This window comes from Thermocrispum sp. (genome assembly GCF_002919275.1).
GTDB lineage: Bacteria > Actinomycetota > Actinomycetes > Mycobacteriales > Pseudonocardiaceae > Thermocrispum > Thermocrispum agreste.
The window spans coordinates 1-56,739 of the sequence record NZ_PKFA01000036.1 but is presented as its reverse complement, the minus strand read 5'-3'; the positions used below and the strand labels follow the sequence as shown (position 1 = coordinate 56,739).

Below are 56,739 nucleotides of genomic sequence, written 5' to 3'. Positions count from 1 at the left end.
GCTGGGCACCATGGGCCTGCCGCACATCCTGGTGCGCTACTACACCAATCCGGACGGCATCTCCGCCCGGCGGACCACGCTGCACGTGCTGCTCTTCGTCGGGATCTTCGCGGTCTTCCCGATCATGCTCGCGGTGCTGTCCCGGCTGTACGTGCCGCGTCTGCTGGTGACCGGGGAGACCGACACCGCGCTGCTGCTGCTGCCGTCGGCCATGCTCGGCGGTGGCCTCGCCGGCCAGATCGTCACCGCCGTGCTGGTCGCAGGCATCTTCTCGGCCGTGCTGGCCGCCGCGTCCGGCCTGGTCTTCAGCGTGGCCGGGGTGATTTCGACCGGTGTGCTGCCCGAGCGACTGCGCAAGCAACAGCTGGGAGCGGTACTCGTCGCGGCCGCCGCGCTGGCGATGGCGCTGGCCGCGCCCCGGATAGACCTCGCGCACACGCTTTCGCACGCGTTCGCGCTGGCCGCGTCCACGTTCTGCCCGGTGCTGGTGCTGGGCATCTGGTGGCGCGGGCTCAAGGCGAAAGGCGCCGCGGCCGCCATGGTGATCGGCGCCGGCCTGGTGCTGACCGCGATCGGGCTCGAGGTGGCCGCGCTGCAGCGCGGTGAGGAAGCCCCGGTGTTGATCCAGCACCCCGCGTTGGTGTCCGTGCCGGTCGCGTTCTTCGTGGCCATCGCGGTGAGCAAGATGTCGCGCAGGCGTGTCCCGGCCGACGTCGACGACCTGATGCTGCGGATGCACGCGCCCGACCCGCTGGGCTTCCTGCGGGACCGCAGCTTCCCCCGGCAGACCGAGGAGCGGACCCGGTCCGGGCTGACCAGGCACCGGCGGCACGGGCACGGTTGACGCGGAACCCACGCCGGTCGTGGCACCATCGGATCGTGCCGATGTTTCCCGAAGACGTACCGACGACCCGGGTGGCCGATCTGCCGGACGGCGACCTCCGGCTGCTCGACGTGCGGGAGGACGACGAGTGGCGCGCCGGGCACGCGCCGGATGCGCTGCACATCCCGCTGCGTGACCTGCCCGCGCGGCTGGGCGAGCTGGCCGAGTTCGCCCAGGACGAGCCGATCTACGTGGTCTGCCGCACCGGGGGCCGGTCGGAGCAGGCCACCGCGTTCCTCAACGCCAACGGCTTCGAGGCCTGCAATGTCGCCGGTGGCATGAAGTCCTGGCTGACCGAGGGCAGGCCGGTGGTGGCCGAGGATCCGGGCGTCGAACCGACGGTGCTGTAACGGCGATGACGGTGGATCCGGCTCGTGGTTTTCCGGTGCGCTGGACGGCGAGCCCGCCGCCGGGCACGCCGCGGCGCCGGCGTGAGCCGCCGGAGCCGCCGTATGCCGGGCCGCCGTCGTACCCGGTGCCGCCCCGATGGGGTTTTCCCGGCCTGATCTGGCGCCAGCCGACGTCGGTGCCGGGTACCCGCAGTGCCCGCCCGCGGGCCGACGAGTTGATCCGGCCGGTGGGGGTGTGGACGGCCGGTGTCCTGGCGGCGGCCGCGGTGTTCGCGGTGCTGGCCGGGGTCGCCGAGTTCTGGCGGTACGCGTTGCTGGTGATCAGCCGTGACGAAGCGCTCGGCACGGTGGCCGTGCGGGTGTCCGACGGGCTGGTCACCGGGTTGTGGTACCCGATTCCGATCCTGTTGTTCGCGGCGCTGGTGCTCGGGCTGTGGTGGCTGCAGCTGGCCCGCTCCGAGGCGGCCAGGCTGGCCGACGTCGAGCCGCCGTACGGACCCGTGATGGCCGGGGCGAAGCTGGTCGGCCTGTGGGTGTTGCTGGCGGTCGTGGCCGCCGTCGAGTACCGGGTGGAGCTGCCGCCGCTGGTGGTGGTCATTGCCGCGCCGCTGCTGATCGCGGTGGTGGCGGTCGCGGCGGTGGTGCTGCCCGGCCCGGTGATCGCCGAGCTGGAGCATGTCGCGCTGCGCAAACCGGCGGACGAACGGCCGCGGCCGTCCCGGCTGGTCGTCACGTGGTGGGTCGGCTGCGTGGTGAATGCCGTGCTGGTCGCCGCGACGCTGTGGCGGCGGATGGGAGACGGCGTCCAGGCGATGGCGGACTCGGTGTTGCTCACCGGGATCACGCATCTGACCGCGGCCGCGCTGGCTGTCGTCACGATCCTGGTCATCCGCCGCATCGGCATGCTGCTCGCCCCGGAACGGTCGCTGGCGGGCAAACGCATGCTGGTGGTCGCGGTGGGCGAGGACGCCCAGCCACCTCCGCTGCGTACCGTGCGCCCGGCGGGGGTGCGGCGGTAGCCACCGGGTAGGTTCAACCACCCGGGGCTTCAACCCGCAGTGAGGAGGTTTCACGTGGGCAAGCGTTCCCGCCGGGCGCGTACCGTACGCCGGGCCGAGGAAAGGAAGCAGAAGAAGGTCCGTGACGTCTTCGTGGCGCAGCCGTTCGAAGGGCTGGCCGCCGAGACCGAGCTGATCGCGATGCGCGAGTTCGTCCCGTCGGCGACGGTGGAGCTGCCGTTGACCGACGGTGGCTCGGTGACGCTGGCGACGGTGTTGCCCGGGGCGGCCGCCGCGATGGTGCGATCGGACGGCAAGCGGTTCGTGGCCATGCAGGTGCAGACCCGGTCGTCGGACGTCAGCCGGGACGTCGGACGCAGCCTGCGCTGGGTGCTGCAGGCCGAGCAGGGCGATGTGCTGGCGGCTCCGGACACCACCAGCCCGCCGGAGGACGGCGAGCGCCTGCAGGACCTGGTGGTCGCCGACGCCGAACTGGTGCCCGAGCTGCACGACGACTTCTCCTGGTGGTTGCCGGAGGATCAGGAGGAGATCAGCAGGGAGGTCCAGCTGTCGCTGGAGCGGGCCAACGAGGCGATCCTGCCCACGGAACGGATCGGGCAGGCGGCGTACTGGGTGGACACCGGGGAGAAGGCGCACATCCGGTGGGTACGCCCGGAGCCGGAGAACGACGTGCTCAAAGCGCTGGCCAGGTTGTCCGCGCGGGGCGAGCTGGACCTCGGCGAGGGTTCGCGGTTCGCCGGATCGTTCCGCGCGCACGGGTTGCTCGTGCCGGTGTGGGACGTCGACCGGGAAGCGCACGCGCGCGAGTGGACCGAGCCGCTGGAGCAGTTCGGCGAACGGCTCCAGCAGGCGCTGGCAAGTGTGGCCGACCAACCGTTGACCAGCGACGAGCGGCGGGCTCGCGACGGGATTCTCGGACGGCAACTGACGCTGCGGTGAGTAGGGGCGAGGCATGGCCCGTGAGCTGGGGGATTTCGGCGAGTTCGTCGACGCTCAGCTGCCTGCGCTGCTGCGCTACGGCTATGCGCTGACCGGCAATCCGCACGACGGCGCGGACCTGGTCCAGTCGGTGCTGGAGAAGATCGGTGCGCGCTGGCATCACGTGTCCCGCAAGACCGACGACCCGATCGCCTACGTCCGCCGGTCGATGGCCAACGCGCACATCTCCCGATGGCGCAAGCGGCGCCGGGAGCAGCTGGTCGCCGACCTGCCGGACAACCACGACGGCTACCGCCACCCGGACCCGTTCGAGCACGAACCGCTGTGGCAGGCGCTACGCGAACTGCCACCGAGGCAACGTGCGGTGATAGTTCTGCGTTACTACGAAGGACTGTCCGAAGCGGAGATTGCGGCAAGCCTCGGGGTCAGCCCGGGGACGGTGAAGAGCCAGGCGAGCAAGGCGATCACGTCACTGCGCAAGAAGCTGGCCGGAGCAATGGAGGAGGGAGGTCAGCCGTGAGTGAGCGTTCCGACCACGACCTCGAGTCGGACCTGCGCAGGTTGTTCGACGACGAGCGGCTGACCGTCCGCGTCGCACCGGGCGCGCGGGACGCGGTGATCGCCGGGGCGCGCCGGGTGCGCAGGCGCAGGGACATGGCCATCGCGGGCAGCGGACTCGCCGTCGCGGCGGTGGTGGTGGCCGGCGGCGTCATGCTGATCGGGCCGCAGGGCGCCGACCAGCAGGCCAACGTCGCCGCGCCGGGGACGGAAGCGACGTTGTCGACGGCGGCCAGCTCGTCGGCCAAGCCGAAGCCCTCGCGCTCCCGGGTGGAGAAGGAGCCCCAGCAGCCGGAGCAGCTCGAGGTGCCCGACTCCGCCCCGGCCAAGAAGCCGCCGCCGAAGCAGCCGTCGCGTACCCCGGAGTCCCGGGTGCCGACCACGCCCGCGGTGACCAGCGGGCCGATCGGCCCGACCGGCTGGGCGCGGATCCAACTGGGGATGTCGTACGAGGACGTGCAGCAGGCGGGATATCTCGCCGAGGACGCGGCCCCGCCGCAGGGCTGCACGTCCTACCCGCTGACCGCCGGGACCGACCAGGTCAGCACCGTGGTGATTTCCGAGGCGGGCGTCGGGCGCATCGTGGCGGGCGCGAACGGCCGCACGCCGGAGGGCATCGGGATCGGCACCCCGCTGGAGCAGCTGCAGAACACCTACCCTGGCGGGACCTCGGCGGAGGGCGAGTACCGCGTGGACACCAGCGTGGGCAGCACCTACGTCTTCACGGTTCCGGGCGAGGGCGCCGCGGTGAGCGCTTTCGCGCTCACCAACGGCAACTGCTGACCCTGCCGGGACTGCCCGCGCGGCGGACGGGGTCCGCCTCTGACAGTGCGCCGCCGGGCCGCTGGCGATGGGCGGTGTGGCTCTCTACAGGGCGCCGTCGGCCACTCGCGGATGGTGTTCCCCTGACAGTGCGCCGCTGGCTGCTGGCGGATGGTGTCCGGCTCTCTGCAGTGTGTTGTTGGCTGCTGGCGGATGGTGTCCGGTCCTCTGCAGTGTGTTGTTGGCCATTCGTGGAGGGGGGCCGGTCCCCTGACATGCGCCGCTGGCCACCCGCGGACGGTGCCCGGCCCGCTACAGCGCGCCGCCGGCCACCGGCGGCATGTCCGGGTCCCGACCGCCGTCGCCGACCTGTTCCCGGTACAGGAAGCGCTCGATCTCGAACACGTCGTCCCCGGCACGCTTGGCGACCGAGAGCAGCGTGTTCATCTGCGCGATCTCCTCGACCTGCTCCTTGAGGAACCAGTGCATGAACTGCTCGCTGGTGTAGTCCTCGGCGTGCCTGGCGGCCCGGACCAGGTTCTCGATGTCCTTGGCGACCTGCTTCTCCTGCTCCAGCGCGAGCTCGATGAGCTCGATCGGCGCGGAGAAGTCGTTGCGCACCTCCGGCACGCCGGGGATCTCCACGTGGTGGTCGGTGTCCAGCATGTACTGCACCAGAGCCATCGCGTGGTTGCGCTCCTCCACCGCCTGGCGGTAGAAGTGCTTGGCCAGCTGCGGCAGGTCTTCGTTGTCGAACCACACGGCGAGCGCAATGTACTGCTGGGACGCGTGGAACTCGTTCTGAATTTGCTCCTGGAGCAGTTCGAAAAATTTCGACCGCGGATTTTTCTTGATGACTGACATAAGGCGACCATACGGCCTCTTACCTGCTGGTTTCCAGTCAGGTAAACCTAACTAGGAATTTGTCCAAGGATAGCCGAAACTAACTTCGGTAAGGCTCGCCTAAAATTGCTCCCGGATGATCGGGCAGGACATGCAGCGCGGTCCGCCGCGGCCGGATCCCAGTTCCGAGCCCGCGATGGCCAGCACCTCGATCCCGGCCTGCTCCAGCCGGGCGTTGGTCTCCACGTTGCGTTCGTACCCGATCACCACGCCGGGGGCGATGGCCAGCGTGTTGTTGCCGTCGTCCCACTGCTCGCGCTCCGCGGTCACCGGGTCGAGCCCGGTGTCGATGACCCGGAGCTTGTCGATGCCCATCGCCTCGGCGGCCGCGCTGAGGAACGGGGCCGGGCCTTCGATCAGCAGGGCGCCGTCCTCCGGGTCGGCGGGCCGCAGGGTGTAGGCCTGCAGCTGGTCCCGCGTCGGCGGATACATCACCACCGCGTCGGTGTGCACCATCGTGCAGACGGTGTCCAGATGCATGGTGGCGCGGGTCTGCGTGATGGGGACGGCCAGGACGGTGTGCGCGACCTGGTCGGCGAACAGTGACCGGGCCAGCGATTCGACCCCGGCCGCGGTCGTCCGCTCGCCCACACCGACCGCCACGACACCAGGCGAAAGGAGCAGCACATCGCCGCCTTCCACCGGGGCGTGATGCGACCCGTATGCGCGGCCAGCCATGGAGAAACGCGGGTGGTAGGCGTAGATGATGTCGAGCAGTGCGGTCTCCCTGGCCCGGGCGGGCATGGCCAGCGACGCCACCGCCACGCGGTCGCCGATCCACACCGACGAGTCGCGGGTGAACAGCAGGTTCGGTAGCGGGTCGACCGCGAAGTCGTGCGGGTGATTCATCCGGCGCACCAGGGAAGCCCCTTCCGACGCGGGCAGCTCCTCGAACGTCATGCCGCTCATCAGCACGCGCGCGAGGGTTTCCGCGTCCGCGGAGGAAAGGTAGCTGCGCAACGCGTCGGTGAGTCCGGGGCCGAGACGACGCGGGTCCACCGCGATGTCCACGCCCGCGGCATGCGCTCGTTCGTCGCGCAACGCCGTGGTGAGCAGATCGGCCAGCAGCAGGACTTCCACCCCGCGTGACCGGAGCAGTTCGGCGAACTGGTCGTGCTCCTCCTGCGCGCGGCTCACCCAGGGGATGGAGTCGAACAGCAGGGAGTCGTTGTTGCGCGGCGTGAGCCGCTTGAGCTCGTCGCCCGGGCGGTGCAGCAGCACCGAACGCAGCGGGCCGACTTCGCTGTCGACGTGCGCGGTGGGTTTCGGTGTCTGGCTCACTCGCTGAGTTTAGGGGTCACGCGGCCGGTTGCGCTGCGCCAAAGCGGCGTCGATGGCGCTGGGATCGGCGACCTTGCCGCGCGCCCACAGCCCGGCCGCGGTTTTCGACGCCCACCGGCCGGTTTCCGTGTAGTGCCGGGCACGGCAGGCGTTGAGGACCGCGTTCGGTTCCTTGGGCTCGTTCGCCTCGTGCCACGCCAGCGACTCCTCCAGGGCCTGGCGTACGGTCTGCTCGGGCACGGGAGCGAGCAGCTCGTGGGCGGGCGGGCCGAACAGCGGGATGGCGCGTTCCCTGGCCATCGCCACGTCCAGCACGAACCAGTGCCGGGGCTCGGTGGCCGGGTCGGTGGAGGCGTGTACCGGGTTGGTGTTCAGGTTGAGCTGCCAGCGGGACGGCTGATCCGGCCCGGGCGGGTAGAGCACGAACTCCAGCTTCCGCCCCGGGCACGGCAGCGCTGCCAGTGCCTCGGCAAGGGCGAGCCGCACGGGCAGCGGTTGCGGGTCCGCGACCGCGAGGACGTCGATGTCGCTGCTGCCGGGCCGGTAGTCGTCCCAGGCGATGGAGCCGACCAGCCATGCTCCACGCAGGGTTCCCGGCAGCAGCTGCTCGCGCAGCGTGCGGGTGACCTGCCGAGCGTAAGCGTGGGGATCCACGGGCTCGAGTGTGCTACGCGGGCAGCCAGGACGCACCGCGCAGCAGCGAGTACCCCACGAAAGCGACGATGTCGAGCAGCGCGTGCGCGATCACCAGCGGCCAGAGCCTGGTGGTGCGTTGCCACACGCGGCCGAAGATCAGGCCCATCACCACGTTGCCGAGGAACCCGCCGAGGCCCTGGTAGAAGTGGTAGCTGCCGCGCAGCAGGGCGGAGACGAGCAGGCTCTGGTTCTCCCCGAAGCCGAGCTGGCGCAGCCGGGTGAGCAGCAGCCCGACCACCAGCAGCTCTTCGGCGACGGCGTTGCCGGTGGCGGACAGGGTCAGCGCGATCGGCCGCCACCACGTCTCGTCCATGACCGCGGGCAGCACCGCCCGGTTGAGGCCCAGCTGCCAGGCGATCAGGTACAGCGCCAGCCCGGGGATGCCGATCAGGGCGGCAAGACCGGCGCCGCCGAGCCAGTCCCGCTTGTCCGGGCGGGCGAGGCCGATACGGCTGAGCGCGATCCCGGTCCGCCACAGCAGGTATGCCCCGAGCGCACCCCAGCCGACCAGGCGCACCACTCCCAGCAGCTGGCGCAGGAAGTCGATGACCTGGACGTCCGTGGTGGTGACGTTGAGCGCCACCTTCTGGTCGGCGAGTGCGGTCTGCTGCAGCAGGCCGTCCAGGTAGGACAGCAGGCTGGAAGCGCCGGACAAGCCGAGCGTGATCGCGAAGACGATCACCAGCTCGACGGTGATCGCCTTCCGTTCGCGCGGGTCGGTGACGACCTCGGGGAACTCCGGGCGGGCCGGATTCAGCCACGCACGCAGGGGGAATGCCACGCCGACACCCTAGCCGCGCCCCATGTCGGCGGGGTGTCGGTCATTCCGGCTTGCGGCGCCGCACGACGCGGGTGCCACCGCCGCCCGGCAGGAAGATCCCCGTGATCAGTGCCGTCAGTGCCGCGCCGATGATCAGCCAGAGCACGGCGGCCAGTCCTTGGTTGGCGGCCAGCTCGAGCGAGTCGTTGGTGAAGGTGAACAGGTTGTTCAGACCGAGGGAGACGGCGTCGGCGAACGAGCGGACGAACGACGCGAACGCGTTGCCGAAGTTCGCGCCCGCCGCCACCAGCACGATGTGCAGCACGAGCACCAGTGCGAACAGCCCGGTGAGGAACCGGATCAGCGTGTTGACGATGCGTATCACGCGTATCCGGCTGTCCGGCAGCTCGACGATTTCTTCTTCGCGATCGGCGAAGTCGTCTGGATCTGACGTCATAGTGCGCACGAGGTACCCGCGGTCGAAAGGGATCAAACCTGACCAGCGGCCGTCGGCTGCCGCTCGGTCGCGGCCGGATCACACCTTCGGACCTGGGCCTGCCCGATCCGGTGGGCTAGGTTGCCTGCTGGCCATCACCCGTCGGCCGCAAGGAAAGGGAGCCACCGCCATGAAGGCAAGACGTGCCGCTGTACTCGCGGCCGTGACCCTGACGACCGTGCTCGCGGCCCCAGGGGCCGCCACCGCGGCGACGCGCGCGAACCTGGATCTGCGCTGGGAGCTGAAGGACACCGGCACGACCGCTCAACTCCGCGGGTTGTCCGTGGTGAGCCGTGACGTGGTCTGGGCGAGCGGCCGCGACGGCACCGTGCTGCGGACGACGGACGGCGGGCGGACGTTCGCGTCCGTCGGCCCGGAGGGGACCGAGAACCTGGATTTCCGTGACGTGGAGGCGTTCGACGCCGACACCGCAGTCGTGCTGAGCATCGGCAACGGCAGCGATTCCCGCATCTATCGCACCACCGATGGCGGGAAGACCTGGGACGACGTCTTCGTCAACGACGAGCAGGCCGCCTTCTACAACTGCGTGTCGTTCTTCGATCGACGGCACGGCCTGGCGGTCAGCGACCCGGTCGACGGCAAGTTCCGGCTCATCGAGACGCGCGACGGCGGGAGGACGTGGCGCGTGGTGCCCCCGGACGGGATGCCGCCGGTGCTGCCCAACGAGTACGGCTTCTCCGCCAGCGGCCAGTGCCTCATTACCGCCGGCCGCAACGACGCGTGGATCGCCACCGGCGGGGACCAGGAGGCGCGAGTGTTCCACTCCACCGACCGCGGACACACCTGGACGGTGTCCACCACGCCGCTGGCCAGCAGCGAGAGCGCGGGTGTCTTCGCGTTGGCTTTTCGTGACCGGCACGCCGGTGTCGCCGTCGGCGGGGACTACCTGGATCCGGCCAACGGCACGGACGCGCTCGCGCTGACCAGGGACGGCGGCAAGACCTGGCGTGTGCCGCACAGCGCGCCACAGGGCTACCGGTCGGCGGTGGCGTATCACCCGTGGTTCGGCAATGTCGTGCTGGCCGTCGGCCCTACCGGCAGCGACGTGAGTTTGACGGGCGGACTGCACTGGCGGCAGTTCGACGACGGAAGCTTCGACACGGTCGAATGCGCGCGTGACGGGGCCTGCTGGGCATCCGGGCCGAACGGGCGGGTGGCCCGGCTGGCTCTGGGCTGAACCACGGCGGCAGGGCGCGGTCGAGAGCGCACCCCGCGGCACACTTCGTGCCAGGTGCGTAGGCCGCGCGGCCGCGGTGTTCGATAATCGGGCAAGTTGTCCGAATAAAGTACGATACTAGCGTGTCAACCGTGTCGAGCCCAGCGGAAGTCATGCCTCAAGGACCTCGCCCCACGCCGCCCCTGTTCAGCAAGCTGGTGGACGACTCCGCGTTGTTCCCACCCGGCACGGCGAGCATGGCAGAGGCACTGCACAACTACCTGGATGCACGCACCGGGCCGCACGCGGGCGTGCTCGGGTTGTTCCTGTGTCCGGCGTCCCGGTTGCCGGAGCTGATCACCGAATTGATCAAGATCAGGCCGTCCACCCCGCTGCCGTTGTCGTTGATCATCGACACCGGCCTCGGTGGCGTGCCGAAGGCGATCTCCATCGTGGAATCGCGAGCCGAGCTGCTGCACCTGCACATGGTCGAGATGCCCGCGCCGTCGGACGTCGACGAGGTGTGGCTGGAGCGGGTCTCGGAGTTCGTGCCCGAGGACGTGGTGCGGGTGGTCGAGCCACGGCGGGGCAAGGGCTGGCTGGACGGCGTGCGCAACGTGATCGAGCACGGCAGCTGGCCGAAGATCCGCTGCGGCGGGCAGTCCGCGGAGAACTTCCCCAGCGTGGACGAGGTGGCCGACTTCCTTGCGGTGGTCGCGGGCGTCACCGGCGCCTCGTTCAAGGCCACCAACAGCCTGCATCGCGCGGTCCGGCACACCGCCCCGGAGACCGGCATCACCCATCACGGCTCGCTGAACCTGCTGGTGGCGTCGGCGCGCTGCCTGGCGGGCGGTGACGTGAAGGAGGCGCTGGCGTCGACCGATGCGGAAGCGCTCGTCGCCGAGGCCCTCGACCTGTCCGATCAGGCGGCCAAAGCGGTGCGGGAGCTGTTCGCCTGCTACGGCTCGGCCACGTTCGCCGAGACGGTCGCCGACTTCGAGGAGTTGGGGTTGCTGTGAACCAGCCGCCGGCGTCGCTGACGCTGGACCGGGGTCTGGCACTGCTGGAGGCGGTGGCGGACGCCGATGGCGAAGCACGCACGGTTGCCGAGCTGGCCAAGCACATCGGGGTGAGCAGGGCTGCGGTGTACCGGCTGCTCGGCCCGCTGGTGGACCGCGGCCTGCTGTATCGCGACGGTTCCCGGGTGCGGCTCGGCGTCGGGCTGCTCCGGCTGGCTGGCCGGGTCGTGCCGCAGGTGCGTGAGCTGGCCATCCCGGTGCTGCGCCGGCTGGCCGAGGACCTGGGGGCGACCGCGCACCTGTCCGTGGCGGAGGACGACACGGTGCGGGCGGTTGCCGTGGTCGAGCCGTCGTGGACCAGCTACCACGTGGGCTTCCGGGTCGGGTCGACGCACCCGATCGGCCGGGGCGCGGCAGGCAAGGCGCTGACCCACGCCGCGCTGCGTCCCGGCGGCAAGGGTTGGGTGACCAGTGTCGGCGAGTTGGAGGCGGGCGCGCACGGGATTGCCGCCCCGGTGCGCGGGGTGCCGGGTTTCCGGGCCAGCATCGGGGTGGTGTCGCTGCACGCGTTGGACGGCAACGAAGCCGGCCCGCGGGTGATGCGAGCTGCCGCCGACCTGGCGGCCGTGCTCGGCGGCGGTGAGCGGGGCGAGCGCACCGAACGGAAGGATCTGACGGAGACCGTCAGCTGACCGCCTGCACGGTGGCGAGCACCGCGAACGCGGCGAAGGCGCACCCGGCGACGCGTTGCAGCAGCTTGGGACGGATGCGAGCGCTGATCTTGCGGCCCAGGAAGACCGCGATCGTCGCGACGGCGACCAGCGCGCACCATGCGCCGAGCGCCACCGCGACCGGCTCGCCGAAACGGGCCGTCAGCCCAGCGGTGGCCAGCTGGGACGCGTCCCCGAGTTCGGCGGCGAACAGCACACCGAACGAGGTGGTGACGGCACGAAGCATCGACACGCGCGGGCCGGCACGGCTGGCGTCGACCGACTCGTCCTCCCGCTTGACGAAGCTCTCCCGCAGCAGCAGGTAGGCGCCGATGGCGAAGATGGCCGCGACCACGGCGGCCACGACGTTCGCGGGGAGCAGGCTCAGTGCCTGGCCGAACAGTGCCGCCACCACGACGTGCACCGCGAACGCCGCGCTCACGCCGAGCAGAACGGCGCGGGCCGGGTACCGGGTGGTCAGCACCAGGGTGGCGACGAGCGTCTTGTCCGGCAGTTCCACGGCGAAGACCAGCGCGAACGCCGTGGCGAAAGCAAGAAATTCTGCGGACAACTCGTGGCACACCCCTTTCCGTGACGACGGTATAGCCGTTCGGAAAGGGACGCCAGGTGATTGCTGGTGCGAATTGTTTCGTTCGGTGCGGGCAGACCTGTCATTCGATGAACAGCACGATGAATTTCGGTGCACCGAAATTTTGATTTCTCTGAGTCTCACGGGAGTTCGTGCTGGTCAGAGCGTCGTTCGCGGGCGATCCTGTGTGCTGCCCGGGTCCGCCGATGCGCCGCTGGCGGCTGTGTTCCGGGCGGGTTGGTGGTGCGCATCACGAAGGCCGGATCCCCGCTTCGCGTATTTCCTGGGGAAGGCGAAAACGGTGAGATTTATCCGAGCCGGGCACCCGTTGGGGCCGTTACCGGCCGGACGGTACTGGTCGCGCGCGATCCACGCCGCCAGCTGGCCGTGCCGAACCGGAGGACTCGTCCCAAACGCCCGCTGACCCGGGCTCGCGCCGGTGTCCGGCTCGATCGGCTTGCCGACATCGGGCCCGGTGGCGGGTGCGCAGGCCATGCCGCTGCTGGTGGGCGACCTCCGCGTGCGGGCGGCCTGCTGGGGGTGTGGTCGGGGGCGGTGCAACGTGCGCGTCCGCGCGGGCGCAGTGGGCTTTCGCCCGGGCGCGTATGCCGGTGCGCAGTTGGGCGAGCGCTGCCCCGACGGTGGGGCCGCGCGCGCGGGTCTGCTGGCGCTGGCGGGCACGCCGCTCGGCTGACGTTCGATGTGGGCCCCGCGCGGGCGGGCCTGCCGGGTGCACGACACGAACCGGCCGTGTGGGTCCCGCCGGGCCCCTGCGCGGGCGGGCTGCTGGGTGCGCACGGGGCGGCAGCTGTTCGAGTGCGTGGGTCCCCTGAGTGGGCGGGTCTGCTGGCGCTGAATGGAACGCCGCTTGGCTGATGGCTCAATGTGATCCCCCCGCGGGCGGTCCTGCTCGCGCTGACGGAAGGCTGCTTGGCTTCTGCTCGATGCGATCCCCTGCGGGCCTGCTGCTCTGGCCCGCAGGGGACGAGTCGTCCATCGCCCGGTCCCCACGCGGGCGGCGGGCCTGCTCGGCTTCGCGAACGGACTTGTCTCCGGCACGCATGGTCTCCGCGCGGGCGGGCCTGCCGGGTGCACGACACGAACCGGCCGTGTGGATCCCGCCGGGCCCCTGCGCGGGCGGGCTGCTGGGACGCGATCGCCGACGTGCTCGAGGTGCTGCGGCCGGGCCCCTGCGCGGGCGGGCTGCTGGGCGCCGCGCACGGTCGGCATCAGTTCCAGTGCGTGGGCCCCTGCGCGGGCGGGTTTGCTGTGGAGATCGCCTGCTCGCTGGGCGGCAAGCTGCAGGCCCCCCGCACGGGCGGGCCTGCTCCCCAGGGCCGGACGGTCGGTGCCGTCGACCTGGCCGGCCCCCCGCACGGGCGGGCCTGCTGTCCACCCCGGGTCACCGGCGGTAAGTTGACCGCGTGATCGGTCGCGTGGCAGTCACCTGGTTGGTGGCGCTGGCCCTGACCGGCTGTGACTCGGGATCCGAGCGGGTCATCCAACCGGACGAGCTGGCCCGCGGAGTTTCGGCGGCGCTGGACCGGGCAGGCAAGCCGCACGACGACGTGCAATGCCCGGAGAGCGTGCGCGCACAGATCGCCGAGTCGGTCACGTGCACGATGGTGGTCGGGGACGAGCGTTTCGAAGTCACCGTGGTCATCAGGGACGTGCAGGGTGACCAGGCGACTTACGACGTGGACGTCGCGCTGGAGCCGCTGCCCTGACATGATGCGGGCATGAGTGGCAACACCAAGCGCTCGGTGTCCATCACCCGGACCGCGCCCGGCAAGTACGTCGCGACCAACGCCAGGGGCGGCAAGCTCGAGTTCGGGTCGGGCCGGGATTCGGACCAGTTCACGCCCGTGGAGCTGCTGCTGACCGCGATCGCCGGCTGCACCGCCATCGACGTCGACACGGTGACCTCCCGGCGGGCGGAGCCCGAGCAGTTCGAGCTCGTCGCCAGCGGCGACAAGATCAAGGACGAAGACGGCGGCGGCCGGATGGAGAACCTCGAGGTGGTGTTCCGGGTGCGCTTCCCGGAGGGCCCGGACGGTGACGAGGCGCGCGAGCTGCTGCCGAAGATGGTGGCCAAGTCCCACGACAAGTGGTGCACCGTGAGCCGCACCGTGGAGCTGGGCACACCGGTCCGCTCCGTGGTGGAGTGACGCGGCCGCCGACCGTGATCGAGGGGGCCGGCCTGAGCCCGGGTGGCGGTGAGATCGGCGGCCGGCCTGAGCCGCATGGCGGTGAGATCGGCGGCCGGCCTGGGCGCGGTTTGCCCGTGGCCGGTGCCGTTCGCCGGTGCCATGTCGACCTGGCCGATCGGGCATGTGGCGGCTGGTGGTCAGGGACGGTGGGTCGAGCTCGTGGGCCGTCGGTGCGGACGACGGCGTGGGCAGGCGTCCTGCCGGGAAACAGTCTGCCGTGGTCGAGGCACTGGCCCAGCGTGGCCGCACGGCGGCAATGAACGACGTCGGCCTGCTGGCGACGGATCCCGCAAGCGGCGGCCGTACGGTCAATCGGTCCGGCCGCTCGGGCAGGATTGGTCCAGCACCGCGGTCGGCCTCCGGCACGAGCCCGCCCTCGCCGGGCTTCCCCGCTGACCGACCGACCGGCCACGAACTCGGTCGCGGCAGGTTCGCGCTGTCATGCACCGCCTGACCAGGGCGTACGCGCCCGTCGTCCGACGGTGAGCGGCTTATGCCCGGCCCGCGTCATCGCCCACACCGTTCTGTGGCATGCTGCCGACCGGGTGGCGCGTCACACGGTTGGAGGGCCAGTGGAGGACGAAGCCCAGCTCGCATGCCATGAGCTCCTGCTGCGCCTGGCCGGCAGGCTGCCGGACGAGTACCTGTGGCGCTACCGCGACTGGCTCGCCGAAGGCGCCATGGGCGTGCTGGCCAGGACCCTGCCCAAGGCGCTGCTCCGGCACGACATCGACCTGGAACCCGACGAGCACCGGCTGCTGCGCGCCGCCCTGCTGCCGCACGGTGCCGACCCCCACCTGGTCAGTTCGGCACTCGGGGTGGACGACACTCCCGAAGGGCGGTACACATTCACAGAAACCGCACCCGATCGGTGGAACGTCGTCGACTCGGTGACCGCGGTGATCGGTGCGGCGTTGCGGAAACGCCCGGAGGTCGGCGAAGTCCGGCAGAGCTGGCGGTACCGCACGACGCACGGGGACGGCGACGCCAAGCGGGTCGTCCTGGTCACCGCGACGTCCGGGTGGCCTCGGCTGACCGGCGAGCTGCAGCGGGTGGTGCGCATCCTCGGTGACGAGGTGCCGAGCATCGAGGTGTTGCCGCCCGACTGGGCGCTGCCGGGCTATCACCGGGCAGCGATGGAGCGGTCGCGCAAGGTCAGCGTCGGCGCGGCGACCACCAGGCACCCGGTCGGTGCCGCGTGAGGCGCCGCCGGGTGCGACGGCCTTCGGGAGGCCGACGGGTGGCAACGGGCTCGCCGCTCGTGGGCCGGAGGGAGGACACGGATGGTGGAGGGCAACGAGCCGGCAGCTCTGTCGCTGCGGCTGCATCGAGTGCTCCTCGGACTCGCCGGCCGGCTTGACGACACCGCGCTGAGCCAGGCGCGGCGGCTGGCCGCGCGGGCACGGACCGGGGAAGCCGCGGAACTGATCGGCGGCGCGCTGATCGCCGGCGACATCCCGGTGCGTCCCGAGGAACAGCGCGAGCTGGCAACCGTCCTCACCGCGTCCGGGGCCGAGGAGTGGTTCGCCACCCAGCTGCGGGTCGGTGACGTGCCACCGATGGAGCACCGGTTCAGCACCACCGACGCGGTTGCCATGGGCGTGGCCGAAGCGCTCGAGGTGGTCGTGCAGCGCATGCCGGACGTCCGGGGCGTGTACGTGGTGTGGCGCAACACCGTGGCCGGTACGACGCCCGGTCCGATACCGCAGCGAGTGGTGCTGGCCGAAGTCGGGCCCGAAGGCAGCGCCGTTGCCACGGCGTACCGGATGGACAGCGCCCTGCGCCGGGCCGGGATCCCGGCCGTTGTCGAGGTGCTGGAGGCGGACGCGCCCTGGCCGGAGTATCACCGCCAGGCGGTGCGGGCAGCGATACGCGTGGCCGGTGCTACCGGTGCCGGCTACGACACCTACTCCGGATACGAGCCTTCCTACCGCGACGACCGACGCGAGACGGCTGGCGATGCGATGAGTTCCGTGCCGGAGACCGCGAGCCACGAATACCCCAGCTGGCCTTCGGTGCCCGAACACGGCAGCGAGTCCGCGGCGACGGAAGCGTCGCCCCACGATTCCGGGTCGGCGCTGTGGCCGTCTCACGGGGAGTCCCTGGGCGGCGGCTCGGCCGCCGCGTCGGCGGCGTCGCGGCCGTCGTCGCGCGAGAACGTCGACGTACCCGCCCAGTACGGCGAGTCTTCCTGGACTGCGCAACCGTCGGAGACCGGTGCCGCCGACACCAGGAACGACGGCGATCTCGAACCGGGCGAGCTGTTCTGGCCGCAGGCCGATGCCTCCGTGAGCCAGTCCGCGGCATCCGTGACGACGGTGCAAGCGGCCGAGCCGGCGGAAGACGAGGACGACGGGGTGCCGCCGGAGACCAGGGCCGAGCAGACGTCCGAGATGAGTGCCGCCGAGCAGGAGGCGCTGCGTGCCGCCCTGGCGGAGACGGCGGAGCCGTCGGACGAGCGCGCCGAGAACAGCGCCGAGCAGACCACGGTCACCGCGGACAGCGTGAACGCCCCGACCAGGGTGACCGAACCGGCGGTGGCGTTCCCGCCGAAGGATCTGGACAATCCGCGGCTGAGCGAGCGGGACCGCGAGCTGCTGCGGGAGCTGCACGAGGAGCTGGCCAAGCGTGAACAGCAGTCGGCGCAGGTGCGGCTGAACGGTTGGGACCCGGGGATGCCGCGATGACCGATCCACGCGCCTGGATGAACAGGATCGCCGCCGAGCACCAAGGCGACTACGTCGAGCTGTTCGAGAAGGTCTACGCGGCGGCGGCCGCGGGCGAAGGCGAGGTCCCGTGGGCCGAAGTGGCCGACCGGCACCGGGTGCTGCGCGAGTGGGCCGCCGAACGGAAGCTGGACGGTACCGGCAAGAAGGCGTTGGTGGTCGGCTGCGGCTACGGCCACGATGCCGAGTTCGTCGCCACGTTGGGTTACGACACCACGGCGTTCGACGTCTCCCCGACGGCCATCGACGTCGCCAAGAGCAAACACCCCGATTCGCCGGTGACCTACACCGTGGCGAACCTGCTGGAAGCGCCCGCCGAGTGGTCCCAGGCGTTCGACCTGGTGGTGGAAATCGCCACGGTGCAGGCGCTGCCACGGTCGATGCGCCGTGAGGTCACCGACGCCATCGCCGGGTTCGTCGCGCCGGGCGGCACGCTGCTGGTGATCGCCAAGAAGCAGCAGGGGCCGATCACCGAAGGCCCCGGGCCGTGGCCGCTCACCAGGGAGGAACTGGCGGCGTTCGGCGAGGCCGGGCTCGTCGAGGTCCGGGTGCAGGACCTTTCCGCCGCGCAGACGTCCGGCGAAGGCCGCTGGCTGGCCGAGTTACGGCGCTGAGAACGGGCGATCACGGGCCAGATCACTTTGGAGGAACCCTCCAAAGGACGGCCACGGAGCGTGCATATGCTCCCCATTGGTCGACCGGCCGGCATGCAGCATGCTGGCTAGTCGGTGCGCCGGCGGCGATGCCTGTCGGCGCACGTGCGAGGAGAACGGACGTAGTATCCGTTCGCCAAATCGTCCGCATCGAGTGCCATCCAGGAGGCTGCCCCGGTGTTCCGTCGAGTCGCCATCGTCAACCGGGGAGAAGCCGCAATGCGGCTCATCCATGCGGTTCGTGAGTTGAACGCGGAGACCGGGGCCGGGGTCGAAACGGTCGCCCTCTACACCGACGCGGAAAGCGCGGCGACGTTCGTCCGGGAGGCCGACCACACCTACGCTCTCGGTCCGGCGGCGAACCGGCCCTATCTGGATCTCGCGGTGCTGGAGCGCGCGCTGGTGGAGACGGGCGCGGATGCCGCGTGGGTCGGCTGGGGCTTCGTGGCGGAAGATCCCGCGTTCGCCGAGCTGTGCGACAAGCTCGGGGTGACGTTCATCGGCCCGAGCGCCGAAGCCATGCGCACGCTGGGCGACAAGATCGGCGCCAAACAGCTCGCCGAACGGGTCGGCGTGCCGGTGGCGCCGTGGAGCGGCGGCCCGGTGGACGACGTGGCGGCGGCCGTGGCGGCGGGCGGCCGTATCGGGTACCCGCTGATGCTCAAGGCCACCGCGGGCGGTGGCGGCCGCGGCATCCGGGTGGTGCGGAACGAGGCCGAGCTGATCGAGGCGTTCGAGCGCACCTCGGCGGAGGCGAAGCGGGCCTTCGGCTCGGGCGTGGTGTTCCTGGAGCGCCTGGTGACCGGTGCCCGGCACGTCGAGGTGCAGGTCGTCTCGGACGGCGAGACGGCGTGGGCCATCGGGGTGCGGGACTGCTCGGTGCAGCGGCGCAACCAGAAGGTGATCGAGGAGTCGGCGTGCCCGCTGTTGGAGCCGAAGCAGGTCGCCGAGCTGAAGGCGTCCGCGGAGCGGCTGGCGGTGGCGGTCGGTTACCGCGGCGCGGCCACCGTGGAATTCCTGTACCAGCCGGAAGAGCGGCTGTTCGCTTTCCTCGAGGTCAACACCCGCCTGCAGGTCGAGCACCCGATCACCGAGGTGACCACGGGATTCGACCTGGTCAGGGCGCAGCTGCGGATCGCAGCGGGGGAGAAGTTGACCGGCACGCCGCCCGCGGAGTCCGGGCATGCCGTGGAAGCCCGGCTCAACGCCGAGGACCCGGATCGGGACTTCGCCCCCGCCCCCGGACGGGTGGTGCGGCTGGAGCTGCCCGCAGGCCCGGGCGTCCGGGTGGACACCGGCTTCTCCGAAGGCGACGTGATCCCCGCCGACTTCGACTCGATGATCGCCAAGATCATCGCCTACGGCCCGACCAGGGAGATCGCGCTGGCCAGGCTGCGGCGCGCGCTGGCGGAGACCACGGTGATCATCGAGGGCGGCGTCACCAACAAGAGCTTCCTGCTCGATCTGCTCGACCAGGACGCGGTGGTGCGGGCCACGTGCGACACCGGGTGGATCGACCGGGTGCGCGCCGATGGTGGGCTGGTGGCCGACCGGCACGCGGGCGTGGCCCTGGCCGCCGCGGCCATCGAGGCGTACGAGGAGGCCGAGCGCACCGAGCGGCAGCGGTTGCTGTCCACCGCGCACGGCGGCCGCCCGCAGGTGCGGCACGAGGTCGGCCAGGCCATCGATCTGAAACTGCGGGGGAACACCTACCGGCTGCGGGTGGCGCAGGTCGGCTCGCGGCGCTTCCGGGTCGCCGTGGAGTCCGGCAACGGCGAGCAGACGGTGGACGTGGAGGTCGAGCGGTACGACAGCAGCGTGGGCCGGCTGACCGTGAACGGGCGCGGCTTCCGGGTGGTCACCGGCACGCACGGGCCGATCCACCTGGTGGAGGTCGACGGGGTCACCCACCGGATCAGCCGTGACGAGGGCGGCGTGGTGCGCTCCCCGGCACCTGCCCTGGTGGTGGCCACCCCGGTGGCGGCCGGTGCCCAGGTCGACGCGGGCGCGCCGGTGGTCGTGCTGGAGTCGATGAAGATGGAGACGGTGCTGCGCGCACCGTTCGCCGCCACGGTCACCGAGGTGCTGGTTTCCGTCGGCGCGCAGGTGGAGACCGGTGCCCCGCTGCTGCGCATGGAGCCCGTCGGGGACGGGGCGGCCGTGGAGGAGGCCGGCCCGGCAGCGGGGTTGGAGTTCCCGCCCGCACCGCAGCCGGAGATGCGCGAGCGGGCCGAGCAAGCGCTCACCGACCTGCGCAGCACCTTGCTCGGCTACGACGTCGACCCGGCGGACGTCGGCAATCTGCTCGACGCCTACTCCCGCGACCGCGCCGAGCTGGGCCCGTCCGGCCTGCTGGCCGCCGAGATCGACCTGCTGAACCTGTTCGCCGACCTGTCCGAGCTGAGCCGCAACCGGCCGGGCAGCACGGAACCGACCGAGGTGCGGGACCCGAGCATGCCGGGTAGCTGGGTGCACAGCCCACGCGAGTTCTTCCACCGCTACCTGCAGAGCCTGGACACCGAACGGGCCGGGGTGCCGCAGTGGTTCACCGACCGGCTGGCGAAGGTGCTCGCGCACTACGGCGTGCACAGCTTCGAGCGCACCGAGGCGCTGGAGGAGGCGGTGTTCCGCATCTTCCTGGCGCAGCGCCGGGCCGCGTCGGACGTCGCGGTGGTGACCGCCATCCTGCGCCGCTGGCTGGTCGAGCCGCCACCAGGGGAGGACCTGAAGTACGCGGCGGGCGAAGCGCTCGAGCATCTGGTCGAGGCCACCCAGCTGCGTTTCCCAGTGGTCGGCGACCTGGCCAGAAGCGTGGTCTTCCGCTGGTTCGCGCAGCCGCTGCTGCGGCGCAAACGGGCCGAGATCTACGCCGGGGTACGGGCGCACCTGCGGTATTTGGACGCGAATCCGGACGCGCCCGACAGGGCGGAGCGGATAGCCGCCATGGTGGCGTGCCCGGAACCGCTGGTCCGGCTGCTCGGGCAGCGCATCGCCCGGCCAGGTGGCGACGTCGGGCCGCTGCTGGAAGTGATGACGCGGCGCTACTACCGCGAGGTCGAGCTGGACGACCTGCGGGTGGAGACGGTCGATCGGTTCCGGGTGGTGCACGGCCGGTACCGGCTGGACGGCCGGGACCAGCGGGTGGTCGCCACGGCGGCCGATTTCGAGCTGCTGACCAACGCGCTGGCCGCGGCCGAGGTGGAAGCCGGGGACGACCTGGCGGTCGACCTCTACGCGGCGTGGGCGGATCAGCCGGACGACCAGGACGAGCTGGCGGCGGCGGTCCGCGCGGTGCTGGTCCAGGTCGGCTGGCTGCGCCGGGCGGGCCGGATCACGGTCTCGGTGGCCGGCCGCGCCGGGGACGTGCACCATCACCAGTTCACGTTCAACCGCGCCGAGGACGGGTCGCTGGTCGAGGACACCCTCATCCGCGGCATGCACCCGATGGTGGCGCGCAGGTTGCAGCTGCAGCGGCTGGCGCATTTCGACCTGACCAGGCTCCCGTCCGCCGACGAGGACGTCTACCTGTTCAAGTGCGTGGCCAAGCAGAATCCGGCCGACGAGCGGTTGATCGCGATGGCGCAGGTGCGGGACCTGACGCCGCTGCGGGACAGTGACGGCAGGCTGATCACGCTGCCCGCGGCGGAAGGTGCGCTGGCCGCGTGTCTTGCCGCCATCCGCAGCCACCAGGCCGAGCGGTCCGCCAAGAGCAGGCTGGACACCAACCGGGTGCTGATCTACTGCTGGCCGCCGAGCGACCTGAGCCTGGACGAGCTGCGCGGCATGGTGCACCGCGCGGCGCCGTCGACCGCCGGTGCGGGCATCCGCGAGGTGATGTTCGTCGGGCAGCAGCGCAACCCGGACACCGGCGAGCTGAAGCCCGCCGCGCTGCGCATCGCGGCCAAGCCGGGCGCCGGCCTGCTCATCGACATCATCGACCCGCCGACCGAGCCGATCACTCCGCTGGACGACTACGCCCAGCGGGTGCTGCGGGCGAGCCGGCGGGGCACCACGTATCCGTACGAGATCACCGGCATGCTGGCGGGGCCGCACGGCTCCTTCGTCGAGTACGACTTCGACGAGCACGGCGAGCTGGTCCCGGTGGACCGCCCGCCGGGCCAGAACACGGCCGCGATGGTCGTCGGCGTGGTCACCACCCCCACCGAGCGCTACCCGGAGGGCGTCAAGCGGGTGGTGCTGCTGGGCGACCCGACCAAGGCGCTGGGTGCGCTCAGCGAGCCGGAGTGCTCCCGGGTGGTCGCCGCCATCGACCTGGCCGAGCGGATGCGGGTGCCGGTGGAGTGGTTCGCGGTGTCCGCCGGGGCGAAGATCTCGATGGACTCCGGCACGGAGAACCTCGATTGGGTCGGTAGGGCGCTGAACCGCATCGTCCGGTTCACCCAGGCCGGCGGCGAGATCAACGTGGTGGTGGCCGGGATCAACGTCGGCGCGCAGCCGTACTGGAACGCCGAGGCCACCATGCTCATGCACACCAAGGGTGTGCTGGTGATGACGCCGGACTCGGCCATGGTGCTGACCGGCAAGCAGTCGCTGGACTTCTCCGGTGGTGTCTCGGCCGAGGACAACTTCGGCATCGGCGGCTACGACCGGGTGATGGGACCGAACGGTCAGGCGCAGTACTGGGCCAGGAATCTCCCGGCCGCGCGCGACGTGCTCATGGAGCACTACGACCACACGTACGTGATGCCGGGCGAGCGGTGGCCGCGCCGGGCCGCCACGTCCGACCCGCACGACCGGGACATCTCGTCGTTCCCGCACGAGGCGCCGGGCAGCGATTTCCGCACGGTCGGGGACATCTTCTCGGCGGAGGCGAACCCGGACCGGAAGAAGCCGTTCGACATCCGCACGGTGATGCGGGCGGTGGCGGACCAGGACCACCCGCTGCTGGAGCGGTGGGCGGGCATGGCCGACGCCGAGACCGCCGTGGTGACCGACACCCACTTGGGCGGGTACCCGGTGTGCCTGATCGGGATCGAGTCCCGGTCGGTGCCGCGGCGCGGGTTCCCGCCGACCGACGGGCCGGACACCTACACCGCGGGCACGCTGTTCCCGCAGTCGTCGAAGAAGGTCGCGCGTGCCATCAACGCGGCGAGCGGCAATCGTCCGGTGGTCGTCCTGGCCAACCTCAGCGGCTTCGACGGCTCGCCGGAGTCGATGCGCAAGCTGCAGCTGGAGTACGGCGCGGAGATCGGCCGGGCGGTGGTCAACTTCTCCGGTCCGATCGTGTTCTGCGTGATCTCCCGCTATCACGGTGGCGCGTTCGTGGTGTTCTCGAAGGCGCTGAACCCGAACATGCAGGTGCTCGCGGTCGAGGGGTCGTTCGCCTCGGTCATCGGTGGTGCGCCCGCGGCAGCCGTGGTGTTCCCGGGCGAGGTCAACAAGCGCACGGCGGCGGACCCGCGGGTGAAGGACCTGGAAGCCCGGGTGGCCGAGGCCAGCGGGGCCGAGCGGGCGGCGCTGTCCAGCGAGCTGGCGGACCTGCGGGCGTCGGTGCGGGCGGAGAAGCTGAGCGAGGTGGCGGCGGAGTTCGACGCGATCCACAGCATCGAGCGGGCCGTTCGGGTGGGCTCGGTGGACCGGATCATCAAGGCGGAGCGGCTGCGGCCGGAGCTGATCGCCGCGGTGGAGCGGGGTTTGCAGGACCGTTCGTGACGGCCGTGACGGATTCGTCAGCGAGTCCGTCACGAGGGATCGAGGCGCTGGAGGGCTTTCTCGGCGTCTTTGACCGCGCGCATTGCTGCGTCGTAGTCCTGCTGTGCCTGGCGGGCTGCGTCGCGTCGTTTGCGCAGATCGCGTTCGGCCTCGGCCAGCTGTGCTTTCAGGTCTTCGACCTGCTGTTCCGCTTCGGTCGCGGCGTCTTTCGCCTTCGCCAGGGCGGTCTCCGCAGACGATTGTTCCTTGCGCGCGGTCGCCAGCCGGTCCCGCGCTTCGGCCACTTGTCGTTGCCGTGCGTCGTCCGGCTCCTGCTTGCCGTCGTCTTTCCCGGTGGACTTGGCCTCGACCTTCTGGTTCGTGGCGGCGCTCGAGCCGGCCGAGGCGATCATCCACTGGTCGAAGCCAGCCGGGGCGATGGCCGCTGCCAGGCGTCCGGCGGTGACCTGTGCCGCTGCTTCGGGACTTGCCACGGCGGCTTCGAGTGTTTCGACGACCTGGTCCATCACGGCTTGGCTGGGGTTGGCGCCGATGGCTCGCACGCGGTCGGCTACGCGCTGCACGGCCGCTTGCTTGCGCCCGGACAACTCCCGAAGCCGCCGGCCGTCCAGATCGGCGTGGGCCGCGCGCAGCTCGTCACCCAGGCCGATCAGCTCGGTGAGCTCGCCCGGATGTTCGTGCGCCAACCGGTTGACCAACCATGCGGCCAGCGACGGTTTCCGCAGCGCTCCGATGCGCTTGGCCAGTTCCTTGTCGCCGGACTTCCTGGCTTCGGCGACCCGCTGGTTGCGGGTGGTGACGAAGTCCTCGGGCGGGCCGGAATACAGTTCGTCGGCCACCGCATCGAAGTCCATGCCGACCAGTCTCTCGCGGACGGCCGTGCCGCGCGATGCCCGGCAGGTGGCGGGACCCCGCGGCGAATACCGAGGTGTGCCGGGGTGCCGACGTCAACGAACCGGGCGGAAAATCACTAGGGCTCGTCGTCGAAACGCAGCCGCCGGGCCACGACATCGGCGGCGACGTCGGCCAGTGAGCGGTCATTGGCGTACGCGTGGGCGCGCAACCTGGCGAGCGCGGCGGCGAGGCTGACGCCGAGCTGCACGCTGACCATGCCGGTGGCCTGATGGATGACCGAACGGGGCGGGGCGAACAGTTCGTCCAGGGACTTCAAGCGGTGCAGCGGTAGCTCGATGTAGTGGTCCAGTGCCAGCGCCAACGCGGCATCGGCGTAGGCGAGCGCGTCGGAGAACGCGTCGGAACTGAGCAGCCCGGGTCGTTTGCGGTAGATGGTCAGCACGCCGAGTTCCACCACACCGGCTTGCAACGGGAGGGCGACGCAGGCATGTACGCCGCGCTCGCGCGCGATGTCGGAGAAGATGGGCCACCGGGCGGACTGCTCCGCTGCGGTGAGGTCGGCGACCCGGACCAGGTCGTGGCCCGCGATCACGTCGCTGGCGGGGCCTTCGCCCAGGGTGACTTGGCGCTCGTCCAGGTGAGCCGCGAGCGTGTCGGATGCGGCAACGGGCTGTGCCAGGCCGCCTTCGCCGTCGGACATCAGCAGGCCGACCGAGGCGTCGAGCGACTGGGCACAGGCCAGGCAGACATGTCGTGGTGCGACCGGTCGCGCGTCGCGCCGGGCGTGTGCACGAATCGAGGCCCAGATCCGAGCCGCACGGTCACTGGTCACCGGGGCGGGCCGAGAAGTGGCAGGAGTCCGACGGGAAGGGCAGGCCCGGGTTCACATGACCTCCGCAGGAATGCTCGGCGGCTGATCACCGCATCCGTTGTGCTGAGCATGCGGGGGCGAGCCGAGCGCACAGGAGGGCACAAGGTCCCCACTTGCGGGAGATTGTGACCTCCGTCGCCGCGTCGTCCACGCGGCTGGCCGGAGCTCCCGGTGCTACCGAGCTCCGTTCGCTTCTACGCTGGGGCCGTGACCTTCACCGGATTCGGCGAACACGCCATCGACTTCTACGACGGGCTGGTCGCGGACAACTCCAAGGCGTACTGGGAAGACCACCTCGAGATCTACCGGCGGGACGTGCGTGCCCCGATGGAGGCGCTGCTCGCCGAGCTCGAACCCGAGTTCGCCCCGGGGTTCGGCACCGCGAAGGTTTTCCGGCCCTACCGTGACGTGCGGTTCTCCCGGGACAAGACCCCGTACAAGACGCACTGCGGCGCGGTCATCGAACCCGGGCGAGGCGCCGGCGCCTACTACGTGGAGCTCTCGCCGCGCGGCCTCCAGGTCGGTGGCGGCATGTACCACCTGGAGTCCGACCAGCTGGCCCGCTTCCGCCGGGCGGTCGACGACGACCACCACGGGCCCGCCCTGGTGGGGATCCTGGACGAGCTCACCTCCCGTGGGTGGGAAGTGCGGGGTGAGCGGTTGAAGACCCGGCCGCGCGGTTTCGACGACGACCACCCCCGCATCGACCTGCTGAAGCACAAGTCGCTCTGGGTCCGCAAGGAGTGGGAGCCGGACGACACGCTGCACGAGCGCGGCACCCTGACCCGGGTGCGCACCGCATGGCGGGAGCTGCGGGACCTCAACGAGTGGGCCCTCGACCACGTGGGGGTCTCCGAGAAGCCACGCCGCTAGCCCATCACGCAACGAAAGCCCGTGTCGTCGGCGCGGTACCCGGCCGGACTGTCCGCACTCAACGCGGGAAGGCACTGGCTCAGCGGCGTGGCGAACGAGCCGCCCCGGCGCTCGAAACGCCCCGGCGTCCGCTGCGTGGCGCACCACTCCCAGACGTTGCCGCAAAGGTCGTAGATGCCGTAGGGGCTGGCCCCGCGCACGTACCTGCCGACCGGCACCGTGCCGCCGATGCCGCTCTCCCAGACGTTGCACCTGTCCGGCAGCGGCCGGTCACCCCAGGGAAACTGATCACCGAACTGGCCCCGCGCTGCCTTCTCCCACTGCTCGCCGGTCGGCAGCGACTTGCCCGCCCACTCGGCGTAGGCCTTGGCGTCGTGCCAGCTCACCAGCACCACCGGGTGGCTGGCCCGCTCCGGTGGCCAGCCGTCGTCCGTCCAGTGGGCGGGCGGGCGATGCCCGGTCTCCGCCACGAACCGGCCGTACTCGGCGTTGGTGGTCGGGTAGATGTCGATGTAGAAAGTGGGCAGCCAGTCCGGTTCGGCGTCCAGGCCGGCGCGGAACGGGCCGCCGGGCACCAGCGCCATGCGCTTGCCGTCCACCGGGTGCCGGATGATCGGGCTCTCCGCCTCACCGGCGCCGTCCAGCAGCGGCGGGGTGGACATGAAGTCGGCGAACCGCTCCCGCACCTCCGGCGACGAGCGGCGCAGCGCGGTGTCCAGCGCTGCCTGATTGACCGGACGCGGGCTGATGTGCTCCCCGGCGGCCTCCCACTTGGACACCATGCGATCGCTGACCCCCAGGTGCGCGGCGAAGTCGCGAATGCTCATCCGCATGGCGGCACGCAGGGCGCGGACTTCCCGTCCGGTCCAGTGTCGAACCGTTCTCATAGCCCCCTCGACAGTCCTGTCCAGCCAGTAGCCGATCGATGACGTTGCGTTGCTGAGCCGAGTAATAGCACCAGGTCACGGCGGTCATCGGCGATGAACGAGACGTCCCACCGGCAAGTTCGGCGCTAGTTCGGCGTGAGGTCGGCAGGAGTACGATCTGCCCGGCGACGGGCCCCGACGACGGGGCTTCCTTGCGCGCGTGCCGCATAGGGCACGCGACGTGACACGTGAACAACGGTAGCGGTGACGACCGACGTTTTCGGTCTGGTTCGACGTGGCTCGGCGTGCCAGCGCAAGGTTCGTGTGGCGGCGTGCGGCGGTGGGCAGGCGGGCACCTGTTGCGGCGGCCTCGGGGGTTGTCACGTGTCGACGGTCGATTGCGTCCCGTGCGGCACGGCGGACGTGCGTGGGTTGGTGTGGACGCCCGTGGAGGGGTGGGCGCGAGGTTCGTGTGGCGGCGTGCGGCGGCGTACAGACGTGCGCGGTCGCCGCAGCTGCGTGGAGCCGGCGCCATCGCGGTGACCGGGCAGGCGTCGTCTACCACTCCCTACTTCGAGCCGGCGCAACCGGATGACGTCCGGCCTCAGCCATCGCCCGAAGCGCTGGCCCATTGCCGGGTGCGCTCGGTGGCGTCCTTCGGCACCCCCTGACAGCAGGCGCAACAGGCCCCGGTTTGGCCGCGCCGGGAGGCTGGAGGGCCCGGGGTCAGAGGTGGTCGCGAGCGGCCAGTTCGGCGAGCAGTTCCCGGCCGCGCTCGGCATTCCGGGGCAGGCTCAGCACGTCGTACCGTTGCGCGACCAGCTGGCTGGTGGAGATGAAGTCACGCTGGCCACGGGTCGACGCGTAGCCGACGGCGGCGAAGACCATGCCGAACGCCACACCGGACAGCAGGCCGATCAGGATCGGGCCGAAGCCCGCGCCCGGCGAGAAGATCGCCAGCAGCAACCCCACGAACAGCCCGAACCACGCGCCGGACGCGGCGCCCCTGCCGAGCACGCCACCCCAGGTCAGGCGGGCGGCCACCCGCTCGACGAGCATCGGCTCCACCCCGACGATCGTCACGTCGGCCACCGGGAAATCCTTGTCCGCCAGGTAGTCGACGGCGCGCTGGGCTTCCTCGTACGTTTCGTAGGACCCGATGGGCCAGCCGCGTGGCGGAGACGGCGGATTCGCCGGCGACGGGTTCACGAATGCGGTGGTCATCTTGCGTCCTCTTTCTCGAGGGGAGCTCTCAATCTGAGAACGTACGGTGTGGGGGAAAGATCCCCGAACGTGCACAGTTCACAGCTTCCCCTCAGCTCGCTCTCCGGATCAGCCGTTGATCATGGCCTACGAGTATCCCGTGCATGGTGGGCCGGTTTCGCCACGGGGCAATTCGCGGTGCCGCTCGCCCGTCAGTCGGTCGCCTTGTGGCGGCGACGCATCGGGGGAGTGTCGAAATCGATTGCCGCCGCGCCGAAGGCCATCACCAGCAGCACCGCCATCCCGAGTGCGGCGACGGTCCACGTGGCAATGGTGGCCAGCATGGTGACCTCCAGGTCAGCGTGACGTGAGCTCGTCTCCAGGGTCGGATCCCCGGTGGCGCGCGGGAATACGCCAAAGGGATGGAGTTGGCCGGTCGTCCCCCACGCGCACCGCGAAGTCCCCCTTGTGGGTGACGACCCGGTCGGGTGGTGTGGGCGAGGCGGGTCGTCCGGCGTGGTCGCGTGGGGCGGGCCGCGCTGCGCGGAGCCAACCGGGTGCTCGGCCGCTTCCGGCGTGGCCGCGTGGGCGGGCCCGAAACCCTCGGCCGCGGCGACGAAGCCGACCAGCTTCCGGCGTGGTCGCGTGGGGCGGGAGGTGTAGTCCGCGGTGGGTGCAGTGGTGCTCGTGCGCTGACGCCGACGAGGCGGGCTCGGCGGGCTGAAGTCGCGGGCTGTGGTGCGGCGGGTCGAGCTGTCATGGTGGACGGGCTCGCCGGCTGTGGTGCCAGCCTGACGGGCTGTCATGGTGACGTGACGCGCGCTCGCGTGCTGACCCGGATGCGGATGCCGTGTTGGCGCTGTGGGCTGTGGTGCCGGCCGGACGGGAGGCTGTGGTGTCGGCTTGGCGGGGTGTCGTGGTGGGTGGCGTGGGCTGTCATGTCGGTGTGGCGCGTTCGCGTGCCGCCCTGGCGTGGATTTGTCGTGCTGGGTGCTGCGGGCCGTGGTGGCAGTCCGGTGGCGGGCCCGTGCCTGTCATGTCGGTGAGACCCGCATTTTCGTGCCAGCTGGCGTGCATTGGCGGGCTGAGGGCGCTGCGGGTTGTGATGTCGGCTTGGAGAGGTGTCGTGGTGAGCGGCGGCTGTCATGTCGGCGTGGCGCGCATCTTCGTACCGGGTAGGTGTGCAGCTGCGGGCTGAGGAGTGTGGGCTGTCGTGCCGCCGGGCGCGCCCCCGGCCGCACCGTCAGAGCTTGCGCAGCCGCACGCGGGTGATGGAGTGGTCGCTGTCCTTGCGCAGCACCAGTGTCGCGCGCGCCCTGGTGGGCAGGATGTTCTGCAGCAGGTTCGGCTCGTTGATGGTCTTCCAGATGTGTTCCGCCTCGGCCCTGGCGTCCTCGTCGGACAGGCCGGCGAAGTGGTGGAAGTACGACTCCGGGTCGGTGAACGCGGTGTCCCGCAGCTTGAGGAACCGCTCCACGTACCAGCGCTTGATGTCCTCGGTGTGCGCGTCGACGTAGATGGAGAAGTCGAACAGGTCGGACACCGCCAGCCGCGGATGAGGCTGCAGGACGTTGAGCCCTTCCAGAATCAGGATGTCCGGCCGCCGCACCACGTGCTCGACGCCTGGCAGGATGTCGTAGGCCTTGTGCGAGTACACCGGGGCACTGACCGCATCGGCCCCGGACTTGACGTCGGTGACGAACCGCAGCAGCGCACGGCGGTCGTAGGACTCGGGGAAGCCCTTGCGGTGCATGATGCCGCGGCGCATCAGCTCGGCGCGCGGGTAGAGGAACCCGTCGGTGGTGACCAGGTCGACCCGCGGGTGATTGGGCCAGCGGGCGAGCAGGGCGTGCAGGATGCGCGCGGTGGTGGACTTGCCGACCGCGACGCTGCCCGCGATCCCGATGATGAACGGCACTTTGGTGCCGCGGGTGTCCTCGCCGAGGAACGTGGTGGTCGCCTCGTACAGCTGCTGCCTGGCCGAGACCTGCAGGTTGATCAGTCGGGACAACGGCAGGTAGACGTCGGCGACCTCGTCCAGGTCCACTTGTTCGCCGAGGCCGCGCAGCTTGGCCAGCTCCTCGGCGGTCAACGGCAGCGGAGTGGATCGCCGTAGCTCGCGCCACTGCTCGCGATTCAGTTCGACGTACGGGGTCAGCTCACGAACCCTCGCCATCGAAGCCTCCCTTGGCTCCCCGACTCCTGCCGTCTGCGATCGGGCTCGATCAAAACAGGTGGCGCGGCGGAATCGATAGGTGCTGTGACTAACTGCACCTGGGTCCAGTGTCGGTTGACCAGTTCGGTTCCGGCAACCACGGAGGCTGTGACATCGGCCCGGTACCGCCTGCGACCGGGATCACTCGCGCGGGGTGTGAGCGGCGGAGCGGTTCCCGTAGGTGGGGGCGTTGTACTTGCGGGGTCACTCGCGCGCGGCGAACAGCGGGCGCGGATCGAAGGTCACCCGGATCGCGACGATCCGGCCGTCGCGGACCGTGCTCCAGTTCGCGGTAGGGATCGGATCGGCCACCGACGTGTGCAAGTTGAACCACGTCAGCACGTCGTCGCCGGACACGAATCGCTTGTGCACCTCGATGTCGGTGACGATCTCCGACATCTTGCGCAGCCCCTCCACACAGGCCTCGGCGCCCTGCAACTGCGCAAGCGGACCGTTGAACGTGACGTCGTCGGCCAGCACCGCGCGCACGGCGGCGAAATCCTTCGCCGCCCAGCCGGCGAAGTACTGCTCTGCTGCTTGCTCGGCAGCGGTGGGCATGAACACACCTCCTCCACGCGTTCTGCCTGATGGTGGCACCGGGCACCGACAATTTCCGGCATTCGCGGACCGATCCGGGAAAGCCGGGAACAACTGAACACCCTCCCGCGTTAGCACTCACGAAGGCTGAGTGCTAATCCTCAGTCTGATCGCTTGACACGACAGGGAGGGATGTCAACGATGGCGCTGGTTCTTCGTCGTGGCTCTTCGTGGGACCCGTTCACCGTCCTCGCCCGCCAGTTCGACAGCGAGTTCGACCAGCTGATGCGGCGGGCCTTCGGCACCGACCGGCTGCCGACCACCGGGTTCGTCCCCGCGGTCGACATGCGCCGGGACGGCACTGACGTGGTGGTGACCGCCGAGGTTCCCGGTGCGGACAACCTGGACGTGGAAGTCGTGGAGAACCGGCTGCGGATCAGCGGCAGGCGCGGCGTCGACGAGACCAAGGAGGACGACGGCCTGCTGGTGCGCGAGATCCGCACCGGTGAGTTCCGCCGGGAGTTCGCGCTGCCCAAGCACGTCACCGCCGACGACGTCGAGGCCGAGTACAAGGACGGCCTGCTGACGGTGCGGGTGCGCAACGTGGCCAAGCCGAAGCCGGAACCGCGCAAGATCCCGGTGCGCGGGGTGGCCGAGGCCGAGCAGATCACGTCGGGCGACCAGGCCCAGATCGAGGCCTCGGACTCCGCCGACGAGCCAGAGAGCAAGTAGAGAAGCCGACAGATACCGCGGACGGCCGTCGGGCGACGAGCCCGGCGGCCTTCGTCATGCAGCCGGTGGGCCAGCCGTGGTGGGCTCGGTTGGTGCCGAGGACTGTGTCGTGGGGGTGCGGGCCGAGCCGGATCACTTGTGACTCGTGCCGCAGCGGCTCAGCTGTTGCCGAACACCTCGTCCCACGCCGCGGCCACTTGCCGGGCGCAGTTCTGCGGTGCGACCCCGCCGACGCCGGTGCCCAGGCCGGGCATCGCGATGACGTCGATGGCCTCGGACGCGGGCCTGCCCGCATCCACCTCGCCGTCCCGCCACAACTCGAAGACTGCGCGGGCCGCCAAGTACGGGTGCACCGTGTCGGGCGGGAGCAGCTCGCCCGGCTGACGCATCGTCGGCGAGCTGATCAGCCACGCCGGCAAGGGCTCCCCGGTGGGGACCACGATCGCCTCGCCGACGGGAAGCTCGCCGCCATGCGTGTTCAGGATCGCCTTCCGCACCCGCTCCTCGATGCCGGGGAACGCCCGTGCGTAGACCGCGTCGATGCCACCGCGCATCCAGCCGAACGAATTGGCCGGGCTGACCACCGCCTGCGCCTCGATGTCGAGCACCGAGCCGCGATGAACCTGGACACGGGGCCGGTCGGCGCTCAGCACCGACCGCCACGCCTCGGCCATCGCGTCGTCGATGGCGCACAACACGAGGGCGGGAACCTTGGCTGCCGATCGAGCCTGCCGGCGGCTCGGAGTGGGATGCGAGTCGATGGTCACGAAGCTCCTCACGGACGCCGGTGGGTCACCTTCTAGTCTGGCAAACCCAGGCAGACCGTAGCCAACCCTGTTCACATTGCGCTAACTGGCATTTGAGTGATTTTCCCCGAACGGGACAGCGACCGCGGGCGCGAGGCGGAACACAGTGCGGCCGGTTCGGGCACGGCGCAGTAATCTGCGGGAATGAACCCTACGGCTCCGACGTCACTGGCGCGCATCGCCTACTTCGGACCGCAAGGCACGTTCAGCGAACAGGCTGCGCGGCGGCTGAACGCGACCGCGGAGCTGGTGCCGTACGAGACGATCCGTGCGGCGATGACGGCGGTGCGCAAAGGCGAAGCCGATGCCGCATGCGTCCCGGTGGAGAACTCGGTCGAGGGCCCGGTCTCGGCCACGTTGGACGGCCTGGCCGAGGACGACCCGCTGGTCGCGGTGGCCGAGGCGCTGCTGCCGATCGTGTTCAGCCTGCTCGCCCACCCGGATGCCGATCCGCGCAACTTGCGCACCATCGCCAGCCACCCGCATGCGCTCGCGCAGGTGCAGCGGTGGCTGGAGCAGCACTATCCGGATGCCGAGCACATCGCCGCGTCGTCCACCGCGGCTGCGGCGGTCGGGGTCAGTGAAGGGCAGTACGACGCCGCGATCACCGCGCCGGTCGCTGCCGAGCACTATCCGCTGCGGGTGGTGGCCACCGGTATCGCCGATGTGCCGGAGGCGCGCACCAGGTTCCTGCTGCTGCGCCGACCCGGCGAGCTGCCGGAGCCGACCGGGCACGACCGGACCTCGGTCGTCGCGGTGGCGGAGAACCGCACCGGCGCGCTGTCCGAGCTGCTCACCGAGCTCGCCATTCGCGGGATCAATCTGACCAGGCTGGACGCGCGTCCGATCAGGGGATCGTTCGGCCGGTACCGGTTCTTCTTCGACTTCGAAGGGCACGTGGCCGAGCCGCGGGTCGGGGACGCCCTTGCCGCCTTGCGCAGACGGTGTGACCTGCGGTTCCTCGGTTCTCACCCCCGAGCGGACGGTGGCCGTGGGCAACCCGGTGCCGCGGCGTCGAACGAGGACTTCCGCAACGCCGCCGAATGGGTGGAGTCCGTGCGCCGCGGCGAATCCGCCTGACAACCCCCCACGGTCGGGGACGCAACCTCGTTACCCCCTCACACGTCTGCGGGTGAGGAAAGCCCATCGGCGTCTGCGTGAGGGAGGGACGACATGCTGAGCTGCAAACGGTCGTCAGTGTCAAGGAGCGGTCCGCCCGGCGCCGTCGTCGGCACGATGCTGGTCGCGGCGGTGGTCGCGACCCTCGGCCTGGCCGGCTGTGGTCAGCGGGGAGAGCCGGAGGCCGCCGCGCCGGAGCCGCCGTCGCAGCCGACCACGACCTCCACGGCGCAGGAGGCGAGCACGCCGAAACGGACCGTCCCCGCGCAGACCGCCACGGAAGCGTCCGTCCAGTCGGCCACCCCTGAGAAGCCCGGCATGTGCCGGTCCGGTCAGCTGCGGTTGTCGTTGGGCCGCGGAGACGCGGGCGCGGGCACGCACTGGCGTCCGCTGCGCTTCACGAACAAAAGCGACGAGCCATGCGTGCTGCATGGGTTCCCCGGGGTTTCGTACGTCGCCGGCGACGACGGGCACCAGGTGGGCGCCGCCGCGTACCGTGACGGCGAAAAGGGGCCTGCGGTGACCCTGAAGCCCGGAGAGACCGCGCACGCGCCGGTCGGATTCACCCAGATCCGCAACTTCGACGTGGCGGCCTGCCAGCCGACTCCGGTGCGTGGACTGCGGATCTACCCGCCGCAGGAGACGAAGGCACTGTTCCTGGAAAATCCCGGCACCGGGTGCGCCAACCCGGACCTGGACGGACACCAGCTGAAGGTGCAGACCATCAAGCCGGGTGCCGGAATGTGACCGAAACGCCCAGTCGCTGCTCCGGCGCCGGGTCACAGCACGGCCGCGAGCAACGTCCAGATCAGCACCAGAAGGATCGCGGACACCACCCGCGTCGCGCTTACTGCCCTCCGGTTCGACGCCCGGCCTGCTGTGGCGCGCTCCACGCCGGCCAAGCCGACCTCGGGTGCGGCCACACCCGTGAGCAGGCCCAGGACACCGAGCACTACCAGCAGGCTCAGCGGCATCGTCACGAACGTGTGCACGGCCGCTGTCACAGTGCAGGTCAGCCCCAGCCCGAGTGACAGCAGGCCGAGCCAGTCCTGGTCGTCGGGGCGGAGTTCTGCCGATGCTCCGGGTGTGCCGCACAGTTCGTCGAATCCCGCTGTTCCGCGCCTGTGCATTCCTGAAGGCCCTGGCGAGGGCGAGAAGGATGGGGCGCTACGGGGAAGGCACGGCGAAGGCACAGCCGATGCGCCGCGTTCGGGGTGCCGCGCGGTACCTCGTGGAGCGGGCGGTGGGCGTGATCTTCCGCCCACCCCACACCGAGGCCACAACCGGCCATAACACGCGTTGCGATAATCCGGCGCATGTGGCGGAAAGTGCTCGCCGGTGTGCTGACCGCGCTGGGCGGGTTGTCGATGGCCGTCCTGCTGGTGGCGGTCGAGTCGATCGAGGCACGCGACCCGGACCGGGTCCCGCTCGTCATCGTGTTGGTCGTCCTCGGTTTGGTCCCGGCGGGCATGCTGCTCGCCGGATGGGCGCTGATGCGCCGGGCCAGTCGGCCACCCGAGCCGACCATCGGCTGGATGCCGGCCGGGCAGGCGTGGCTGCCCCAGCACATGTGGCGTGAGCTGCCCGACGTGCTGGCCAGGCCCCGGCGCCACCGACCGCGACCGATGCCCGCCATCGGCGTCCCGCCGGACGAGGGCCTTCGCAAGCTCTGGGCGGTACGGGCCGAGATCGGCTACGACCGCAGGCGTCCGCTGGGGTGGCTGCCCGTCACCGGCTGGCTGGGCATGATGGCCTTGATGCCGCTCGGCGTCTTTCTGGTCGCCGTCACCGTGATCACCGTCGACGACTACCAGCGCGGCAAGGACATCGGGGTCAATCTGCTGCTGGTCGACTGGCTGGCTTGCCTGGTGGTCGCGTCGTGGTTGGCGTTCGTCCGGCCGCTGGTCCGTCACGTCCGGCTGGTGCGCCTGGAGCTCCGGCTCACCGAGGCCATGCGCGGACGGCCCGACGCGGGCGCTCCGCTGCCCGCCGGCCTGGCCGGGCGCGTCACCGACCCGGCCACCGGCATGGAGGGCTACTACCACCCGCAGCTGGGGCAGGTGCGCTCCGCCGCGGGCGTCTGAGCGGTCCGGCCTGGACGGGCGGGTTGTTCGGCATCCGTCCCGGAACGACTGGGTTGCGCCGCATCCGTCCCGGAACGACGCGGTCAGCCCCAGCCGAGCTCGTGCAACCGCTCGTCGTCGATACCGAAGTGGTGGCCGATCTCGTGCACCACGGTGATGAGCACCTCGCGCACCACGTCTTCCTCGGTGTCGCACATGGCCAGGATCGGTTCCCGGTAGATGGAGATCCGGTCCGGCAGCTCACCGCTGTACGACGTGGTGCGCTCGGTGAGCGCCACCCCGTGGTACAGCCCGAGCAGATCGGGTTCCTCCTCGTTGCGCGGCTCGACCAGCACCACCACGTTGTCCATCGCCGCGGCGAACTCCGGCGGGATCTCGTCCAGCGCTTCGGCGACCAGTTCCTCGAACCGCTGGGGAGACATGTCGACGGCCATCGGCGACCTACTCGGGCGGGTCCGGCGGCGGTTCGTCCGACGGCGCCTCGTCGTCGGACGAACCGTCCGGTTCGTCGTTCTGCTCGGGCTCGGTGGCGGGTTCTTCGTCCTTCGGCTCGGTGCTGGACTTCGGGGCCGACGACGGCTTGCTCGCCTTGCTGCCCGGCTTGTCGTCCTGCTTCTTCTTGTCGTCCCCGCCGGCGCGGATGCTGCCCTCCACCGGCGCCAGCCCGGACTTGTCCTTCAGCAGCGCGCCGACCTTGCAGTTGACCAGGTAGGAGCCCGCTTGCCAGCTGGCCTTGCTCCTGGTGTCCCAGGCGACGATGAGCTTGAGCTTCTCCAGGTCCTTGCCGCCGGAGTAGCTGCGCGCCTCCTTGTTGCAGACCTTGTCCAGGTAGGTGTTCTGCTTGGTGGTCGACGGGTAGCTCTTGAACTTGGTGCGCAGGTTGACGATCGAGATCATCTCGTACGAGTGCTTCTGCGCACACGGCACCGGATCGCCGACCGCCCCGTCGACCAGCCCGAGGCACGTTCCGGTCGCCCACACGTTGGACTGGTCCTGCTCGGCCGCGGGACCCACGGTCGGCTGCAGCGAACCGCCGGGTCCGATGCGCCACAGCCCGCAGCGCAGGTCACGGCTGCCCAGCTTCCAGTCCTGCTCGTTCGGGGCCAGCGCGGAGACCTGCAGCTTGCCCTCCGGGTCGAGCTTCTTGCCCAGGTAGCGCTCCGCGCCCTTGGTGCAGCGCTGCTTGGCGATCTTGCGCCAGGTGTCGGTGTCCGGCACCGGGGCACCCGCCGGGTAGTCCGCCGACACGTCCACGATCTGGGTGACTTCGAAGACGTGCGGCTCCTCGCAGTTCACCTGCTTCATGTCCGCGCCGTCGTCGCGCTGCCACATCAGGCAGGTGCCGACCTTGGCGGCGAACACGTAGCGGGTGCCCGCCTGGGCGTCAGGCGACGCGGGCCCGCCACCCAGCGGGTTCGCCGCGATGCTGTTGCCGCTCGCGCTGCCTTCCGGCGGGGCGGCGGTCATGGAGATGAGCAGCGTGACGAGAGCCCCCACCACGGCGCCCACCAGGAACGGGCGGGAGCCTGCCGTGGAGGTGTCGATGCGCAGCCGCTGCAGTAGTCCCGACATCACCGACCATGATGCCTCAATCGGGTGGCCGCTCCCCGGGGTGCCCTCCCGCCGGCCGGGCCGTTGATCAGCTGCGACGCGTTCGGCGCGGCACCCTCCGGTGCCGCTAATGTTTGCTGGCACGAGAAGTCGGCCTGCCGGGACGGCGCCGGCTTCGTCGTCCGCACCTTCGTAGCCGAACTGGAGTCACCGTGATCGCTGTTCCCGCGACGACCGTGTCCACATTGGCGTTGCCCACCGATTTCGGGGCCACCCTGCTGCAAGGCATCGGCGCGATCCTGCTGTACGCGGTGATCGGCGTGCTGTTGATGCTGGTCGGTTTCTACGCCATCGACTTCACCACGCCGGGCAAGCTGTCCCAGCTGGTGCAGGCGGGCAGGCCGAACGCGGTCATCGTGACCGCGGCGGGCATGGTGTCGATGGCGTTGATCGTGGTGGTGGCCATCTCCAACGCCGGATTCGACCTGCTCGCCGGGGTGCTGACCGCGCTGGCGTTCGGCTTCGTCGGCATCGTGGTTCAGGTGCTGGCCGTGCGGCTGCTCGAGTGGGCCGCGCGGATCAACGTCGGCGAGACCATCACCGCGGAGAAGTTCGCGCCTGCGTCGCTCGTGGTGGCCGCGGCGCACGTCGCGCTGGGCATGGTGGTGGCTTTCGCGATCTACTAGGCGCATGGACGTACTCCGCACTCCCGACGAACGGTTCGCCGCGCTGCCCGACTTCGACTACCCGGTCGGTTATGCCGAGGTCGACGGTCTCCGCATGGCCTACGTCGACGCCGGACCGCCGGACGGGGAGCCGGTGGTGTTGCTGCACGGCGAACCGACGTGGTCGTTCCTCTACCGACACGTCATCGCCGAGCTCGTGGGCGCGGGTTTCCGGGCGATCGCCCCCGACCTGATCGGTTTCGGTCGTTCGGACAAGCCGGCCGAGGTCACCGACCACACCTACGCCCGGCACATCGCGTGGACCCGGCAGCTGCTGTTCGGCGTGCTGGACCTGCGCGGCGTGACGTTGGTCGGCCAGGACTGGGGCGGGTTGATCGGCCTGCGGCTGGTGGCGGCCGAGCCGGAGCGGTTCGCGCGGATCGTGGCGGCCAACACCGGGCTGCCCACCGGCGACCACGGCATGCCGGAGGAGTGGTGGGCGTTCAAGAACGCGGTGGCCAAGGCCGAGCGGCTGGACATCGCCCGGTTCGTGCAGTCCGGGTGCCGCACCACGCTGTCCGACGAGGTCCGGGCCGCCTACGACGCGCCGTTCCCCGGCGAGGAGTACAAGGCGGGCCCACGGGCGATGCCCGGGCTGGTGCCCGCGACCCCGGACAACGTGGAATCGGAGCCGAACCGGCAGGCCTGGCAGCGGCTCACCACGTTGGACATCCCCTGGCTGTGCGCGTTCTCCGACAGCGACCCGATCACCGGGCCGATGGGCCCGATCCTGCAGCGGGCCATGCGCGGCGCGGCGGGCCGGGAGCACCCGGTGATCACCGGGGCGGGGCATTTCCTGCAGGAGGACGCCGGTTCCCGGCTCGGGCAGGCCGTGGTCGAGTTCGCCCTGGCGAATCCGCGCAGGTGAGGCGGACTACCCTCAAGTGCTGTGATCGACCCGAAGATCCTGCGTGAAGACCCGGACGTGGTGCGCGCGTCGATGCGCAAGCGCGGGGAGGACCCGAGTGTGGTGGACCGGCTCGTGGAGCTGGACCAGCGCCGCCGCGCCGCCATCGCGCGCGCCGACGCCAAGCGCGCCGAGCAGAAGGCGCTCGGCAAGCAGATCGGCAAGGCGTCCGCGGAGGAGCGCCAGTCCCTGCTGGCCAAGGCCAAGGAGTTGGCCGCGGAGGTGAAGGCGGCCGAGGCCGAGAAGGACGAGGCGGCCGAGGAGTTCACCAAGCTGCACGCGGTGATCCCCAACCTGGTGCATCCGGACGCGCCGTCCGGCGGCGAGCAGGACTACGTGGTGCTCAAGCACGTGGGCACGCCGCGCGAGTTCGACTTCACCCCGCGCGACCACCTGGAGCTGGGTGAACTGCTCGGCGCCATCGACACCGAGCGCGGGGCGAAGACGTCCGGCGCCCGGTTCTACTTCCTGCGCGGCGTCGGCGCGCAGCTGCAGCTCGGCCTGCTCAACATGGCCATCCAGCAGGCGTTGGAGACCGGGTTCGTGCCGATGATCACCCCGGTGCTGGTGCGGCCGGAGATCATGGCGGGCACCGGCTTCCTCGGCGCGCACTCGTCGGAGGTGTACCGGCTGGAGGCCGACGACCTGTACCTGGTGGGCACGTCGGAGGTGTCGCTGGCCGGCTACCACGCCGACGAGATCCTCGACCTGTCCGAGCCGCTGCGCTACGCGGGCTGGTCGTCGTGCTTCCGCCGGGAGGCCGGTTCGTACGGCAAGGACACCCGCGGGATCATCCGGGTGCACCAGTTCGACAAGGTCGAGATGTTCACCTACTGCAAGCCCGAGGAGGCCGAAGCCGAGCACGAGCGGCTGCTGGCGTGGGAAGAGCAGATGCTGGCCAAGATCGAGGTGCCGTACCGGGTGATCGACACCGCGGGCGGTGACCTGGGCGCCTCGGCGGCGCGCAAGTACGACTGCGAGGCGTGGATTCCGACCCAGGGTGCCTACCGGGAGCTGACCTCGACGTCGAACTGCACGACGTACCAGGCGCGCCGGCTGTCCGTGCGGTACCGGGACGAGAACGGCAAGCCCCAGATCGCCGCGACGCTGAACGGCACCCTGGCCACCACCCGCTGGCTGGTGGCGATCCTGGAGAACCACCAGCAGGCCGACGGTTCGGTGGTGGTGCCGAAGGCGCTGCAGCCGTACGTCGGCAAGGAAGTCCTGGAACCGGTCAAGCAGCCGCGCTGACCCCGGGTTCGGTGGCCCGGGCCCCCGTCCGCGGGTCGTCTTGTGCGCTGAACGCCGCCAACAGGCTTCAGCGGGCTTCTCGGCGGACGCTCACACCGATTCCGGCCTGGCCAGCCGCTCCGGGTAGTCGAAGCTCGGCGCCTCGGACACCGGCTCGTCCTCGCGCAGCGGGAGCACCGCGGGCGGGGTCGGCAGCTGGGTGTGCTCGGACGGCTCCACCCCGGCCAGCCGCAGCGCCGCCGCGATGGTGGTCTGGTTCGCGCTCAGCACCGGCAGCCCGAGCTCCTTCTGCAGCGGCTTGATCAAGTCGTAGGTCGTCACGTTGGTGCACGCGATGTACAGCGCGTCGGCGCCCCGGATGTCGATCTGCCGGGCGGCGTCGGCCACCTGCTCGTGGTTCAGCGTCCAGATCCGCTTCCGCAGGCCCATGCTCATGCTGGCGGTCACGTCGATCTCGTGCTCGGCCAGGAAGGAGCGGAGCCGCTGCTCGATCTCCGGCCCGTACGGGGTCAGCAGCGCCACCCGCTGGTAGCCGTGGTGGATGAACTCGCTGACCATGGCGCCGGAGCTGGTGGTCGCCGCCGGTGCGCCGGCCTCGAGCATCGCGTTCACCAGGGCCCGTTCACCGGCAGCGCCCCCGATGAAGCTGGCCATGCTGCACGCGTAGGCGACCACGGCGGGCTCGGGCGGGAGCAGCCGGCGGGTGGCCTCGGCCACCGGTGCCGGGTCGGCCAGCGCCCCGGCCCTGGTCAGGTCGATGTCACCGGGTTGATGCGGCAGGCGGGTCATGTGCAGCGTGACGGAGTCCGGGACCCAGCGCCACAGCTCGCGGTCGAGCCCCAGATCCGCGGGATTGATCACCCCGACGCCGATGTGCGGCTGCATCGCCCCTCCTCCGCATGCTGTCGTGGAACCTGCGGTTCCAGTGAGCCCTCGCCGCCCGGGACGGACAGGAGTCGAATCGAGAATAGGGGCGCGGTTCGTCCGCTTTGAATACCGCGAAGCCACCGTTTACCTGGAGATTCGTGAAGGGAAACATTTAGCTGCGGTCAACGTCGCGGGCGATGTGCTCGGCGATCTCCAGCGACGAGGTGGCCGCCGGGGACGGCGCGTTGAGCACGTGCACTCCGCGCTCGGCCCGGACGATGAGGAAGTCGTCCACCAGCGAGCCGTCCGGGCGCACGGCCTGGGCGCGCACGCCCGCCCCGTGCCGCTGGATGTCCGCCGTGGTCAGCGCGGGAATCATGCGTTGCAGGTCGCGGGCGAACCGGCGCGGCGACAGCGACCGCACCACTTCGGTGACGGCGGTGCGGGGATATCGCCGGGCGAGCCGCCACAGCCCCGAGTAGCCGGCCATCTGCGCAGCGTGCGGCAGAGAGACCTTGCGCCAGCCGTAGCCTTCTCGATGCAGTGCGATCACCGCGTTCGGCCCGGCGTGCACGGACCCGTCCAGCATGCGTGTCAGGTGAACACCGAGGAACGGCAGCGCGGGGTCGGGAACCGGGTAGATCAGGCCACGTACCAGGTGCCGGGCGTGCGGCCGCAGTTCGTAGTACTCGCCGCGGAAGGGCATGATTCGCGCCGGCGGCCGGACGCCGGCCAGGTGCGCGATGCGATCGGCGTGCAAACCGGCGCAGTTGACGATCAGGTCCGCGTAGAGCGTTTCGTCAGGTGTCTCGACCGCGACGCCGCCCGGACGCCTTCGGATGGCCAGGACGGGCGTGGATAGCCGGAGTTCCGCCCCGGCTTCGCTCAGTTCCCGAGCCATCGCCGCGCACACGCCGGGGAAGTCCACGACGGCCGTCGATTCCACGCGCAGCGCTTCCAGGCACGACACATGCGGCTCGTACTCCCGCGCTTCGGCGGCACTGATCAGGCGTGCGGGCACTCCGTTGGCCTTCGCCCGCTCGGCCAGGGCACGCAGGCGCGGCAGCTCTTCGGCAGACGTGGCGACGACGAGCTTCCCGCACACCTTCGCCGCGACGCCGTGTGATCGCGCGTACTCGACGATCGACCGACAGCCGGCCACGGCCATGCGAGCCTTGTACGAGCCAGGCGCGTAGTAGAGCCCGGCATGGGCGACGTTGGAGTTGTGCCCGCTCTGGTGGGCGGCCCAATGGTCTTCCTTTTCGCACACCGTGACGGCCTTGCCGCGGGCTAGCAAGGCGCGCGCCACGGCCAGGCCGACGATGCCGCCCCCGACGACGATGACTTTCTGGACTTCCCGCATGCGCTCCCGTCCGCCCTCGTACCGATGTGTCGTGCGTCGGCCCGCAGGCCCCCCGAGTGTGCACGGCACCGCGGCGCCGCATAAGGTGCCCCCTTGTCGTGCAGTTCGAGGGGAGCCCCATGCGTATTGCCGTCGTCAACAACTTCTACCCGCCACGGGTCGGCGGCAGCGCGCACATGGCCGAGTCGCTTGCCAAGGGCTATGTGGCGCGCGGCCACGAAGTCCTGGTCATCACCGCCTGGTACCCGAACGCGCCCGCCGAGGAGACGGTGGACGGCGTGCGCATCGTGCGTCTGCCCGCTGTGCGGATGCCCAAGACCAAGCTCGCGGTGAACTTCGACATCACGTTCGCCACCCGGCCGTCGCTGCCGAAGCGGCTGCGTGCACTTCTGGGTGAATTCCGGCCGGACGTCATCCACCAGCACGGCCAGTTCTTCGACCTGACCTGGGCCACCGGCATGTGGGCGCGCAAGAACGACGTTCCGGTGCTGCTGTCGGTGCACACCCGCCTGGAGAGCCCGAAGCCGATGTACCAGGCGGTGTTCTCCACGCTGGACAAGCTGATGGTCGCCCCGATCATGCGGCGGTACAAGCCGAAGATGGTGGTGATGGACCGGCTGATGAACAGCTACATCCACACCAAGTACCGGGGCGGTTTCTCCGGCACGGTGGACATCCCGGTCGGGCTGGATCCGGCGTGGGCGCGCAGCGGCAACCCGAACCGGATGCGCGACGAACTGGGCATCGGCGACGCTCCGATGATCCTCTCGCTCGGCCACGTGATCCCGCTGCGGGACCGGATCACGCTGACCGAGGCGATGCCGGCCGTGCTGCGCGAGTTCCCGGACGCCAAGCTGGTTGTGGTCGGCGGCATCTACTACGGCGCGTTCCTCAAGCGCGCCGAGGAGCTGGGCGTGCGGGACGCCATCATCACCACCGGCGCGGCCCCGAAGGCTGACGTGCCCGACTACCTGGCCACCGCGGACGTGGAGTGCCACAGCCTGCAGGGGATCGGCTTCGGCACCGCATGCCTGGAGACGCTGGCGGCGGGCACCCCGCAGATCGCGGCGATCACCGAGGACCACTTCGGCGACATCAAGATCATCGACCGGGAGCACATGCACCTGGTCCCGGTGGGCGACGCCGACGCGGTCGCCGAGCGGCTGATCGAGGTGCTGCGGGACCCCGAGGAGGCACGCCGGATGGCCCGCAACGGCATGGCCATCGTGGACCAGCACTTCTCCATGACCGCGGTGACCGAGAAGTACCTCGCCACGCTGGAGGAACTGGCCGCGCAGTCGCGCGCTGGGCGCTGACGTCGGGCTCTTCGGCGGGCAGCCGGTAGCCGAGTGTTGCTGGGCGGGTGTGCGCCGTGGAGTCGGGTGGTCTGGGGCTCTGGGGTTGTGTTGGCGTGTCAGGTGGTGCCTTGAGGGTGTTGGCTGGTGGGCTGCTGTGGCGAGGTGCCGGTGGTTGCGCAGCTATGAGGCGTGGTGCTGTGCCGGGCGGCTCGGCTGGGTCGGCGGATAGGCGAGCGTCGCGGTTGTGCGCACCGGGGTTGAGTGCCACGTAGTTCCGGAGTGTGCGCCGACGTCGAACACCCGTCCCGGCGTCGGCGGCGGGGTGCCGGGCAAGCTGTGCAAGTCTCCGCAGATTCGCCAGCCATGTACTGGCGCCGCGCCGCGACGCGCCACAGCGAAAGCTGTCCGCCTGCTCCCGCTACCCCGGCCGTCTCGAGGCTGGCGAAGGGGAACGCGCGCCGGAATGTCAGTGGGTCTGCTCGAGCACGGTGGCGACCACCTCGTGCGACGGCAGGATCGACGCCCGCTCGGCGGCCATGTCGATCTTGCCGTCGATCAGTTCCAGGAAGCGCTCCAGCTGTGTGGCCAGCGGCTCGGCGATGGTGATCAGCTGCGGGATCTCGATCACCGTCTGCTGCTTGTAGGCCGGGGCGCCGGTGGTCGGGCCCTCGTGCGAGATGTGCTTGTAGATCGTCACGTCCCGGCGCAGCAGGTCCAGCTCGATCAACCGGTCCAGCTCCGAGATGACCATCGAGCGGACCTTGCGCTGACCCACCCGGGACACCGACACGTTGGCCAGCCCGCGCTCGAACTTCAGCACGGCGTCCACCGTGTCCTCGGCGCCCTCGGTCGACTCCGGATGGAAGTAGCCGGCCACCGCGGTGGTGTGCACCGGGGTGGCGCCGCCGAACATCTGGATCGCCAGGTCCACGTCGTGCACCAGCAGGTCCCAGGCCACACCCGTCTTGATCCGTGGTGCGTACGGGCTGTGCCGCTGGGCGATCACGTGCAACGGTTCGCCGAGCAACGCCTTCGCCGTCATCACCGCCGGGTTGTACCGCTCGAGCAGCCCGCACATCAGCGGCACGCCCTTGCGCTCGGCGGCGGCCAGCACCTCCTTGGTCTGGTCGAGGTCGCCGCACAGTGGCTTCTCCACCAACACCGGCTTGCCGAGCTCGATGATCTCGAGCGCGAGCTTGTGATGGGTTTCGGTGGCCGAGGCGATGATGACCCCGTTCACCCCGGGCAGGCCGGTGATCTCCGGGCTCCAGGTGGCGCCGTGCTGCTCGGCGATCGGCCGGGCGGCTTGTTCGTTCGGCTCCACGATGTGCACCAGGTCGGCCTGCATGCTCTGGCCGATCACCCTGGCATGCAGCCTGCCCATCATCCCGGTGCCGATCAGGGCCAGCTTCTTCGTGCTCATGCGCCGAGAACCTCTCGCACGGTGGTGACGATGGTGGTCAGTTGCTCGTCGGTGAGCGCGGCGTGCACCGGCAGCGACAACACTTGCTCGGCCGCGGCAGCGGCGACCGGGAAGTCCGCCACGTCCACCTGCGGGATCTGCGGGTGCCCGCGGTAGCAGTCGTAGTCGAACACCAGCCTCGGGTAGTAGATGCCGTTGCCGACGCCGCGCTCGGTCAGTGCGGCGGCCAGCTCGTCACGGGACAGCCTGGCCTCCGGCAGCACCTGCACCGTGTACTGGTGCCAGACGTGCTCGCGGCCGGGGAGCACCGCGGGCAGTTTCAGCCCGGGCGTTCCGGCCAGCCCCTCGGTCAGCCGCTGCGCGTTGCGCTGCCGCTTGGCGGTCAGCTCGGGCAGCCGCTCCAGCTGGGGGATGCCGATCGCGGCGTGCACGTCGGTCATCCGGTAGTTGTGACCGGCCATCTCGTACTGGTACCGGGCGCGCATGCCCTGGTTGCGCATCACTCGTAGCCGGTCCGCCAGCTTGTCGTCGTCGGTGGTGACCACACCGCCCTCGGCCGTCGTGACGTTCTTCGTCGCATACAGCGAGAAGCAGCCGATCCCGAACGATCCGGCCGGCTTGCCGTCGAACCTGGCGCCGACCGCCTGGGCGGCGTCCTCGATCACATGCAGTCCGTGTTCGCCGGCGAGCGCGGCGAGCTTGCCCATGTCCGCCGTCTGCCCGTACAGGTGGACCGGCATCAGCACCCTGGTGCGATCGGTGATCGCGCTGGCCACGGCATCCGGGTCGATGGTGTAGTCGTCCGCCTTGATGTCGGCGAACCGCACGGTGGCGCCGGCTTCCAGGATCGCGTTGAGCGTTGCCACGAACGTGAACGGGGTGGTGACGACTTCGTCCCCCGGCCGCAGCCCGAGCGCTTGCACGCTGGCCACCAGCGCGGTGGTCCCGCTGTTCACCGCCACCGCGTGCTTGGTCCCGCTCACCCGAGCGAACAGCTCCTCGAACCGCTTGACCATCGGCCCCTGGGCGATGACCCCGGAGCGCAGCACCTCTGCGACCAGTGGTTCGGCGTCGGCGACGTCGACGACGGTGATCGGGATCATGTCCTGTGCGCTCCCCAACGTGCTTTCTTGCCTGCTTGCCGGTGCCGGTGACCGGGTCCGGTAGGGTTGGCTGCCGCCCGCACCCGCAGGCGGCGCGAGCCTCGGCCAGGCTACCGGGGACGTCAGGGTCGATCCGCACCCGGCCCGCGGCCGCGTGATCCGTACCGGGGCAGCGGCCGGCGGTGGGCGCGGGGCCATGACGGCGCAGACCGAACGGACACGACGTGGCGAACCGGATCCACCCGACGGCGGTCATCGGTGATGGCGTCGAACTGGGCGACAACAACGACATCGGCCCGTACGCGGTGATCGTCGGCCCCACCGTCATCGGCTCGGACAACTGGATCGGGCCGCACTGCGTGATCGGCACCCCGGCCTCCGACCGTGGTGCGCCGCACCCCGCGGCGTGGCACGACGCGCCTGTCGGCGACCCGGAGCAGGACGGTTTCGGCGTGCGGATCGGCGACGGCAACCGCATCCGGGAGTTCTTCAGCGTCCACCAGGGCACCAAGCGGCCCACCACCATCGGCAGCAACGGGTATTTCCTGCGCAGTGCGCATGTTGCGCACGACTGTCGGATCGGCGACGGTGTCACACTGGGATCGAACGTGGTGGTCGGCGGGCACAGTGAGGTGTGGTCGCTGGCCAACCTCGGGCTCGGCGTGGTGGTGCACCAGCACAGCAGGATCGGGCCGGGGGCAATGGTCGGCATGGGGGCGGCTGTCACCCGCGAAGTGCCACCCTTCACCATCAGTAGAGGCGTTCCTGCCCGGGTAACCGGGATGAACGTGGTGGGATTGAGCCGCCGGGGTGTCTCGCCAGAGGCGATCGCGGAGCTCGAGCCTTACGTGATACAGGGTGCCGGTGAGCTGCCCGAGCTGCCGGCGGAACTGGCCAAGTTGCTGACGGAGTGGGCTCGGGAAGGTCACCGTGGAGAACACTGAAGCGGCCGTGCCGGCCGAACGCGCCGCCGACGAGACAGCCGATGCTCTCGGCGCGTCGTCCACGGTGCCGACCAAGTCCCGGCGCGCCCAGATCATCACGCTGCTGCGCTGGCTGGCCGTGGCCGTCGTCATGGGCTTCGCGGTGTACCAGCTGTGGGACAACTGGAGCGAGTTCTGGGACACCCTCGCCGCGATCCCGTGGGAGTCCTCGGTGCTGTCGTTGGCCGCCGTGGTGGCCTCGATGGGCGCCACGGTCTACGGCTGGCAGGTCATCGTCGACGACCTCGGCCCGCCGATCGGTTACCGCACCGGGGCGCAGATCTACCTGGTCGGCCAGCTGGGCAAGTACGTGCCCGGCTCGGTGTGGGCCTATCTGCTGCAGATGGAGCTGGGCAAGCAGGCGGGCCTGGCGCGCGCCAGGGTCTTCGTGGCCACGTTGGTGCACCTCGGGATCATCATGGTGTCCGCGATGTTCTTCGGCCTGATCGCGCTGCCGGAGATCTTCGACACCAGCCCGAACGCCCGCTGGATGCTGCTGGTGCTGCCCATCGGGCTGGTCACGCTGCATCCGAAGGTGCTGACCTGGCTGGTCTCGCTGGCGCTGCGCATCCTGCGCCGTCGGCCGCTGGACCACCAGCTGCGCTGGTCGATGGTCGGCAAGGTGCTGGGCGCCTCCACGGTGGCCAAGATTCTGCACGGCCTGCACCTGTGGTTGCTGGCCAACTCGATCGGCGCCCCCGGCTGGACCGGCCTGCTGCTCTGCATCGGCGCGATGGCGCTGGCCATGACCGCGGGGACGGTGGCGTTCGTCCTGCCCGCCGGGGTGGGGGCCCGTGAAGTGGTCATCGTGGCGTTGCTGGTGGCCTCGGGCATCGACGCCGTGCACGCGGCGGCGTTCGCCGTCGTGTCCAGGGCGATGTTCCTGATGGCCGACGTGATCACCGCGGGGATGGCGATCGTCTTCGCCAAGGCGAAGCTGCGCAACGCGACGGCCGCGTGACGATCACCGCTCGGCGACCGGTGCGATGTCCTGGCCGTGGTCGGTTTCGTGCACCGGAGGCGCGCCGACGATCCGGTAGATGACGGCGTCGGGATTCCGGTAGACCTCGCGGAGGAAGGGCGTCCCGTGCAGGTCGGTCATGCCCGGCTGGCGGCCGAAGTTCGGCAGGAATCCCTTCCGGCCGACGATCACCCAGCGGATGTTGAGCCGCTGCACGGCCGCCCGCACCTGCGGGTCGTGCGGGTATTGGTTGAACCGTTCGGCGAGCAGCTTGGCATCCGACGGCAGCAGCGCGCCGCCGAAGTGGCCGGCCACCGTGCGGACCCCGCTGAGCGCATAGGTCCACACCGTGCCGTCGTAGCGGTCGTTCATCGCCCATTCGCCAGGGGCGGCGAGTTTCCCCAGCTCGAGCATCGCGCGGGCCTCGTGCGGGGTCACCACCTGACCATGACCGATCGCCCTGCCGACCAGGTCGGTGTTCGACCGCACGTAGAAGCCGCCGCTGGCCACGCAGAACGCGACGATGACCGCGACCGCCGTGGCGGCGGCGCGTGCCGACGGGTGCAGGTCGCGCGGATGGAACACGCGCGCGTCGAGCAGCGTGCGCAGCCAGCGTTGCAGCTCCGAGAATCCGTGCGCGGCGAGCACCGTCAGCGGCAGCCCGGCCAGGGCGATCAGCCGCACCGGGTCGTCCCACCACGGCTGGGCCATGGTCACGACGACGTCGTTGTCGACGCTCGCCACCAGAACCCACAGCACGGCCGTGACGACCGCCGTGGCGGCCATCCACCGGAGGCGGCCGAGGCGCCGGTAGGTGACGATACCGACGACCGTGATCACCAGCAGGGCGGCGTGAGTGATGCCGCTGGCCTCCCGGATGCCGAAGAGCTCGCCCACGGCCTGGACGACGGTGCGGTTGGACGGCCACCCGCTGTACGGGTAGGGGCTCGCCGCGCGCCCGATGGCACCCACTACGTGCGGGCCGGCCACGACCAGGGCCGCGGCGCCCGCGAACAGCAGCGCGACGAGTTCTTTGCGCAGCCGCGGCATGTTCCACCGCCAGCGGTAGGCGAGCAGCGGCACCGCGAACAACAAGAACGAGAAGACCGTCGAGCTGTGCACCGACAGAGCGCCGACGGTGCCCAGGACAAGCACGAACCCGGTCTGCACCGACGGCCGGTCCAGGTAGTAGGCCAACAGTGCCGGTAGCAGCGGGAGCAGCGCCATGCCGAGCATGAACGGTAGCAGCGGACCGCCCAGCATCACGTAGAGCACGGTGGCCGGGACGACGGCCAACACTGCGGCCGCGCCCGCGAACACCGCACGGCCGCGGAACTGCCGGATCAGGACGACCAGCGACAGCGACAACAGGCCGGGCGTGACCACGGACACCGCGTTGAGCACGGCCGGGATCGGCGCGCTGGTGATCTGGTAGAGCAGCGAGCCCAGCAGGTGGTAGGCGTTCGGGTAGAACAACCGCTCGGTGTCGCCCCAGCGGTGCACGACGTTCATCCCGTGCAGGCTCCCGTCGCCGGTCTCGGCGATGTAGCGCAGCCCGTTGGCGTGCAGCGGAGTGTCGAACCCTTGCGGGATGACGTGCAGCCCGCCCATGCCCCAGAGCACGGTGAACCCGCCGACGAGCACGCCGAGCAGGAGGAAGACCACGACCCCCTGATGCGCGTGCCGTGTCCACGGGGTCGGCTTGTCGGGTCGTGCCGGCCAGCGGCGGCGAAGCACGACCGCGAGCAGCGCGACCATGGCGCCGAAGAGCGTGACGGTGCCGAGGTGGTACGGCAGGCCGACGATGGCGAACCACGGCCCGGCGATGCCCACGAGTGCGTAGCTGAGCAGGGGCGCACTACCGGCCAGCAACCAGCCGCGCAGTCCTGCGGCGGCCCCGATCAGCAGGCCGGGAATGAACATTGCGACGACGACGGTGAGCAGGATCGCCGCGGTGGACCAGAAATCCAACGGTGTCGGCATGGCGCCTTCTTCGCTCCCCCCAGGATCCGAGCGTCGGCGCCGCCTGCCAGCGCCGATGAAGCGATCACAGTCTGCCGTATGGCGCCTGTCTGGGAATCACCGGCCGCCGGCACTACCGGTTCGGACCTTGAGCGCCGCCCGGCGGTCCGTCATCCTCGACCCCGGGCCAGTGATCGACGTCACAAGGGTCCAGTTGTCCCAACTGGCCGGAGGGAGTGGTGGGTGTGGTCGCGCGAGCCGTTCGGGCAGTTGCCGCCAGCGTGTTCGCCGTGCTGTTCGCGGGGACGGCGGTGCTCGTCGGGGTGGGAGGTGCCGGAGTCGCCTACGCAGCGGGCGCGTACACGGCGCTTGGGGACTCCTACAGTTCCGGAGTCGGCACACGGCAGTACTACCCGGACAGCGGCGACTGCTATCGGTCGCCGAAGGCGTATCCGGTGCTGGTGGCGTCGGCGACCGGCGCGCAGCTGACCTTCGCCTCGTGCTCCGGGGCGAGAGTGGCCGACGTGCGCAGCAAGCAGCTGGGCAGCCTGAACGCGTCGACGTCGATGGTGACGGTGCAGGTCGGCGGTAACGACGCGGGATTCGCCAACGTGATCACGTCATGTGCGCGGCCGTGGCCGTGGACGTGCTGGGGTGACATCGACGAAGCGAATCGCATCATCCGTGACGTTCTGCCGGGGCGGCTGGATGCCCTGTACACCGACATCCGGAATCGGGCGCCGAATGCCAAGGTGGTCGTGGTCGGGTATCCGCGGCTGTTCAACGGCAAGGAATGCAATGCGCTGGCCAGGATCAGCCCGGAGGAACAGCAGCGGCTGAACCAGACCGCCGATCTGCTGGCGAGCACGATCAGTGCCAGGGCGAGCGCGCACGGGTTCACCTTCGTGGACGTGCGCAGTGCGTGGGTCGGGCACGCGGTGTGCGACAGAGTGGAGTGGGTGAACGGCCTGTCCAACCCGATCATGGAGTCCTACCACCCCAACGTGGCCGGACACCGTGATGGCTACGCGCCTGCCGTCCGGGCGCGGTTCTCGCTGGTGTCTGCCGCGGCGTAGCCGGGCCGGGGTCGGAGGTGACGGGGCCGACCGGGTGGTGCCGGTCGCGAAACCCGGCGCGACAACCTACGGTCCCGTAACCTTCGGTCATGGCAGAACTCCTCTACCCGCCGGTGGTCATGGCCGCCAAGGCGGCGTTCCGCGTCCTGGGGCTGCGGTTCGACATCACGGGCACCGAGCTCATCCCGGCCGCCGGGGGTGCGGTGATCGCCTGCACGCACGTCAGCTACCTGGACTTCATCTTCTGCGGCCTGGGTGCGCAGCCCGCCAAGCGGCTGGTGCGGTTCATGGCCAAGCGAGAGGTGTTCGACCACCCGATCTCCGGCCGGCTGATGCGCGGCATGAAGCACATCTCCGTCGACCGGTCGGCGGGTGCGGCCTCGTACCGGGAGGCCTTGCGGGCGTTGCGCAGCGGCGAGCTCGTCGGCGTGTTCCCCGAGGCGACCATCAGCCGCTCGTTCACCGTCAAGGAGTTGAAGTCCGGCGCGGTGCGGATGGCCGCGGAAGCGGACGTGCCGGTCGTGCCGATGGCGGTGTGGGGTTCGCAGCGGCTGTGGACCAAGGGCAGGCCGAAGAACCTCGTGCAGCGGCGGGTGCCGATCACGATCCGATGCGGCGAACCGCTCCGGCCGCGGCGCGGCGACGACTACCAGCAGCGCACGGCGGAGCTGCGGACCCGGCTGCAACGGCTGCTCGACGAGGCGCAAGCCGCCTATCCGGACCGCCCGAAGCCGGGGGAGGATCCGTGGTGGCTGCCCGCGCACCTGGGCGGTTCGGCGCCGACGCCGGAGGAAGCGGCCCAGCTGGACACCAAGCGGCCGGAGTAGCGGGCGTCGGCCACGCCATCTTCGGGCCGCGGGTTGCGTGTGCCGTCACCCGGATGCACCGGTTCGAGGCGGGCAGAGCCCGGGCTGGAGGCGTGCCGGATCGCGGGTGCATGCGGCGGGTGTGCCGGGTCACGAGCGCATGCGACCGGGGGTGGGTCGCAGGGCGGACACACGCCACCGGGCGCGCCAGATCGCGGTCGGCTGCCGGGTGTGGCGGGTTTGGGCAGATGGCACTCCGATGGAGGTGCGGAGCGCGGCTTGGGCCGCGGGTGTGCCGGAACCTGGTTTGGCCATGCGTCACCGGGAACACCGGAGCGTGGACTTGCTGCTCGCACTTGGCCGTGCCGGAATCCGGGGTTCCACGCCGCCGTTGGACGCCCTGGAGCGTGGGCCGCAAGCGCGTGGCAGGTCATGACCCGGCTACGCGGGGCGCTCGCCGCTGCTTTCCGGGCCGCCCGTCCGTGGCAGGTCATGACTGGTAGGCCAGACCACGATGGCGTCGGCTTGTCTGCCTGAAACCACCCGCGCGGCCCGAGCCGCAGCTCCGGGACATCAAGCGCGCACGGTCGGCCCGCACGCGTCGATCCGCGCCGTCCGCTGCCGGAGCCGCTGCCGGAGCCTTGGCCAGTCCGGCATCAGAACCAGCGCTCGAGCACCTGCGCCACGCCGTCTTCGGCGTTGCTGGCTGTCACCTCGTCCGCCACTTCCAGCACCGCCGGGTGTGCGTTCGCCATCGCCACCCCGGTGCCCGCCCAGGCCAACATCTCCACGTCGTTCGGCATGTCCCCGAACGCGATCACCTTGTCCTGGGACACGTCCAGCCGCTCGGCCACCTCGGCCAGCCCGGTCGCCTTGGTGACGTCTTTCGCCGCGATCTCGATCAATCCGGAATTGCTCGAGTAGGTCACCGCGAACTGTTCGCCGATCAATTCCTTGGCCGCTTCGGCCATCTCCCCGGACGTCATGCGCGGGTCGCTGACCAACAACTTGATCGCGGGCCTGCCGAGCACTTCGGCCCGGCTGACGAACATCGCGTCCCCGTCCCCCCACGGATTGCGGAATTCCGATTCGCAGACATACGCCGGCGGACCGTCCTCCTGGCCGCCGGCGAGCACGCGCTCGGTGGCCAATCGCGCGCCCGGCAGCGCTTGGTCCATGGCATCCGCCAGGTCGTGCAGCTGCACCGGCTCCAGCCCGTGCACCGACACCACCTTGCCACGGCCCACGTCGTAGATCACCGCGCCGTTGGCGCACACCGCGTACCCGGTGAGCTCGGCCATCCTGGCCACCGGCGGGATCCAGCGCGGCGGTCGTCCGCTGACCAGAACGAACGGCACGTCGGCCGCGACCGCGCGCCGGATCACCGAAGAGGTACGCGGGGATATCCGTTCCAGCGGGGTGAGCAGCGTGCCGTCCACGTCGGAGGCGATCAAGTGCGGTTTGTCCACGCCCCCAGTGTGCTATGCCGTCTCGGGCAGCGTTCGTGTCGGCCAAGTGCACTAAATCGTTACCAATCAGTAGGGGGACTATCACCCTGCGGGGTTAAGACGATACGGTGCATCGCGTGCGCGTCGGCATTGTGATCTTGACAGAGGACAGGTGGTGGTCGGGCGAGCCCAAATGGCGGCAGGCGGAAGAACTCGGATTCGATCACGCCTGGACCTACGACCACCTCGCCTGGCGCAATCTTGCCGACGGTCCGTGGTTATCGGCCATCCCGACGCTCACCGCCGCGGCCACGGTGACCAGCAGGATCGCTCTCGGCACGCTGGTCACCGCGCCGAGTTACCGGCACCCGGTGCCGTTCATGCGCGATCTGATCACCCTGGACGACATTTCCGACGGCAGGCTGATCGCCGGGCTCGGATCCGGGATGGCCAGTGGGGGATTGCGGGACCGCGCCACCATCGGCGAGCCGGAACGCGGCAAAGCCGAGCTGGCCGCGCAGTTCGAGGAGTTCGTCGAGGTGCTCGACGGGCTGCTCACCACGGACAAGTTCGATCACCGCGGACGCTTCTACACCGTCAACGGTGCCCGGAACCTGCCGGGCAGCGTGCAGCGGCCGCGGGTGCCGTTCGCGATCGCGGCCAACGGGCCGAGGTCGCAGGCCGTGGCCGCCCGGTTCGGTCAGGGCTGGATCACCACGGGCAAGGGGGGAGATGACCAAGAGTCGTGGTGGCGCGGTGTCGCGCAGCTGTCCGAGCAGTTCACCTGGGCGCTCGACGCGCATGACCGTGACCCGGGATCGGTCGCGCGCTACCTGATGCTCGACAGCGGCCCGACCTACGCGCTGTCTTCGGTCGAGACGTTCACCGAGGCTGCGAACCGCGCACGCAAGCTGGGGTTCACCGACGTCATCGTGCACTGGCCGCGCGCCAACGAGCCGTACGCCGGTTCGGAGGCCGTGCTGGAGCGCGTAGCAGATGAGGCATTGGCGGAGGTCAAGCGGCTGTGAACAACATGAGCATGGCGCGGGAGAGCAGGATGAACGACTACCGGCTGCGGGCCCAGGTCTCCGGCACGCTGGAACGTTCCGACGGCGCCGTGCTGCGCTGGTGGCGCAGCGGTCGCGGGGAGCCCCTGGTGCTCGTGCACGGGTCGTTCGACGACCACAACGTGTGGACCCCCGTCCTGCCCATGCTCACCCGGCATGCCGACGTCATCACCTACGACCGCCGCGGCCACAGCCTCAGCTCGTGCCCGCGCGGCCGGGTCGGCGTGCGGCTGGACGCCGAGGACCTGCTGGCGCTGATCGACACGGTGACCGCCGGGCCGGTGCACCTGGTCGGGCACGGCTACGGCGCGTCGGTCGCCATGCTGGCCGCCACGATGCGCCGGGAGTCGGTGCGCAGCCTGGTGGTGTTCGAGCCGCCGCTGTTCGAACTGCTGCAGGACGACCCGATCGCCAAGGTGCTGTTCGCCGAGTACTCGGTCTGGCTCGGTCATGCCGCCGGGTTGATCCGCAGCGGGGACTTCGCCAGCGGCGCCCGGGTGTACGCGGAGAAGATCGGCTACGGCAAGGGGTCCTGGCACAACCTGTTCGACCGGGAACGCCGCGCCACGATGATCTCCAACGCCGCCGTGTGGCTGGACCAGCACGGCGACCCGACCGCCTACGGGGTGGACGTCGCCACGTTGTCCTGGGCGCGTTTCCCGGTGACCCAGCTGGTGGGGGAGCACAGCCAGCAGCTGCACCAGATGGTCGCCGAGGAGCTGGAGAAGCGCTTGCCGTTCCTGCGGACCGTCCGGCTGGCCGGTGCGGGCCACGCCGCCCACCTGACCCACCCGAACGACTACGCCGGCGCCATCGTCGGCCACCTGCGCGTCTGAGCGACCCGGCCGGTTCCCCACCAGCACGTCACGGGACGAGCTCGTAGACTCGGGCGTCCTCGTTGCGGTAGATCAGGCGGACGAAGTCCGCGTTCTCCAGGCCCTGCACCCCTGGGTCGGGGAGCACGCGCGGGAAGCGTGAGCCGTCGCCGACGAACACGTGCTTGATGTTCAGCCGCCGGACGGCTGCCCGTACCTCCGGATCGGTGCGGTACTCGCGGAAGTGTTGTTCTAGGTAGGCGGCGTCCTTCGGGGGGACGTTCTCGTCGTAGTGCGCCGCGACCGTCTTCACCCCGGTGAGTGCGTACATCCACACCGAGCCGTCGTTGCGGTCGTTCATCACCCGCTCGTCCGGCTCGGCCAGCGCGGCCAGCACCCGCATCGCCTTGATCTCCCCCTCGCTGACCGGCAACGTCTCGCGGGTGTCGTCCGGTCCGTTGTGATACAGCCGCGCGGTGGTGTCGACGTTGCCGGGCACACCGAACGCGAGGGTGCCGGCGCCGAACAGGACGGCCACCGCGGCGGCCGCCATCGGTGCGGGCCGCGGACGCAGTCGCCGGCGAACCCGGTCGTAGACCAGCGCAAGCCCGTGCCCGGCGATGATGCACAGCGGGAGGACGGCCAGCGCGATGATCCTGGGCCGGTCGTTCCACCACGGCCGGGATATCGCCGCGACCCAGTCCACGCCGCCGAAGCTGGCCACCAGCAGCCACAGCACCCCGAACAGCACCGCGGCGCCGCCGATCCACCGCAGCTCGCCGAGCCGCCGGTACCCGATCAGCCCGATCACCACCAGCGCGGTGAGTGCCAGCTGCGGCTCCGGCCGAGCGTGCTGGAAAGCCACCAAGTTGAACAGCGCGCCCCAGATCGGCTGATCGGAGGCCCACGGCCGGTAGCCGTAGGCGCCGGAGGCCTGGTCGAGCGCGCCGAGCAGGTGTGGCGCGGTGAGCGCCATCGTCGGCGCCGCCACCAGCAGCAGCCGCTTGACGTCCCGCCACACCCGGTCGCGGTGCCGCCACCAGCGATGCAGCAGCAGCGGCAGCGACAGCAACACGATGGCGAACAGTGCGCTGGAATGCACCGCGAGCATGCCCGCACACACCAGGCTCAGCACGACCGCGGTGTCCGCGCCCGGGCGCCGCACGAACCGCAGGACGGCGAGCGGCCCCAGCGGGGTCATGGCGATCGACAACGCGAACGGCAGCAGTCCGTTGGAGATCGACTCGTACACCCCGCTGGCCGCCACGGCCGACACCACGGCGGTGGCGCCCGCGAAAGCCGCCCGGCCCCCGCATTCGCGCACCAGCGCGGCCATGCTCAGCGCGTAGATCCCGCCCAGCGGCATGATCATCGCGGTCATCACCAGCGGAACGGAGCCACCGGTGATCAGGTAGACCAGCGAGCCTGCCAGGTGGTAGGCGTTGGGGTAGAACTGAGAGCCTTCCGGTCCGTAGCGGTTGACGCTGCTGACGCCGTAGAGGCCGCCGTCGCCGGTTTCGGCGATGTAGCGGATGCCGTTGGCGTGGAACACCGGGTCCCACCGCTGC

At 70.4% G+C, this 56,739-nt stretch carries 54 protein-coding genes (1 of these 54 only partly in view); 30 read left to right on the top strand and 24 right to left on the bottom strand.

Annotation, left to right across the window (positions count from 1 at the left end; genetic code table 11):
* The 6 genes in view from CXP56_RS07915 to CXP56_RS07890 are tightly spaced (at most 54 nt apart) and all read left to right on the top strand, a layout consistent with a single transcriptional unit that may run on beyond the window.
* A protein-coding gene (locus CXP56_RS07915; protein WP_286900603.1) for a sodium/solute symporter crosses the window boundary here: on the top strand, positions 1–844 show its 3' end. The gene continues 953 nt to the left of window position 1, outside the view; 844 of the gene's 1,797 nt are visible here — the last part of the coding sequence; its start codon lies beyond the left edge, outside the window; the stop codon is at positions 842–844.
* A 41-nt stretch (positions 845–885) separates the two neighbouring features.
* Positions 886–1,233, top strand: a complete 348-nt coding sequence (locus CXP56_RS07910; protein WP_028848285.1) for a rhodanese-like domain-containing protein — start codon at positions 886–888, stop codon at positions 1,231–1,233.
* A 5-nt stretch (positions 1,234–1,238) separates the two neighbouring features.
* Positions 1,239–2,252: a DUF4328 domain-containing protein gene (locus CXP56_RS07905; protein ID WP_286900601.1), complete on the top strand. Its 1,014-nt coding sequence runs from the start codon at positions 1,239–1,241 to the stop codon at positions 2,250–2,252.
* A 54-nt stretch (positions 2,253–2,306) separates the two neighbouring features.
* Positions 2,307–3,191, top strand: a complete 885-nt coding sequence (locus CXP56_RS07900; protein WP_028848286.1) for a DUF5926 family protein — start codon at positions 2,307–2,309, stop codon at positions 3,189–3,191.
* A 13-nt stretch (positions 3,192–3,204) separates the two neighbouring features.
* Positions 3,205–3,711, top strand: coding sequence for a SigE family RNA polymerase sigma factor (locus CXP56_RS07895; protein WP_028848287.1), 507 nt, complete (start codon positions 3,205–3,207; stop codon positions 3,709–3,711).
* Positions 3,708–4,532, top strand: a complete 825-nt coding sequence (locus CXP56_RS07890) for a hypothetical protein (protein ID WP_028848288.1) — start codon at positions 3,708–3,710, stop codon at positions 4,530–4,532. Before CXP56_RS07895 ends, CXP56_RS07890 begins: the two co-directional genes overlap by 4 nt.
* Before the next feature lie 291 nt (positions 4,533–4,823).
* Here CXP56_RS07890 and CXP56_RS07885 read toward each other — a convergent pair whose 3' ends face one another.
* The 5 genes from CXP56_RS07885 to CXP56_RS07865 form a co-directional block, all read right to left on the bottom strand.
* On the bottom strand, positions 4,824–5,375 hold the full coding sequence (locus CXP56_RS07885) for a ferritin (protein WP_028848289.1): 552 nt from the start codon (positions 5,373–5,375) through the stop codon (positions 4,824–4,826).
* A gap of 99 nt (positions 5,376–5,474) precedes the next feature.
* Positions 5,475–6,695 (bottom strand): arginine deiminase, encoded by a 1,221-nt coding sequence (gene arcA / locus CXP56_RS07880; protein WP_051310309.1) that lies wholly within the window; start codon positions 6,693–6,695, stop codon positions 5,475–5,477.
* A gap of 9 nt (positions 6,696–6,704) precedes the next feature.
* Positions 6,705–7,349: an aminoglycoside adenylyltransferase domain-containing protein gene (locus CXP56_RS07875; protein WP_051310310.1), complete on the bottom strand. Its 645-nt coding sequence runs from the start codon at positions 7,347–7,349 to the stop codon at positions 6,705–6,707.
* Between the two features lie 13 nt (positions 7,350–7,362).
* Positions 7,363–8,172 (bottom strand): CPBP family intramembrane glutamic endopeptidase, encoded by an 810-nt coding sequence (locus CXP56_RS07870; RefSeq protein WP_028848291.1) that lies wholly within the window; start codon positions 8,170–8,172, stop codon positions 7,363–7,365.
* 40 nt (positions 8,173–8,212) lie between these two features.
* Complete coding sequence (locus tag CXP56_RS07865) at positions 8,213–8,608, bottom strand: hypothetical protein (protein WP_038045426.1); 396 nt, start codon at positions 8,606–8,608, stop codon at positions 8,213–8,215.
* Positions 8,609–8,810: 202 nt separating this feature from the next.
* Between CXP56_RS07865 and CXP56_RS07860 the strand changes: the two genes are divergently transcribed.
* From CXP56_RS07860 to CXP56_RS07850, 3 genes are all read left to right on the top strand, one after another.
* Positions 8,811–9,845 (top strand): WD40/YVTN/BNR-like repeat-containing protein, encoded by a 1,035-nt coding sequence (locus tag CXP56_RS07860; protein ID WP_286900599.1) that lies wholly within the window; start codon positions 8,811–8,813, stop codon positions 9,843–9,845.
* 152 nt (positions 9,846–9,997) lie between these two features.
* Positions 9,998–10,843, top strand: coding sequence for a hypothetical protein (locus CXP56_RS07855; RefSeq protein WP_281169012.1), 846 nt, complete (start codon positions 9,998–10,000; stop codon positions 10,841–10,843).
* The gene (locus tag CXP56_RS07850) at positions 10,840–11,535 is read left to right on the top strand and encodes an IclR family transcriptional regulator (protein WP_051310311.1); all 696 of its coding nucleotides are present in this window, start codon (positions 10,840–10,842) and stop codon (positions 11,533–11,535) included. The genes CXP56_RS07855 and CXP56_RS07850 overlap by 4 nt, the downstream gene beginning before the upstream one ends.
* Here CXP56_RS07850 and CXP56_RS07845 read toward each other — a convergent pair.
* Complete coding sequence (locus CXP56_RS07845; protein ID WP_028848295.1) at positions 11,528–12,124, bottom strand: TMEM165/GDT1 family protein; 597 nt, start codon at positions 12,122–12,124, stop codon at positions 11,528–11,530. The genes CXP56_RS07850 and CXP56_RS07845 overlap by 8 nt on opposite strands.
* 1,442 nt (positions 12,125–13,566) lie before the next feature.
* Between CXP56_RS07845 and CXP56_RS07840 the strand changes: the two genes are divergently transcribed.
* The 6 genes from CXP56_RS07840 (at position 13,567) to CXP56_RS07815 (ending at position 23,404) form a co-directional block, all read left to right on the top strand.
* Positions 13,567–13,869 (top strand): DUF4333 domain-containing protein, encoded by a 303-nt coding sequence (locus tag CXP56_RS07840; protein ID WP_028848297.1) that lies wholly within the window; start codon positions 13,567–13,569, stop codon positions 13,867–13,869.
* A 12-nt stretch (positions 13,870–13,881) separates the two neighbouring features.
* Positions 13,882–14,310, top strand: coding sequence for an OsmC family protein (locus tag CXP56_RS07835; protein ID WP_028848298.1), 429 nt, complete (start codon positions 13,882–13,884; stop codon positions 14,308–14,310).
* Positions 14,311–14,924: 614 nt separating this feature from the next.
* Positions 14,925–15,554 carry a hypothetical protein gene (locus CXP56_RS07830; protein ID WP_286900597.1) on the top strand — a complete coding sequence of 210 codons (630 nt, stop codon included), beginning with the start codon at positions 14,925–14,927 and terminating at the stop codon, positions 15,552–15,554.
* A gap of 81 nt (positions 15,555–15,635) precedes the next feature.
* Positions 15,636–17,039, top strand: coding sequence for a hypothetical protein (locus CXP56_RS07825; RefSeq protein ID WP_028848300.1), 1,404 nt, complete (start codon positions 15,636–15,638; stop codon positions 17,037–17,039).
* Positions 17,036–17,692: a class I SAM-dependent methyltransferase gene (locus tag CXP56_RS07820; protein ID WP_028848301.1), complete on the top strand. Its 657-nt coding sequence runs from the start codon at positions 17,036–17,038 to the stop codon at positions 17,690–17,692. Before CXP56_RS07825 ends, CXP56_RS07820 begins: the two co-directional genes overlap by 4 nt.
* A gap of 216 nt (positions 17,693–17,908) precedes the next feature.
* Entirely contained in the window at positions 17,909–23,404 is a 5,496-nt protein-coding gene (locus CXP56_RS07815) for an ATP-binding protein (RefSeq protein WP_028848302.1), read from the top strand.
* Positions 23,405–23,433: 29 nt separating this feature from the next.
* Here CXP56_RS07815 and CXP56_RS07810 read toward each other — a convergent pair whose 3' ends face one another.
* Together CXP56_RS07810 and CXP56_RS07805 are read right to left on the bottom strand one after the other, a co-directional pair.
* The gene (locus CXP56_RS07810) at positions 23,434–24,258 is read right to left on the bottom strand and encodes a hypothetical protein (protein ID WP_286900596.1); all 825 of its coding nucleotides are present in this window, start codon (positions 24,256–24,258) and stop codon (positions 23,434–23,436) included.
* A gap of 116 nt (positions 24,259–24,374) precedes the next feature.
* Complete coding sequence (locus tag CXP56_RS07805) at positions 24,375–25,091, bottom strand: ANTAR domain-containing protein (protein WP_028848303.1); 717 nt, start codon at positions 25,089–25,091, stop codon at positions 24,375–24,377.
* A 246-nt stretch (positions 25,092–25,337) separates the two neighbouring features.
* Between CXP56_RS07805 and CXP56_RS07800 the strand changes: the two genes are divergently transcribed.
* Positions 25,338–26,003: a DUF2461 domain-containing protein gene (locus tag CXP56_RS07800; protein WP_028848304.1), complete on the top strand. Its 666-nt coding sequence runs from the start codon at positions 25,338–25,340 to the stop codon at positions 26,001–26,003.
* On the opposite strand, the gene CXP56_RS07795 is transcribed toward CXP56_RS07800, so the two are convergent.
* From CXP56_RS07795 to CXP56_RS07775, 5 genes are all read right to left on the bottom strand, one after another.
* Positions 26,000–26,890, bottom strand: coding sequence for an SUMF1/EgtB/PvdO family nonheme iron enzyme (locus CXP56_RS07795; protein ID WP_028848305.1), 891 nt, complete (start codon positions 26,888–26,890; stop codon positions 26,000–26,002). The genes CXP56_RS07800 and CXP56_RS07795 overlap by 4 nt on opposite strands.
* A gap of 705 nt (positions 26,891–27,595) precedes the next feature.
* Positions 27,596–28,093, bottom strand: a complete 498-nt coding sequence (locus CXP56_RS07790) for a YflT domain-containing protein (protein ID WP_028848306.1) — start codon at positions 28,091–28,093, stop codon at positions 27,596–27,598.
* Positions 28,094–28,284: 191 nt separating this feature from the next.
* Positions 28,285–28,416: a hypothetical protein gene (locus tag CXP56_RS07785; RefSeq protein WP_286900595.1), complete on the bottom strand. Its 132-nt coding sequence runs from the start codon at positions 28,414–28,416 to the stop codon at positions 28,285–28,287.
* A gap of 899 nt (positions 28,417–29,315) precedes the next feature.
* Complete coding sequence (gene coaA / locus CXP56_RS07780; protein WP_028848307.1) at positions 29,316–30,248, bottom strand: type I pantothenate kinase; 933 nt, start codon at positions 30,246–30,248, stop codon at positions 29,316–29,318.
* A 243-nt stretch (positions 30,249–30,491) separates the two neighbouring features.
* Positions 30,492–30,845 carry a nuclear transport factor 2 family protein gene (locus CXP56_RS07775; protein ID WP_028848308.1) on the bottom strand — a complete coding sequence of 118 codons (354 nt, stop codon included), beginning with the start codon at positions 30,843–30,845 and terminating at the stop codon, positions 30,492–30,494.
* 180 nt (positions 30,846–31,025) lie between these two features.
* On the opposite strand from CXP56_RS07775, the gene CXP56_RS07770 reads away from it, so the two are divergent.
* The gene (locus CXP56_RS07770; RefSeq protein ID WP_051310315.1) at positions 31,026–31,556 is read left to right on the top strand and encodes an Hsp20/alpha crystallin family protein; all 531 of its coding nucleotides are present in this window, start codon (positions 31,026–31,028) and stop codon (positions 31,554–31,556) included.
* A 158-nt stretch (positions 31,557–31,714) separates the two neighbouring features.
* Here CXP56_RS07770 and CXP56_RS07765 read toward each other — a convergent pair whose 3' ends face one another.
* On the bottom strand, positions 31,715–32,323 hold the full coding sequence (locus CXP56_RS07765) for a macro domain-containing protein (RefSeq protein ID WP_502694568.1): 609 nt from the start codon (positions 32,321–32,323) through the stop codon (positions 31,715–31,717).
* Between the two features lie 207 nt (positions 32,324–32,530).
* Between CXP56_RS07765 and pheA the strand changes: the two genes are divergently transcribed.
* Together pheA and CXP56_RS07755 are read left to right on the top strand one after the other, a co-directional pair.
* A complete protein-coding gene (gene pheA, locus CXP56_RS07760; protein ID WP_028848310.1) occupies positions 32,531–33,442 on the top strand; it encodes a prephenate dehydratase in 912 nt (303 codons plus the stop codon).
* Between the two features lie 117 nt (positions 33,443–33,559).
* A complete protein-coding gene (locus tag CXP56_RS07755) occupies positions 33,560–34,228 on the top strand; it encodes a DUF4232 domain-containing protein (RefSeq protein WP_286900594.1) in 669 nt (222 codons plus the stop codon).
* 32 nt (positions 34,229–34,260) lie between these two features.
* On the opposite strand, the gene CXP56_RS07750 is transcribed toward CXP56_RS07755, so the two are convergent.
* Positions 34,261–34,455 (bottom strand): hypothetical protein, encoded by a 195-nt coding sequence (locus tag CXP56_RS07750; RefSeq protein ID WP_286900593.1) that lies wholly within the window; start codon positions 34,453–34,455, stop codon positions 34,261–34,263.
* A gap of 342 nt (positions 34,456–34,797) precedes the next feature.
* On the opposite strand from CXP56_RS07750, the gene CXP56_RS07745 reads away from it, so the two are divergent.
* A complete protein-coding gene (locus CXP56_RS07745) occupies positions 34,798–35,565 on the top strand; it encodes a hypothetical protein (protein ID WP_028848313.1) in 768 nt (255 codons plus the stop codon).
* A gap of 83 nt (positions 35,566–35,648) precedes the next feature.
* On the opposite strand, the gene CXP56_RS07740 is transcribed toward CXP56_RS07745, so the two are convergent.
* On the bottom strand, positions 35,649–35,999 hold the full coding sequence (locus CXP56_RS07740) for a metallopeptidase family protein (RefSeq protein ID WP_028848314.1): 351 nt from the start codon (positions 35,997–35,999) through the stop codon (positions 35,649–35,651).
* Positions 36,000–36,006: 7 nt separating this feature from the next.
* On the bottom strand, positions 36,007–37,137 hold the full coding sequence (locus CXP56_RS07735) for a septum formation family protein (RefSeq protein WP_286900591.1): 1,131 nt from the start codon (positions 37,135–37,137) through the stop codon (positions 36,007–36,009).
* A gap of 191 nt (positions 37,138–37,328) precedes the next feature.
* Here CXP56_RS07735 and CXP56_RS07730 point away from each other — a divergent pair, with 191 nt between their 5' ends.
* From CXP56_RS07730 to serS, 3 genes are read left to right on the top strand one after another with little or no spacing between them, the layout of a single operon-like run.
* Positions 37,329–37,802, top strand: coding sequence for a DUF350 domain-containing protein (locus CXP56_RS07730; protein ID WP_028848315.1), 474 nt, complete (start codon positions 37,329–37,331; stop codon positions 37,800–37,802).
* 4 nt (positions 37,803–37,806) lie between these two features.
* A complete protein-coding gene (locus CXP56_RS07725) occupies positions 37,807–38,709 on the top strand; it encodes a haloalkane dehalogenase (RefSeq protein ID WP_286900589.1) in 903 nt (300 codons plus the stop codon).
* A 21-nt stretch (positions 38,710–38,730) separates the two neighbouring features.
* A complete protein-coding gene (gene serS / locus CXP56_RS07720) occupies positions 38,731–39,999 on the top strand; it encodes a serine--tRNA ligase (protein WP_028848317.1) in 1,269 nt (422 codons plus the stop codon).
* 90 nt (positions 40,000–40,089) lie between these two features.
* On the opposite strand, the gene CXP56_RS07715 is transcribed toward serS, so the two are convergent.
* Together CXP56_RS07715 and lhgD are read right to left on the bottom strand one after the other, a co-directional pair.
* Complete coding sequence (locus CXP56_RS07715) at positions 40,090–40,884, bottom strand: maleate cis-trans isomerase family protein (RefSeq protein ID WP_286900588.1); 795 nt, start codon at positions 40,882–40,884, stop codon at positions 40,090–40,092.
* A 154-nt stretch (positions 40,885–41,038) separates the two neighbouring features.
* A complete protein-coding gene (gene lhgD / locus CXP56_RS07710) occupies positions 41,039–42,229 on the bottom strand; it encodes an L-2-hydroxyglutarate dehydrogenase (RefSeq protein ID WP_028848318.1) in 1,191 nt (396 codons plus the stop codon).
* Between the two features lie 119 nt (positions 42,230–42,348).
* Between lhgD and CXP56_RS07705 the strand changes: the two genes are divergently transcribed.
* The gene (locus tag CXP56_RS07705) at positions 42,349–43,545 is read left to right on the top strand and encodes a glycosyltransferase family 4 protein (protein WP_028848319.1); all 1,197 of its coding nucleotides are present in this window, start codon (positions 42,349–42,351) and stop codon (positions 43,543–43,545) included.
* Between the two features lie 448 nt (positions 43,546–43,993).
* Here the strand turns inward: CXP56_RS07705 and CXP56_RS07700 are convergent, their stop codons facing one another.
* Together CXP56_RS07700 and CXP56_RS07695 are read right to left on the bottom strand one after the other, a co-directional pair.
* The gene (locus CXP56_RS07700; protein ID WP_028848320.1) at positions 43,994–44,950 is read right to left on the bottom strand and encodes a Gfo/Idh/MocA family protein; all 957 of its coding nucleotides are present in this window, start codon (positions 44,948–44,950) and stop codon (positions 43,994–43,996) included.
* Entirely contained in the window at positions 44,947–46,053 is a 1,107-nt protein-coding gene (locus CXP56_RS07695) for a DegT/DnrJ/EryC1/StrS family aminotransferase (protein ID WP_028848321.1), read from the bottom strand. The genes CXP56_RS07700 and CXP56_RS07695 overlap by 4 nt, the downstream gene beginning before the upstream one ends.
* Before the next feature lie 224 nt (positions 46,054–46,277).
* Between CXP56_RS07695 and CXP56_RS07690 the strand changes: the two genes are divergently transcribed.
* Together CXP56_RS07690 and CXP56_RS07685 are read left to right on the top strand one after the other, a co-directional pair.
* The gene (locus CXP56_RS07690; protein WP_286900586.1) at positions 46,278–46,997 is read left to right on the top strand and encodes an acyl-ACP--UDP-N-acetylglucosamine O-acyltransferase family protein; all 720 of its coding nucleotides are present in this window, start codon (positions 46,278–46,280) and stop codon (positions 46,995–46,997) included.
* Positions 46,984–47,997 carry a lysylphosphatidylglycerol synthase domain-containing protein gene (locus CXP56_RS07685; protein ID WP_342665122.1) on the top strand — a complete coding sequence of 338 codons (1,014 nt, stop codon included), beginning with the start codon at positions 46,984–46,986 and terminating at the stop codon, positions 47,995–47,997. Before CXP56_RS07690 ends, CXP56_RS07685 begins: the two co-directional genes overlap by 14 nt.
* A gap of 3 nt (positions 47,998–48,000) precedes the next feature.
* On the opposite strand, the gene CXP56_RS07680 is transcribed toward CXP56_RS07685, so the two are convergent.
* Positions 48,001–49,980, bottom strand: coding sequence for a DUF6541 family protein (locus CXP56_RS07680; protein ID WP_286900585.1), 1,980 nt, complete (start codon positions 49,978–49,980; stop codon positions 48,001–48,003).
* 224 nt (positions 49,981–50,204) lie between these two features.
* Between CXP56_RS07680 and CXP56_RS07675 the strand changes: the two genes are divergently transcribed.
* Together CXP56_RS07675 and CXP56_RS07670 are read left to right on the top strand one after the other, a co-directional pair.
* Entirely contained in the window at positions 50,205–51,035 is an 831-nt protein-coding gene (locus CXP56_RS07675; protein ID WP_211227607.1) for an SGNH/GDSL hydrolase family protein, read from the top strand.
* A gap of 89 nt (positions 51,036–51,124) precedes the next feature.
* Entirely contained in the window at positions 51,125–51,862 is a 738-nt protein-coding gene (locus tag CXP56_RS07670; RefSeq protein ID WP_028848325.1) for a lysophospholipid acyltransferase family protein, read from the top strand.
* Positions 51,863–52,497: 635 nt separating this feature from the next.
* Here CXP56_RS07670 and CXP56_RS07665 read toward each other — a convergent pair.
* Complete coding sequence (locus CXP56_RS07665) at positions 52,498–53,310, bottom strand: HAD family hydrolase (RefSeq protein WP_286900584.1); 813 nt, start codon at positions 53,308–53,310, stop codon at positions 52,498–52,500.
* A gap of 116 nt (positions 53,311–53,426) precedes the next feature.
* On the opposite strand from CXP56_RS07665, the gene CXP56_RS07660 reads away from it, so the two are divergent.
* Both CXP56_RS07660 and CXP56_RS07655 read left to right on the top strand, forming a co-directional pair.
* A complete protein-coding gene (locus CXP56_RS07660; RefSeq protein ID WP_286900583.1) occupies positions 53,427–54,317 on the top strand; it encodes an LLM class flavin-dependent oxidoreductase in 891 nt (296 codons plus the stop codon).
* A 5-nt stretch (positions 54,318–54,322) separates the two neighbouring features.
* Positions 54,323–55,192 (top strand): alpha/beta fold hydrolase, encoded by an 870-nt coding sequence (locus CXP56_RS07655; protein WP_245566741.1) that lies wholly within the window; start codon positions 54,323–54,325, stop codon positions 55,190–55,192.
* Between the two features lie 28 nt (positions 55,193–55,220).
* On the opposite strand, the gene CXP56_RS07650 is transcribed toward CXP56_RS07655, so the two are convergent.
* Positions 55,221–56,739: DUF6541 family protein (locus CXP56_RS07650; RefSeq protein WP_286900582.1), on the bottom strand; the 1,519-nt coding region annotated here is incomplete at its 5' end.

Coding starts and splice junctions, on each gene's coding strand:
- CXP56_RS07745 (WP_028848313.1), top strand. CDS start 34,798: ATGTGGCGGAAAGTGCTCGCCGGTGTGCTGACCGCGCTGGGCGGGTTG.
- CXP56_RS07655 (WP_245566741.1), top strand. CDS start 54,323: ATGAGCATGGCGCGGGAGAGCAGGATGAACGACTACCGGCTGCGGGCC.
- CXP56_RS07705 (WP_028848319.1), top strand. CDS start 42,349: ATGCGTATTGCCGTCGTCAACAACTTCTACCCGCCACGGGTCGGCGGC.
- CXP56_RS07825 (WP_028848300.1), top strand. CDS start 15,636: ATGGTGGAGGGCAACGAGCCGGCAGCTCTGTCGCTGCGGCTGCATCGA.
- CXP56_RS07770 (WP_051310315.1), top strand. CDS start 31,026: ATGGCGCTGGTTCTTCGTCGTGGCTCTTCGTGGGACCCGTTCACCGTC.
- CXP56_RS07835 (WP_028848298.1), top strand. CDS start 13,882: ATGAGTGGCAACACCAAGCGCTCGGTGTCCATCACCCGGACCGCGCCC.
- CXP56_RS07810 (WP_286900596.1), bottom strand. CDS start 24,258: ATGGACTTCGATGCGGTGGCCGACGAACTGTATTCCGGCCCGCCCGAG.
- CXP56_RS07795 (WP_028848305.1), bottom strand. CDS start 26,890: ATGAGAACGGTTCGACACTGGACCGGACGGGAAGTCCGCGCCCTGCGT.
- CXP56_RS07740 (WP_028848314.1), bottom strand. CDS start 35,999: ATGGCCGTCGACATGTCTCCCCAGCGGTTCGAGGAACTGGTCGCCGAA.
- CXP56_RS07750 (WP_286900593.1), bottom strand. CDS start 34,455: ATGCCGCTGAGCCTGCTGGTAGTGCTCGGTGTCCTGGGCCTGCTCACG.
- CXP56_RS07695 (WP_028848321.1), bottom strand. CDS start 46,053: ATGATCCCGATCACCGTCGTCGACGTCGCCGACGCCGAACCACTGGTC.
- CXP56_RS07785 (WP_286900595.1), bottom strand. CDS start 28,416: ATGCTGGCCACCATTGCCACGTGGACCGTCGCCGCACTCGGGATGGCG.
- CXP56_RS07855 (WP_281169012.1), top strand. CDS start 9,998: ATGCCTCAAGGACCTCGCCCCACGCCGCCCCTGTTCAGCAAGCTGGTG.
- CXP56_RS07905 (WP_286900601.1), top strand. CDS start 1,239: ATGACGGTGGATCCGGCTCGTGGTTTTCCGGTGCGCTGGACGGCGAGC.
- CXP56_RS07820 (WP_028848301.1), top strand. CDS start 17,036: ATGACCGATCCACGCGCCTGGATGAACAGGATCGCCGCCGAGCACCAA.
- CXP56_RS07670 (WP_028848325.1), top strand. CDS start 51,125: ATGGCAGAACTCCTCTACCCGCCGGTGGTCATGGCCGCCAAGGCGGCG.
- coaA (WP_028848307.1), bottom strand. CDS start 30,248: ATGGCGAGGGTTCGTGAGCTGACCCCGTACGTCGAACTGAATCGCGAG.
- CXP56_RS07735 (WP_286900591.1), bottom strand. CDS start 37,137: ATGTCGGGACTACTGCAGCGGCTGCGCATCGACACCTCCACGGCAGGC.
- CXP56_RS07790 (WP_028848306.1), bottom strand. CDS start 28,093: ATGACCACCGCATTCGTGAACCCGTCGCCGGCGAATCCGCCGTCTCCG.
- CXP56_RS07700 (WP_028848320.1), bottom strand. CDS start 44,950: ATGAGCACGAAGAAGCTGGCCCTGATCGGCACCGGGATGATGGGCAGG.
- CXP56_RS07895 (WP_028848287.1), top strand. CDS start 3,205: ATGGCCCGTGAGCTGGGGGATTTCGGCGAGTTCGTCGACGCTCAGCTG.
- CXP56_RS07910 (WP_028848285.1), top strand. CDS start 886: ATGTTTCCCGAAGACGTACCGACGACCCGGGTGGCCGATCTGCCGGAC.
- CXP56_RS07865 (WP_038045426.1), bottom strand. CDS start 8,608: ATGACGTCAGATCCAGACGACTTCGCCGATCGCGAAGAAGAAATCGTC.
- CXP56_RS07680 (WP_286900585.1), bottom strand. CDS start 49,980: ATGCCGACACCGTTGGATTTCTGGTCCACCGCGGCGATCCTGCTCACC.
- lhgD (WP_028848318.1), bottom strand. CDS start 42,229: ATGCGGGAAGTCCAGAAAGTCATCGTCGTCGGGGGCGGCATCGTCGGC.
- CXP56_RS07715 (WP_286900588.1), bottom strand. CDS start 40,884: ATGCAGCCGCACATCGGCGTCGGGGTGATCAATCCCGCGGATCTGGGG.
- CXP56_RS07775 (WP_028848308.1), bottom strand. CDS start 30,845: ATGCCCACCGCTGCCGAGCAAGCAGCAGAGCAGTACTTCGCCGGCTGG.
- CXP56_RS07885 (WP_028848289.1), bottom strand. CDS start 5,375: ATGTCAGTCATCAAGAAAAATCCGCGGTCGAAATTTTTCGAACTGCTC.
- CXP56_RS07725 (WP_286900589.1), top strand. CDS start 37,807: ATGGACGTACTCCGCACTCCCGACGAACGGTTCGCCGCGCTGCCCGAC.